The organism is Paenarthrobacter sp. GQ52 (genome assembly GCF_059759005.1).
Genome location: NZ_JCAXEJ010000018.1, coordinates 57,672 through 99,911, shown reverse-complemented (window position 1 = coordinate 99,911; position 42,240 = coordinate 57,672). Strand labels below are relative to the sequence as shown.

General features: G+C 57.6%; 37 protein-coding genes and 1 pseudogene (1 of these 38 cut by a window edge). 14 read left to right on the top strand and 24 right to left on the bottom strand.

Going from position 1 to position 42,240, the window contains the following annotated elements:
- Positions 1 to 102: 102 nt before the first annotated feature.
- The 4 genes from nrdF to nrdH form a co-directional block, all read right to left on the bottom strand.
- Positions 103 to 1,077 carry a class 1b ribonucleoside-diphosphate reductase subunit beta gene (gene nrdF, locus AC6CH8_RS18840; RefSeq protein WP_011775019.1) on the bottom strand — a complete coding sequence of 325 codons (975 nt, stop codon included), beginning with the start codon at positions 1,075 to 1,077 and terminating at the stop codon, positions 103 to 105.
- Between the two features lie 122 nt (positions 1,078 to 1,199).
- The gene (nrdE, locus tag AC6CH8_RS18835; RefSeq protein ID WP_429331917.1) at positions 1,200 to 3,341 is read right to left on the bottom strand and encodes a class 1b ribonucleoside-diphosphate reductase subunit alpha; all 2,142 of its coding nucleotides are present in this window, start codon (positions 3,339 to 3,341) and stop codon (positions 1,200 to 1,202) included.
- Positions 3,342 to 3,352: 11 nt separating this feature from the next.
- The gene (nrdI, locus tag AC6CH8_RS18830) at positions 3,353 to 3,823 is read right to left on the bottom strand and encodes a class Ib ribonucleoside-diphosphate reductase assembly flavoprotein NrdI (RefSeq protein ID WP_091467904.1); all 471 of its coding nucleotides are present in this window, start codon (positions 3,821 to 3,823) and stop codon (positions 3,353 to 3,355) included.
- A 63-nt stretch (positions 3,824 to 3,886) separates the two neighbouring features.
- Entirely contained in the window at positions 3,887 to 4,129 is a 243-nt protein-coding gene (gene nrdH, locus AC6CH8_RS18825) for a glutaredoxin-like protein NrdH (RefSeq protein ID WP_011775022.1), read from the bottom strand.
- Between the two features lie 394 nt (positions 4,130 to 4,523).
- On the opposite strand from nrdH, the gene AC6CH8_RS18820 reads away from it, so the two are divergent.
- Positions 4,524 to 5,489 (top strand): LysR family transcriptional regulator, encoded by a 966-nt coding sequence (locus tag AC6CH8_RS18820; RefSeq protein WP_498191870.1) that lies wholly within the window; start codon positions 4,524 to 4,526, stop codon positions 5,487 to 5,489.
- Positions 5,490 to 5,539: 50 nt separating this feature from the next.
- Positions 5,540 to 6,046, top strand: coding sequence for a DUF2004 domain-containing protein (locus tag AC6CH8_RS18815; protein ID WP_011775024.1), 507 nt, complete (start codon positions 5,540 to 5,542; stop codon positions 6,044 to 6,046).
- A 117-nt stretch (positions 6,047 to 6,163) separates the two neighbouring features.
- Here AC6CH8_RS18815 and AC6CH8_RS18810 read toward each other — a convergent pair whose 3' ends face one another.
- Genes AC6CH8_RS18810 through AC6CH8_RS18785 form a run of 6 tightly spaced genes read right to left on the bottom strand, consistent with a single transcriptional unit; the run spans position 6,164 to position 11,234 of the window.
- Positions 6,164 to 6,871, bottom strand: coding sequence for a hypothetical protein (locus tag AC6CH8_RS18810; RefSeq protein ID WP_498191868.1), 708 nt, complete (start codon positions 6,869 to 6,871; stop codon positions 6,164 to 6,166).
- Positions 6,868 to 7,884: a vWA domain-containing protein gene (locus tag AC6CH8_RS18805; RefSeq protein ID WP_498191866.1), complete on the bottom strand. Its 1,017-nt coding sequence runs from the start codon at positions 7,882 to 7,884 to the stop codon at positions 6,868 to 6,870. Before AC6CH8_RS18805 ends, AC6CH8_RS18810 begins: the two co-directional genes overlap by 4 nt.
- On the bottom strand, positions 7,866 to 8,837 hold the full coding sequence (locus AC6CH8_RS18800) for a vWA domain-containing protein (RefSeq protein ID WP_498191864.1): 972 nt from the start codon (positions 8,835 to 8,837) through the stop codon (positions 7,866 to 7,868). The genes AC6CH8_RS18805 and AC6CH8_RS18800 overlap by 19 nt, the downstream gene beginning before the upstream one ends.
- On the bottom strand, positions 8,828 to 9,304 hold the full coding sequence (locus AC6CH8_RS18795; protein ID WP_178994981.1) for a hypothetical protein: 477 nt from the start codon (positions 9,302 to 9,304) through the stop codon (positions 8,828 to 8,830). The genes AC6CH8_RS18800 and AC6CH8_RS18795 overlap by 10 nt, the downstream gene beginning before the upstream one ends.
- Positions 9,294 to 10,223 (bottom strand): DUF58 domain-containing protein, encoded by a 930-nt coding sequence (locus AC6CH8_RS18790; protein ID WP_498191862.1) that lies wholly within the window; start codon positions 10,221 to 10,223, stop codon positions 9,294 to 9,296. The genes AC6CH8_RS18795 and AC6CH8_RS18790 overlap by 11 nt, the downstream gene beginning before the upstream one ends.
- 12 nt (positions 10,224 to 10,235) lie before the next feature.
- On the bottom strand, positions 10,236 to 11,234 hold the full coding sequence (locus AC6CH8_RS18785) for an AAA family ATPase (RefSeq protein WP_498191874.1): 999 nt from the start codon (positions 11,232 to 11,234) through the stop codon (positions 10,236 to 10,238).
- 128 nt (positions 11,235 to 11,362) lie between these two features.
- On the opposite strand from AC6CH8_RS18785, the gene AC6CH8_RS18780 reads away from it, so the two are divergent.
- Positions 11,363 to 11,566 carry a hypothetical protein gene (locus AC6CH8_RS18780; RefSeq protein WP_243836799.1) on the top strand — a complete coding sequence of 68 codons (204 nt, stop codon included), beginning with the start codon at positions 11,363 to 11,365 and terminating at the stop codon, positions 11,564 to 11,566.
- Between the two features lie 7 nt (positions 11,567 to 11,573).
- On the opposite strand, the gene AC6CH8_RS18775 is transcribed toward AC6CH8_RS18780, so the two are convergent.
- The 5 genes and pseudogenes from AC6CH8_RS18775 to AC6CH8_RS18755 form a co-directional block, all read right to left on the bottom strand.
- Positions 11,574 to 12,392 carry a carbohydrate ABC transporter permease gene (locus AC6CH8_RS18775; RefSeq protein ID WP_420178244.1) on the bottom strand — a complete coding sequence of 273 codons (819 nt, stop codon included), beginning with the start codon at positions 12,390 to 12,392 and terminating at the stop codon, positions 11,574 to 11,576.
- Positions 12,389 to 13,258 (bottom strand): carbohydrate ABC transporter permease, encoded by an 870-nt coding sequence (locus tag AC6CH8_RS18770; RefSeq protein ID WP_498191860.1) that lies wholly within the window; start codon positions 13,256 to 13,258, stop codon positions 12,389 to 12,391. Before AC6CH8_RS18770 ends, AC6CH8_RS18775 begins: the two co-directional genes overlap by 4 nt.
- Positions 13,255 to 14,619: an extracellular solute-binding protein gene (locus AC6CH8_RS18765; protein ID WP_498191872.1), complete on the bottom strand. Its 1,365-nt coding sequence runs from the start codon at positions 14,617 to 14,619 to the stop codon at positions 13,255 to 13,257. Before AC6CH8_RS18765 ends, AC6CH8_RS18770 begins: the two co-directional genes overlap by 4 nt.
- A gap of 137 nt (positions 14,620 to 14,756) precedes the next feature.
- Entirely contained in the window at positions 14,757 to 16,007 is a 1,251-nt protein-coding gene (locus AC6CH8_RS18760; RefSeq protein ID WP_091467934.1) for an ROK family transcriptional regulator, read from the bottom strand.
- Positions 16,008 to 16,178: 171 nt separating this feature from the next.
- Positions 16,179 to 17,431 (bottom strand): annotated as a pseudogene (locus AC6CH8_RS18755) (class I SAM-dependent methyltransferase).
- On the opposite strand from AC6CH8_RS18755, the gene AC6CH8_RS18750 reads away from it, so the two are divergent.
- On the top strand, positions 17,370 to 17,882 hold the full coding sequence (locus AC6CH8_RS18750) for a cupin domain-containing protein (RefSeq protein ID WP_498191875.1): 513 nt from the start codon (positions 17,370 to 17,372) through the stop codon (positions 17,880 to 17,882). The pseudogene AC6CH8_RS18755 and the gene AC6CH8_RS18750 overlap by 62 nt on opposite strands.
- Before the next feature lie 17 nt (positions 17,883 to 17,899).
- Positions 17,900 to 18,382, top strand: a complete 483-nt coding sequence (locus AC6CH8_RS18745) for a hypothetical protein (protein ID WP_498191858.1) — start codon at positions 17,900 to 17,902, stop codon at positions 18,380 to 18,382.
- Here the strand turns inward: AC6CH8_RS18745 and AC6CH8_RS18740 are convergent, their stop codons facing one another.
- Positions 18,383 to 19,480, bottom strand: coding sequence for a hypothetical protein (locus tag AC6CH8_RS18740; RefSeq protein ID WP_498191856.1), 1,098 nt, complete (start codon positions 19,478 to 19,480; stop codon positions 18,383 to 18,385). It lies immediately after the preceding gene.
- 48 nt (positions 19,481 to 19,528) lie between these two features.
- Positions 19,529 to 21,415, bottom strand: a complete 1,887-nt coding sequence (locus AC6CH8_RS18735) for an ATP-dependent nuclease (protein WP_498191855.1) — start codon at positions 21,413 to 21,415, stop codon at positions 19,529 to 19,531.
- A gap of 276 nt (positions 21,416 to 21,691) precedes the next feature.
- Between AC6CH8_RS18735 and AC6CH8_RS18730 the strand changes: the two genes are divergently transcribed.
- A complete protein-coding gene (locus AC6CH8_RS18730; protein WP_498191854.1) occupies positions 21,692 to 22,876 on the top strand; it encodes a recombinase family protein in 1,185 nt (394 codons plus the stop codon).
- On the opposite strand, the gene AC6CH8_RS18725 is transcribed toward AC6CH8_RS18730, so the two are convergent.
- Entirely contained in the window at positions 22,850 to 23,164 is a 315-nt protein-coding gene (locus AC6CH8_RS18725) for a hypothetical protein (RefSeq protein ID WP_498191853.1), read from the bottom strand. The genes AC6CH8_RS18730 and AC6CH8_RS18725 overlap by 27 nt on opposite strands.
- A 431-nt stretch (positions 23,165 to 23,595) precedes the next feature.
- Here AC6CH8_RS18725 and AC6CH8_RS18720 point away from each other — a divergent pair, with 431 nt between their 5' ends.
- Entirely contained in the window at positions 23,596 to 23,853 is a 258-nt protein-coding gene (locus AC6CH8_RS18720; RefSeq protein WP_498191852.1) for a hypothetical protein, read from the top strand.
- A 120-nt stretch (positions 23,854 to 23,973) separates the two neighbouring features.
- Here AC6CH8_RS18720 and AC6CH8_RS18715 read toward each other — a convergent pair whose 3' ends face one another.
- Positions 23,974 to 25,068, bottom strand: a complete 1,095-nt coding sequence (locus AC6CH8_RS18715) for a hypothetical protein (protein ID WP_498191851.1) — start codon at positions 25,066 to 25,068, stop codon at positions 23,974 to 23,976.
- Positions 25,069 to 25,283: 215 nt separating this feature from the next.
- Here AC6CH8_RS18715 and AC6CH8_RS18710 point away from each other — a divergent pair, with 215 nt between their 5' ends.
- Positions 25,284 to 26,423: a hypothetical protein gene (locus tag AC6CH8_RS18710; RefSeq protein WP_498191850.1), complete on the top strand. Its 1,140-nt coding sequence runs from the start codon at positions 25,284 to 25,286 to the stop codon at positions 26,421 to 26,423.
- 118 nt (positions 26,424 to 26,541) lie between these two features.
- On the opposite strand, the gene AC6CH8_RS18705 is transcribed toward AC6CH8_RS18710, so the two are convergent.
- The 4 genes from AC6CH8_RS18705 to AC6CH8_RS18690 form a co-directional block, all read right to left on the bottom strand.
- On the bottom strand, positions 26,542 to 26,850 hold the full coding sequence (locus tag AC6CH8_RS18705; RefSeq protein ID WP_498191849.1) for a hypothetical protein: 309 nt from the start codon (positions 26,848 to 26,850) through the stop codon (positions 26,542 to 26,544).
- Positions 26,851 to 27,028: 178 nt separating this feature from the next.
- A complete protein-coding gene (locus AC6CH8_RS18700; protein WP_498191848.1) occupies positions 27,029 to 29,605 on the bottom strand; it encodes an ATP-binding protein in 2,577 nt (858 codons plus the stop codon).
- On the bottom strand, positions 29,602 to 30,771 hold the full coding sequence (locus tag AC6CH8_RS18695; RefSeq protein WP_498191847.1) for a hypothetical protein: 1,170 nt from the start codon (positions 30,769 to 30,771) through the stop codon (positions 29,602 to 29,604). Before AC6CH8_RS18695 ends, AC6CH8_RS18700 begins: the two co-directional genes overlap by 4 nt.
- 422 nt (positions 30,772 to 31,193) lie before the next feature.
- Positions 31,194 to 33,866, bottom strand: a complete 2,673-nt coding sequence (locus AC6CH8_RS18690; RefSeq protein WP_498191846.1) for an ATP-binding protein — start codon at positions 33,864 to 33,866, stop codon at positions 31,194 to 31,196.
- A 128-nt stretch (positions 33,867 to 33,994) separates the two neighbouring features.
- Between AC6CH8_RS18690 and AC6CH8_RS18685 the strand changes: the two genes are divergently transcribed.
- Both AC6CH8_RS18685 and AC6CH8_RS18680 read left to right on the top strand, forming a co-directional pair.
- Positions 33,995 to 34,225, top strand: a complete 231-nt coding sequence (locus AC6CH8_RS18685) for a hypothetical protein (protein ID WP_498191845.1) — start codon at positions 33,995 to 33,997, stop codon at positions 34,223 to 34,225.
- 568 nt (positions 34,226 to 34,793) lie between these two features.
- A complete protein-coding gene (locus tag AC6CH8_RS18680) occupies positions 34,794 to 37,286 on the top strand; it encodes a helicase C-terminal domain-containing protein (protein ID WP_498191844.1) in 2,493 nt (830 codons plus the stop codon).
- 1,557 nt (positions 37,287 to 38,843) lie between these two features.
- Here AC6CH8_RS18680 and AC6CH8_RS18675 read toward each other — a convergent pair.
- Positions 38,844 to 39,098, bottom strand: coding sequence for an AAA family ATPase (locus AC6CH8_RS18675; protein WP_498191871.1), 255 nt, complete (start codon positions 39,096 to 39,098; stop codon positions 38,844 to 38,846).
- Positions 39,099 to 39,736: 638 nt separating this feature from the next.
- On the opposite strand from AC6CH8_RS18675, the gene AC6CH8_RS18670 reads away from it, so the two are divergent.
- The 4 genes in view from AC6CH8_RS18670 to AC6CH8_RS18655 are tightly spaced (each overlapping or abutting the next) and all read left to right on the top strand, a layout consistent with a single transcriptional unit that may run on beyond the window.
- Complete coding sequence (locus tag AC6CH8_RS18670) at positions 39,737 to 40,414, top strand: IclR family transcriptional regulator (protein WP_498191843.1); 678 nt, start codon at positions 39,737 to 39,739, stop codon at positions 40,412 to 40,414.
- Entirely contained in the window at positions 40,411 to 41,526 is a 1,116-nt protein-coding gene (locus AC6CH8_RS18665) for an ABC transporter ATP-binding protein (protein WP_498191841.1), read from the top strand. The genes AC6CH8_RS18670 and AC6CH8_RS18665 overlap by 4 nt, the downstream gene beginning before the upstream one ends.
- Positions 41,523 to 42,173 carry an ABC transporter permease gene (locus AC6CH8_RS18660; RefSeq protein ID WP_498191840.1) on the top strand — a complete coding sequence of 217 codons (651 nt, stop codon included), beginning with the start codon at positions 41,523 to 41,525 and terminating at the stop codon, positions 42,171 to 42,173. The genes AC6CH8_RS18665 and AC6CH8_RS18660 overlap by 4 nt, the downstream gene beginning before the upstream one ends.
- Positions 42,170 to 42,240, top strand: the 5' end (the start) of a protein-coding gene (locus AC6CH8_RS18655) for an ABC transporter permease (RefSeq protein WP_498191838.1). It continues 619 nt past the right edge of the window; the window shows 71 of its 690 coding nt (coding positions 1–71); the start codon lies at positions 42,170 to 42,172; the stop codon falls past the right edge of the window. The genes AC6CH8_RS18660 and AC6CH8_RS18655 overlap by 4 nt, the downstream gene beginning before the upstream one ends.

The window sequence follows — 42,240 nt, the reverse complement described above, 5'->3', positions numbered from 1 at the left end:
ACCACCCGCCGACGGAGCTGCGTTGCCTCAAGCTGCGCACAAAAAAGGCGGACAGCCGATCGCTCGCTGTCCGCCTTCTAAAGTCGACTAATAGACGACGTCTTAGAACTCCCAGTCCTCATCCTCCGTGTTGACAGCTTTGCCAATCACGTAGGAGGAGCCCGAGCCGGAGAAGAAGTCGTGGTTCTCGTCGGCGTTCGGGGACAGGGCCGACAGGATGGCCGGGTTCACGTCGGTGACGGAAGCGGGGAACATGGCCTCGTAGCCGAGGTTCATGAGGGCTTTGTTGGCGTTGTAGTGCAGGAACTTTTTGACGTCCTCGGCAAGGCCGACACCGTCGTAGAGGTCGTGCGTGTACTGAACTTCGTTTTCGTACAGCTCGAAGAGCAGCTCGAACGTGTAGTCCTTGATTTCCTGCTTGCGGGCCTCGGAAACCTTCTCCAAGCCCTTCTGGAACTTGTAGCCGATGTAGTAACCGTGCACGGCCTCGTCGCGAATGATGAGGCGAATGAGGTCAGCCGTGTTCGTGAGCTTGGCTCGCGAGGACCAGTACATGGGCAGGTAGAAGCCCGAGTAGAAGAGGAAGCTCTCCAGCAGAGTGGACGCAACCTTGCGCTTCAGGGGATCGTCGCCCTGGTAGTAGTCCATGACGATCTGGGCCTTCTTCTGCAGGTTCTCGTTTTCGAGGGACCAGCGGAAAGCGTCGTCAATCTCCTTGGTGGAGCACAGGGTGGAGAAGATGGACGAGTACGACTTGGCGTGCACCGACTCCATGAAAGCGATGTTGGTGTACACAGCTTCTTCGTGCGGGGTGATCGCGTCCGGAATCAGCGAAACGGCGCCGACGGTGCCCTGGATGGTGTCCAAGAGAGTGAGGCCAGTGAAAACGCGCATGGTGAGCTGCTGCTCGTCCGGCGTCAGTGTGTGCCACGACTGGACGTCGTTGGACAGCGGCACCTTCTCCGGGAGCCAGAAGTTATTGACCAGGCGGTTCCAGACTTCCACGTCCTTGTCGTCCTGGATCTTGTTCCAGTTGATGGCCTCGACGTGTGTCAGCAGCTTGACCTTTTCGGTCATTTCATCCCCTTAAGCGATGGTTTTCTTGAGATAAGCCTACGACGGCGGGTGGTAACCCGCCGTCGTAATCTTTAGTTTTGAGTGCGGCAGCCCGCCGCAAGGAATCAACCGAATTTAGTTGATTAGAGCGCACAGCTGACGCAGCCCTCAACCTCGGTCCCTTCGAGGGCCATCTGGCGGAGACGGATGTAGTAGAGGGTCTTGATGCCCTTGCGCCATGCGTAGATCTGCGCCTTGTTGATGTCACGCGTGGTGGCGGTGTCCTTGAAGAACAGCGTCAGGGACAGGCCCTGGTCCACGTGCTGCGTGGCAGCGGCGTAGGTGTCGATGATCTTCTCGTAGCCGATTTCGTAGGCATCCTGGTAGTACTCCAGGTTGTCGTTGGTCAGGTAAGGGGCCGGGTAGTAAACGCGGCCGATCTTGCCTTCCTTGCGGATTTCGATCTTGGCGGCCACCGGGTGGATCGAGGACGTGGAGTTGTTGATGTAGCTGATGGAACCGGTGGGCGGAACGGCCTGCAGGTTCTGGTTGTAGATACCGTGCTCCATGACGGAAGCCTTCAGCTCGCGCCAGTCATCCTGGGTGGGGATGTGGTGGCCGGCGAAGAGCTCGCGGACGCGCTCCGTCTCCGGAACCCATTCCTGCTCGGTGTACTTGTCGAAGAACTCACCGGAAGCGTAGGTGGACTTCTCGAATCCGCCGAACTTCTGGCCGGTCTCGATGGCCAGGCGGTTGGAAGCGCGCAGGGCGTGGAACAGCACCGTGTAGAAGTAGATGTTGGTGAAGTCCAGGCCCTCTTCGGAGCCGTAGTGGACGTGCTCACGGGCAAGGTAGCCGTGGAGGTTCATCTGGCCGAGGCCAATCGCGTGGCTCTGGGCATTGCCCTGGGCGATGGAAGGCACGGAGTTGATGTACGACATGTCCGAAACAGCGCTGAGGGCGCGGATGGAGGTCTCAATGGAGAGACCAAAGTCCGGCGAATCCATGGTCTTGGCGATGTTCATGGAACCGAGGTTGCAGGAAATGTCCTTGCCAACGGTCTCATAACTGAGGTCCTCGGCGTAGATGGACGGCGAGGAAACCTGCAGGATCTCCGAGCACAGGTTGCTCATGGTGATCTTGCCGTCAATCGGGTTGGCCCGGTTCACGGTGTCCTCGAACATGATGTACGGGTAGCCGGACTCGAACTGGATCTCCGCGAGAGTCTGGAAGAACTCGCGGGCGCTGATCTTGGTCTTCTTGATCCGGGAATCGTCAACCATCTCGTAGTACTTCTCGGTCACCGAAATATCGGAGAACGGAACGCCGTAGACCTTCTCGACGTCGTACGGGGAGAAGAGGTACATGTCCTCGTTCTTCTTGGCGAGCTCGAACGTGATGTCCGGAACCACGACGCCCAAGGAGAGCGTCTTGATGCGGATCTTCTCGTCAGCGTTCTCACGCTTGGTGTCCAGGAAGCGGTGGATGTCCGGGTGGTGGGCGTGCAAGTACACGGCACCTGCGCCCTGGCGGGCACCGAGCTGGTTGGCGTAGGAGAAACTGTCTTCGAGGAGCTTCATCACGGGGATAACACCGGAGGACTGGTTCTCGATCTGCTTGATCGGGGCGCCGTGCTCGCGAATGTTGGTGAGCGAAAGAGCTACACCGCCGCCGCGCTTGGAGAGCTGGAGCGCGGAGTTGATGGCGCGGGCAATCGACTCCATGTTGTCCTCGATGCGGAGCAGGAAGCAGGAGACGAGCTCACCGCGCTGAGCCTTGCCGGCATTGAGGAACGTGGGAGTGGCCGGCTGGAAGCGGCCATCAATGATTTCGTCAACGAGGCGGTTCGCCAGCTCTTCGTCACCGCGGGCCAGGTGCAGGGCCACCATGCAGACGCGATCTTCGTAGCGCTCAAGGAAACGCTTGCCGTCAAAAGTCTTCAGCGTGTAAGACGTGTAGAACTTGAAGGCGCCGAGGAAGGTCTCGAAGCGGAACTTCTTTTTGTACGCGCGGTTGAAGAGGTCGCGGATGAAGTTCATCGTGTACTGATCGAGGGTTTCGCGCTCGTAGTACTGGTTCTTCACCAAGTAGTCGAGCTTCTCTTCCAGGTCGTGGAAGAACACCGTGTTGTTGTTCACGTGCTGCAGGAAGTACTGGTGCGCAGCTTCACGGTCGGCTTCGAACTGGATCTCACCGTTGGGGCCATACAGGTTCAGCATGGCGTTGAGCTCGTGATAACCCAAGCCCTTGAAAGCCTCAGGCAGCGGCTTCTTGACCGTGTCCACAGCGCCCCCGGTTACTTCTGTTTCTGCGACAGTTGTGTCCAAAACTTTTCCAGCCCTTCGTTGACCCGTTGAACGTCTTCCGGCGTCCCCATGAGTTCAAATTTGTAAAGATGCGGCACCTTGCACTTGACGGAGATGATGTCCCCCGCTGCGCAGTAGTTATCCGCGAAATTGGTGTTCCCTGCTCCAATAACACCCCGGATCAGTTTCCTGTTCCGGGGATCGTTCAAAAACCTGATGACCTGTTTCGGCACCGAACCTTCGCCGTTTGTTCCGCCGTAAGTGGGCAGCACAAGGACGAAAGGTTCAAGGGCCTGAAGCGGCGCATCCTGGGCATAGAGCGGGATGCGCGCTGCATCCCTGCCCAGTTTTTGGACGAATCGTTTGGTGTTCTCGGAAGTCGAGGAAAAGTAGATGAGGTGACTCCTGGTGGTGACCGCTTCCGCAGCTTCGCGTACGGTTGCCGTTGCCAGCGGTGCCATGGGAGTCACCTCCACTACATAGGAATTCTGAGTTTGCTGTGGTGGCGAAGTTTGAATGAAAACTTAGGCCACGGAGGAAACAGCCTGGGCCAGTTCCTCGATCTTGTCCGGGCGGAAACCAGACCAGTGGTCCTGCTCGGTCACGACAACCGGCGCCTGCATGTAGCCCAGGGCCTTGAGGCGCTCGAGGGCCTCGGCGTCCTGGGAGATGTCGACACTCTGGTAGGCAATGCCCTTCTTGTCGAGTGCACGGTAGGTTGCGTTGCACTGAACACAGGCCGGCTTCGTGTAAACCGTAACGGTCATGATCCCTGTCCCCTTAGTTGAAGTCTGTCGCTCTTCGTATCTGGCGGGCTCAACCGGAACTAGTTTCTGAATCCGATACCGGCCCGCGGGCTGCTGTGGCAGCCAACACGCTTATTTAGTCTTGTGCTGGTTTCCCGCTCAATCCGTAAATTGATACTACATGTAGTGCAAGCGCCTCGCCGGAACCCCAAGATGATGTATTACAAGTATGTCATTCAATCCACCGCTCGTCCACAGGCGGGGGCCCTCAAAATGTCCGTGATTCCGCCGAATTGAGAGATGTCATCCACACCCTGTGGACTACTTAGCCACATTTAATCTTCAGCGTGTCGCCCGGATACGGCGTGTCGTGACACTTTGAAAATGTGGCGTGGCGAACAGCTAAAATCGGCTGATGGTCAACCTTCTCCATCTCCGCACCTTGATGGAGGTCACCCGGTTGGGTTCCTTCGCAGCCGCTGCCGCCCAACTCGGCTACACAGCTTCCGCAGTCTCCCAACAGATGGCTGCGCTGGAACGCGATACCGGCGTCGAGCTCTTCCAGCGATCAGCCCGCAGCGTTGTCCCAACGGAGGCCGCGGTGACCATGACCCGGCACGCGTCGAAAGTGCTGACCGACGTCGAGGCCCTCATGGCAGCAGCCTCAAGGACCAATGACTCCCCCGCGCAGGAACTGAGGCTGGGCATTTTCCCCAGCCTCGCAACCTACGTACTGCCGGACATCCTCAGGAATGAGCGATGGAGCGGACTGGGTATTGAGCTGCGGGTCTCCGTAGCCGAGCCGGCACAAACCATTCAAGGCCTGCGCAGCGGCGGTGAACTGGATGTGGCACTTGTGTACCAGGTGGGGCAGTCCGGCCTGGCGTGGCCGCATTCACTGGAACGCCAGTGGATTGGCGACGACGACTTCCGTGTAGTGCTGCCCGCATCCTGGAAGATCCGCGAGGACGCCGAGATCGAAGCAGCACATCTCTCCGACATGCCATGGATCATCCACCACCCGGGCACCAGCGATGCCCTGGTGATCGAACGCCTGTTCGCCAGCTGCAACCTGCACCCCCGGGTGGTGGCCTACAGCGATGATTTCCACGCGAGCCTGGAGATGACAGCCGCCGGCCTTGGTGCCTCGCTGGTACCGGAACTGGCCCTGCGGCACCGGCCACCCGGCGTCGTGGTCCTTGACGTACCGGACATCCGGCTGGCCCGGAACGTGTTCGCCCTTCTCATCAACGAAAAGCGCACAGCCCAAGTGCAGTTGTTCACACAGCTGCTTGCGGACACTCTCAGGGACACCTCGGGAAAGAGTGGTCTTCACCCCCTGAAATCCGCTCCTGTCAAGGGTCGCAAGCTCCAGAGGTGAATTGCTGCGAAGTGCTGGAACCCGCCGGTTGATGGGGTTAGATTGATCACATGGGCAAGGTAGCGAGCAAACATTTTGGGGAGATCGAGCTCAATCACGGGCGTGAACATTGCTTCGTCGCGAGACACGAACTTGGCGGCAACCAGCTGGAGCTGGACCTCAATGTCACCGCGCACGACCACTTCGATGAGGCGGCCATGCGCAAGGTGGACTATAGATTGCGCTTCCTGCCGGAACTAGTGGATCAGGTCAGGGAGATGATCGCCGATGAACTCGACCAGGACGGCACTAATCCCCAACAGTTCCTGCACTTCCACAGCTCGCAGCTCAAGGAAGAGCAACTCGAATCGGTCTTTGGTGTCAGCGACAAGGGCCAGCTCACCAACGACGTCTTCCTGAAAGCCCTCAAACTCGGCCACGTGGCCATCTATCCGGGTCAGCCGGAGCGGTACTTCGTGTTGGACTTCACCCTCGGCTCGCACTTCACCGACGAGCTGCTGGTAGTAGCCGCTGATGAGGACGGCGTGGTGGACGACGAAATCCTGTGGGAGTCGTAAACAGCTTTTAACCGCGAACGACGGCGGCCGGTCACCTTTCGGGTGACCGGCCGCCCGTCGTTATGGCCGGCTTGACGAGGTTGCGCGGGACGCGAGCACAGCAGATGCTACGTCAAGTCACCATGGCCTATCCATACCCGGGGCTTTGTCCGGTCCTCGCAGGTACTCGCCGCGTTCCTGACCTTCCGAACGCTCCCGCTGGGCCTGTTGCGCGGTCTCTTCAAGTTGCTGAAGCTGTTCCTGTTTGGGGGGCGACGGCGTTTCCTGGTTGGGCGTAGTTGCATCGCTGTTCCGCGACTCGCCCTCGGTGATTTTGCCGGCCAGCCGGTCCTGGGCCGCGTCCAGGCTGCCACCCTCTCCGGCGGCGTTTGCCGGACCTTCCGCGTGGCACTGCGGCGGTGCGCTTTTTGCTGCCGCCATAGCTTCCCTGAACAGTTGGGCGGCGGCATCCCGATCCCCGGCGGCGTCCCCCAACTTCTCAATGCTGAGGACCAGATTGACGCGCACTTTGCACTCATCGACACCGGAGCCGGCCCTCAGCGCTGACTCAAAGTCCTTCCGCGCAGCTGTGAAGTCGCCCGCCAAAACGTGGGCATCCCCGGAGGCGAAATGTGCCTTGTGCGGCTCAAGGATGTTGGCTATCTGCAACCAAGACGCCGCGCTGGCCACTCCCTGCTGCTGCCCGGAATCGAAGGACTGACCGGCGGAGGCACCCAGCACCCCAACACTCAGGAGCTTCGCCGCAAGTGCGAGCGCCACGAGCGCAGGTGGCGCTGACCAGAGCGCAAGGCTGCTCCGCCGCCGTCGTGCGTTGTCCCCGTTCATGGGGTGGGCTCCTTCCGCATGGTGGGCCGAAGCGCTTGAAGTGCGGTGAAGTGCCGCAACGGCTCGTGGATTGCCAGGAGGAAAGCGGCCAGGGCGAGCAACCAGTAGATCTCTACGCGCCCCGGGCCGTCGTGTGTCATGGCGGTCATGGCGCCGGGGCGGGCTTGGCCCAACATGTCCTGTGTTGGCTCGGCGCCTGTTCTGTGGGCGTAGGGGACGTGGAGTTGCTCTGCGATGGTTCGCAACTGCGTTTCGTCAATTCGTGAGACGGCATCCTGTGGGGTGTTGGAGGTTTTGTCCTTCACGTATCCAGCGTCAGGGTCCGCGGTTTCCTTCATCGGGCCGCCCTCGCCGGTGCCGTACCCCAGTACCGCTCCCCCGGCCACATGGGTGGTATCCATGGGGGCCGGGGCCTCGGCACTGGTGTTCTCGCCGTCGCCGGCGTAGAAGACCAGTGCCGGACGACCCGGATGTTGCTGGTTAGCGGCTGCGAGCCTTTCTTTCAGGAGTTGTGCCGCACCCGTGACGCTGCTCCCCTTGGCGTATCTGCTGTTTTGGGGTTGCAAGGTGGTCATGGCGGTTTGGAGGGCTGTTGCGTCCTGTGTGAGCGGCATGCGGACGGTTGCTTTGTTGTCGAAGGTGAGGAGGGAGAACTTGGCTCCCGCGAGTTCCTTTGCGATGGCCATGACGTCCTGTTTGACCCCTGAAAGCCGGGTGCCGGTTCCGTTGTAGTCTTCGGCTGCCATGCTGGTGCTGGTGTCTACGACGAAGTAGACGTCGAGGTCAGCGGTGGCGGTTTGGGCTTGGCCACCTGCCCAACCGGGACGCAAAGCGGCGAGCAGAAGAAGTACGACGGCGGCGCTCCGCAGGGCTGCGGGCTTCCAGGTTCGAAGCGGCTGGCTTCGAACACTCCTCATGTAGGTCCAGGCAGTGAAGCCCAGCACGGCGATGAATGCCAAGGCCAGTAAGGGCCACGGAATGATGGGGGCGAAGGTCATGGTTCCAGCCGCCATCCGAGCAGCAGCATTCCCGAGCCGGCAAGCAAGGCGATACCCAGAGGCCAAGCGGGTGTATCGGCGACCACTGCCTGCGGTGCCGCGAGGTAGCTTGTGGCCTCGGTTTCCTGCACTTTTTGGACAATGCCCGGCACGGCGGTGGGGCTGTCCAAGGTGAAGTAGGAGCCGCCGGTCCTTTCTGCTGCGGCCCTGAGCTGGGCACCGGGCTGCCCGGGTTGCTCGCCGTAGTCCATGTCGCCGGGGTTCAGGGCGTACACCTTCACGTTTTTCCCGGCGGCCAGGGCTGCGGCCTCGTCCAAGGTAAAGATCGGTTCCCCGGAAAGGAAGTTGTCCGTGGCCAGCACCACGGACCGTGAGCGCTCCCCTGCGGCCGTGTCGGGGAAGCTCTGTATGCAGGATGCCAGTCCGTCACCAATGAGCGAGGAGCCTTCCCCGTTCCAGGTGCCGTCGAAGAAGGACCCGGTGCCGCTGTCCAAGGCTTCCTTCGCTTGCGTGAGTTGTTCGGCGGCGAACTGGTAGTCGTCGGTGAGCGGGAAGAGTTGCACACTGCTGCTGTCGAAGATGACCATGCCGATTCTTTCGCCGTCGAACTCCTTGGCGAGGTCTTCGAATACTGCAGCGATGGCGGCATCCGTGCTGGTCATGGACCCAGAGACGTCCAAGCACAGCACGATGTCCCTGTTCCTGACTTCCGGCTGCTCTGTTGTGCGTTGGATGGGCCTTGCCGCTGCCGTGGCGGTCGCAGCGAGGAACACTGCGCCCAACACCACCGCGAGCGCCAAGCGGGTGCGGTGCCGGCGTAGGGCCCTTTGGTATTCGGGGAGTTCAGTGAGCCGCCCACCGTGCGCGATTGGCTTGGTTTTTTGCGGACGACGGCGGCGGTACAGCCACGCTGTGACTGTCACGGCTGCTGCGGCCATGGGAAGAATCCACCAGTAGCTTAGTTCCATGCCAAGACCACCTGACGCGCGGTCTCCGCGGATTGCCTGACCGTATGGACGGGTAGCGGCGCGAACTCGTTGGGATAGATGCCGGCCACAACTGCCGCAAGTTCCTTGAGGTCGTGGCGGTGGAGATCCTCGAGGGTCATGGAGGTCACTGGCAGGCTGGTGGCCGCTCCGGCGAACTCCCGCACGAGGAAGCTGAGCCGCTGGTGCGCGTCGCGCTCGGGTAGGCGGCCGGCGTCGGCGTCTGAAGCTGTGGCGTTGATTGCGGCCAGGCAAGCGGCCCGAAGTGTCTCAAGGTCCGGCACCACCGTCACCTGACGGGCTGGATCTTCGTGGACCGCCACCATTTTGCGGGCTGGCCGGAAGATCCATGCGTACCAAGCCCCGATGATGAGCACCAGAACGAGCCCAAGCCACAACCATTGTGGCTGATACTGCAGGGGCGAATAGAAGCCGGCTTCATCCTGCACGAGTGCCACCCCGGGCAAAGGTTCTTGTGGTGAAAGTTCCGGAGCGGTGCTTTTCCAGGAGTGAGAAGACTGCGGTCAGGACGTTCTCGCTGCCGGTTGTGTGTTCCTCGGCGATTCCCAGCCTGTGGAACACGTCCCGCCGCCCTTGGTCGCGTTTAAGCATTGCCGCAGCGTAGGCGGCACGTACTTTACCGTCCACGGCCACAGACCGGGGAATTCCACGTCCCGTGCCCACGTCCGTGCTGTCTTGCATTTGGCTCCCTGGCTCAGCAGCGAGCTCGGCGTCCCGAACGGTCAGCCACAGGACTTCGTGCCGGCCGCGCAACCTCCGCATCAGGCCCTCCGTGCGGGCATCCGGCAGGAACTCGTCCGCAATGACGACAATGAGCAGGCGCCCCTTCAGGTACCTCAGCACATAATCCAACTGCGCTGCGATGCCACTGGCTGGGCCGTCAAGGGAAGCACTCGCATCCACTTCACGGAGCAGCCGCTCCAAATGCTCCTCGCCACTGCGAGGCGGGAGGTACTTGGACGCAACGGCGTTCCCGTGAAGGAGACCCACGTCGTCACCGTGCCGGGAAGCAAGGTACCCCAGGACCCCGGCCGCATGAATGGCGATGTCCTTCTTGGACTCCCCCGAGAACGCCTGTGCCGCCATGTTCCTTCCGGTATCCACCAGTAACAGGACCGCGTGGCGGCGCACTGCGACATAGCGCTTGACCAGGGGTGATCCGTGCCGTGCCGTGGCTTTCCAATCGATGTCACGGACCTCGTCGCCGGGGACATACGCCCGGAGTTCGTCGAAGTCCAGGCTGCGTCCTTTGAAGACCGAACCGTATTCGCCGTCAAGAAGGGTCAGTGTCCTACGGTGGGCGAAGATGAACATCTTCGACTTGACGCGTCGGAGGAGGCTGGGCACGTGCAGGCCCCGCTACGGCGTCTGGACGGACGCCAGTACGGCGTCGATCACGGTTTCCACGGAAATTTCCTCAACCACGGCATCGAATCCGAGAATGATCCGGTGACGCAGGATCCGATGTGCGAGGTTTTTGACGTCCTCAGGTATGACGTGGTCACGCCCCTTGAGCAATGCCATGGCGCGGGATGCTTGGCTGAAGGCGATGCTCGCCCGCGGGCTGGCACCGAATTCCACGACGTTGGCCAGCCTGGGCTCCAGATATTGTGAAGCGTTGCGGGTGACGTAGGCGAGTCCTACGATGTAGCGGACGATCGCCGGATCGATGTAGACCCGCCGTACCAATTCCTGGACCTGGACTACGGCGTCAAGGGAGGCGGCCGCCGGAGGCTTCTGGTCCGCGTTGAACACGCCGGCGTCAATCCGCCGGATGACTTCCGCTTCCTCCGCAGGGCTTGGATAGTCCAGTACGTCCTTGAGCATGAACCGGTCCATCTGCGCTTCGGGAAGTCGATACGTCCCTTCTTGCTCTATGGGGTTCTGCGTAGCCAGCACGAGGAAGGGCTGGGGCAAAGGGTAGGACTCGCCGCCGATGGACGTCTGCCGTTCCTGCATCGCTTCCAGCATGGCGCTCTGGGTCTTGGCACTGGATCGGTTGATCTCGTCCAGCAGGACGATGTTGGCGTGGACCGGGCCCAATTGGGTGACAAACGTGCCTTTGACGGCGTCGAAAATCTGCGTACCGGCGATGTCGCTGGGCAGGAGGTCCGGCGTGCACTGGATCCGGCGGAACTCTGCGCTCACCGACTCCGCGATTGCTTGGGCCGCGGTGGTCTTGGCCAGGCCGGGCACACTTTCCAACAGGACGTGCCCACCGGTCAACAGGCCGATCACAAGCGTCTCCCGCAGCCGTGCCTGGCCCACCACTTTGTTTTCGAAGCTTCGTACGATGCTCCCGACGAGTTGCTGGGCACGGGCCATGTCCGGCGCATCGATTCCGGCCATGGCTGTCATCTGTTGCACTCGTGGTCCCCTTGCTTGCTGGCGTTGATGTGAAACGGCCACTTCATCCAAGCCTTCCTGGAGCGGCGCCGCAATGGGGACCCCTCCCCATGTGGTCTTCCTGGGTCTATTCTTTTGCCATGCATCCGCTACCAGCCGCCTATCAGAAGTACCTCGCCTCCCAGGACCAGCACGTCATCGACGCCGTACGGCCGGTTCTCCTCCAGTCTGCAGCAGACCAACGCCACGGCGTCCGCATCACCTTCAACAGGGGCCCAACCGGTCACCAAGCCCATCTGGACGATTCCATACCCTACGGGGAGATCATCGAGGACATCGACTGACACCGAACTAACCCTTCATAGCGCCAGACAGGGCAAACGAATTTCCCATGCCACGCGATACCAGCGCATAGAGCACCAGCACAGGGACCGAATACAAGATGGAGAACGCGGCCAACTGGCCGTAAGCGATAGCGCCGTGCTGGCCAAAGAAGCTGAAGATGGAAACGGCGGCTGGTTGCTTGCCTGTGGACAGCAGCAGGATGAAGGGGACGAAGAAGTTCCCCCACGCCTGGATGAAAACAAAAATAAACACCACTCCCAGTCCCTGCCTCATCAGAGGCAGGACGATGCTCCGCAGCGCCGCCATCGTGGAGGCCCCATCCACCCACGCCGCTTCCTCCAACTCTAGAGGAACGGAATCCATGAAGTTCTTGGTCATCCAGATCGCCATGGGCAACGTGGTAGTTGCCATGAAGAAGATGGTGGCAGCCATGGAATCCAAAAACTGAAGCTGAACAAACAAGCCATAGACAGGCACCATGATGGCCGTCACGGGCAACGACGTCCCAAACAGGACCGTGTACATGAAGGGCCTGTTGAACCGTGATTGATATCTGGACAACGGGTAGGCGGCAAGCACAGCTGCAAGCACATTCACCACAGCCGTGCCCGCTGACAACAGGAAGCTGTTTGCCAAGGGTTGAAACAACAGCTCGGGAGTCATCACCGCACGGAAGTTCTCGGTGGAAGGCGCCAAGGGGACCTTGGTCTGGTACCCGGCTTGGGGGTCGACGGCGGCCAGCAGCAACCAGAGCAACGGCGCGACAAAACAAATCCCGATGACCGCCAAGGCGATGTCCGCGCCCAACTTGGCCTTGGTGGTCATGGCCGTTGCTCCCGTAGCAACCGCACGTACACGCCACCGAAAATCATCCCCAACAGAATCAGCACCGATGCCACGGCTGTGCCGTAACCAATGTCACCGAACTTGAACGCTTCCTGGTAAGCCAACACCGGCAAGGTGGTGCTGGCATTGGCGGGGCCTCCAGCAGTCATCACCCAGATGAGGGTGAACACAGCCAACGTCTGAAGCGTGATCAGCATCAGGTTGGTGGCGATACTGCTCCGGATGAGCGGCAGCGTGATGAAGGCCAGCCGCTGCCAGCCTCGTGCCCCATCCATGAGCGCCGCCTCTGCGATATCCCTGGGAACGTCAGCAAGCGCTGCCCGGTAAACCAGCATGGAGAAGGCAGTTCCACGCCAGGTGTTCGCCAAGACGATCGCCACCAGGGGAAACGAGTACAGCCAATCCGGGCCCACACCACCGAAGGCTCCCACTAACTGGTTGAGCGTTCCCTCACGGTTGAAGTAGGCGTAGGCGGCAAACGCAGCCACGATCTCCGGAAGCACCCAGGCCGCCACCACAGCGGTCCCCACCCAGGATGCCATTGCCCTGCGCGAACGCGTCATCAACAGGGCAATCAGCAAGCCCAACACATTCTGTCCCAGCACCGCCGACGCTGCGACGAACACTACCGTGAGCCACGCGGCCAAAGGGAAAGAGTCGTCGCTGAACATCCGGACGTAATTGTCTGCACCCACCCACTGCGGGTCTTTGGCCGCCCGCCCTGACAACGCGGCGTCCGTGAAGGAGGCGTAGAAGGACCACGCCACAGGAGCCAGCAGGAACAACAGGAGCAGGAGAACGGACGGGACGACGGGGAGCAGCCGCAGGAAGCGGCGCATTCTCATTTCTCCAGAACCTTGTCCTCACCTACCAGCTTGCGGACGGTGGCATCGTATTCAGCCGCGGCGTCCTCAGGACTCTGCTTACCCGTGATAACGGACTCAGTAGCTACTTGGACGGCCGTGGAGATCCTCGGGTAATCGGCAGTCGCCGGCCGGTAATGCGTTACCTTCACCAAGTCTGAAACGTCCTTCACGAACGGGTTGGCTGCCAGATACTCAGGCTCCGATGCAACATCCGTGCGGACAGCGATCTGGGAGTTGTTGATGTCATAGGCCAGGGCGTTCTTCTTGTTCAGCGCTGTGGTGAGGAACTGGAAGGCCAGTTCAGGGTTCTTGCTCTTCGCCCCCACAGCCAGGGTCCAACCACCGGACATGCTCACGCCACCGGGGTCCTGTCCCTTCTGGGTGGGGAACATTGCTACGCCCATCTCCTGCTCATAGCCGGCCCACTCATATGCGCCGCCTTTCTGCCAGAACGACGGCGTGTAGGAACCTTCCACAGTTGCCCCGAGTTTGCCCTGCGGGAACCACTCGCCAAAGACCTTCTTCCAGACGTTCGCGTCCAGGGCTTCGGCAGGGCTCACGGCGAGCTTCTCGTCATACAGGGTTTTCAAGAACGCCAACGAGTCGGTGAACCCTTGGGAGCCCACCACCCACTTCTTTTCGTTCTCGTCATACAGGCTGCTGTCTGTGCCATAGAGCAGTTCATAGAAGCCCTGCATGACCGTTCCCTCGCCGGTCCCCTTGCCTGCATACATGTTGAACGGGATCACATTGGGATCCGCAGCTTTCATGGCGCGCGCGGCGGTCAGGATCTCGTCCCACGTTTTCGGCTGCCACGGTAGGGAAATTCCCGCCTTCTGCAGGACGGACTTGTTATACCAAATGCCCCGCGTATCAGTGCCCAACGGCACCGCATAAATGCCGCCGTCATCCGCGCGGCCGGCTGCCTTGGCAGCTTCGTTGAACGCCCCCCAGTCGTCCCACTTCTCAAGGTAACTGTCCAGTTTGAGGAGGTAACCGGCGTCGACGTCGGACCGCACCTTGAAGGTGTCCTCATAGAAAACATCCGGCGCCGTATCAGCGGAACGCTGAGCCAGGGCGAGCTTTGTCCCATAGTCGTCGTCATTGGCCTGGATGGGCTGAAGGTCCACGGTCACACCGGAGTTGGAAGCTTCGAATTCCTTCTTGGCGTCCTGCATGACGGTGTCCAAGGCCGTGAACGAGTCCGTTTTCTGATAGACGATCTTGAGCGTTTTGCTCTCAGCAGCCTCAGGTGTGGGCGAACAAGACGTCGCTGCCGTAAGAACGGCAGCGACGGAGACAACGGCAGCGAACTTAACAGCGGCAGATTTCACCGACATTTTAGTCATTGCCTTGTTTTTCACAGGGCGGCGCATGATGCTCCATTCTGTCGAACGTGGCTACAGCCCCCATACTTCACCGTGACACCCATGCGACGTGGCCGAGCCTTGTGGATATTCAGTTGTCCTGCTTCGAACTAGCCTTCCAGCAGGAGCCTTTGCGCGCGCGGAGCCAGCATGTGCTCCAGAACCAGGCAGGCGGCACCAATGGCGCCAACGTCTTCACCTACACCGGTTCCCACGACTTCCAGGTCATGGATCATGCGGGCTGCGTTGTTCTTGTCCAGCAAATCCGGAACGCGTTCCAGGAAGTAAGGGGACATCCGCCCCCAGAACGGACCACCAAAGACGACGCGCTCCACGTCCAGTGTGTTGGTCACGATGGAAACGGCGCGTGCCACCAGTGTGGCGGACTTGTCCAGGATGGCAATGGCTTTGGCGTCACCAGCATCTGCTTTGTCGCACAACGCGGCATAGCGTTCCTGGACTTCAGGGCCGTCAGCACCCTCCCGGTGCCCTTCAAGCAAACCGGCGGCTTCGGCCTCGGCCACCAGCACCTGCGGAATGCAGGAAGACTTGACGCAGCCGTGCAATCCACAATCACACTGCGGACCGTTGGGGTCCACCACGATGTGGCCGATTTCGCCGGCATTGCCGGAAGTGCCGCGCACTACTTCGTCATTGAGCACAATGCCGCAGCCGATACCGGTTCCCATGTACATGAACACGAAGCTGCCGGCCCCACTCGCGCCACCGGCCCAGGTTTCCGCCACCGCGGCACTTGTCACGTCCTTGTCCACCAACGTTTCCATGCCGGTGGCTTCGGCCAAGGCCTCGCGGATGCGCACGCGGTTCCATCGCGTCAGGAGGGGCGGCTCCACCACGGAGCCCTCGTCGAGGTCGATCGGGCCCGGAACCGCAACACCGAGCCCGGCGATCTTGGAAGCATCGACGCCTGACTCTTCGATCAGGACATTGATCTGTTCGGCGATGCTGGTAATCACGTCGGCAGGGTCACCACCGGGGGTTGCCATCCGCGAATGCCTTACGACGTCGCCCAGCAAGTCGAGGACCACAAAGGTGATGACGGCCGGGTCCAGATGAACGCCCACCGCGTACATACCCGCCGGGTTGAGGCGCAGGATGGTCCTCGGCTTGCCGGGGCCCGAGCCTTCCTTACCGGCCTCCACTATCAGCTGCTGGTCCAGGAGGCGCCGGGAGATGTTCGAAATCGTCTGTGGGGAAAGGCCCACGATCTGAGCCAGCTCAACACGGCTGAGACCGCCCGATGACCGCCGGATCGCCTCCAGAATTACGGTCAGGTTGAAGTCCCCCATGCGGGGAAGGTTGGTTCCGCGCCTCGGTGTCGGCTGCCGGATCTCAGTCACTGATGCCCCTCGTCATTGGGATGAACTTCGTCGAAGATGGTCTTTGTCTGAATCGTACGATACCGCCGCCGCTTCGGATACGAGCACACGCTGACGCAGGTGTCAGGGCTTGGTAACGATGCCGCTGCATTCCATGCCACCGCCGTTGCGGCAGTCGCTTGATGGCCAGGCTCAGGACTTCCGGCTTCGAGTCACAGTGAACTTCGGATTCCGGCCTTCCTCCACCGTTGGCCCGATGTTCCGTTCCAGGGCGGCCCGGTACTGTAAATGGCTGTTGTAGACGGTCCATAACTCTCCCCCGGGGGCAAGAACACGGGCGGCCGCTTGAAACATCTTGAGCGCAGCGCCGGCATGCACACTGGCACCCAGATGGAACGGCGGGTTCAGCAAGATGAGGTCAACACTGCCAGGCTCAAGGGTGGACATGGCATCATCGTGGATCACTGCCACCCGCTCCCCAACCCGTTTGCAGCGGCCGTCGCCCTGGCTGAAGCAACGGCTGCAGCTGACTGGTCGGTGGCTACGACGCGGGCATCCGGGTGGCGAAGCGCATACATTGTGGCGAGAATACCGGTCCCGCAGCCCAGATCCACAACCTGCTTCGATGCCGGCATACGATCCAGGAACGTCAGAAGGTAGCGCGTGCCTATGTCCAGACGGGCGCCGGAGAAAGCAGCACCATGCGCGCACACCGTGATTCCCAACTCCGGCAGCGACTCCACCACAGGAAAGGGACGCTTTCCGGGCGTCGCTTTGGGGTCCCGTGCCACCAGGACCCGGGATTTCTGCCGGGCAAGTTGCGGCTGGACTGATGAGAAGTAGCGTTCCAGGACCTCATTCATGCCGAGTGACATGTGCTTCACGCGACCCCCGGCCAGCAGGACCGCATCCGGCGCCGCAAACCGCGCTACGGCGTCGGCGATTTCCTCCAACTCAGCCAGAGACTTAGGCAACTGCAGAAGCACAACGCCTGCACCGTCCAGCAAGTCCCGGTTCAGTTCGTATTCGGTGAAACGTCCCTCCAAGCCAGCCACCGCGGCATTGCGTTTCAGCGCAAGCCTTCCAGTGAAAAGGTCCTGGCTGACGCCTACATGCCCGACGCCGAGCCCAGCCAAGGTGCCCAATGTCAGCGCACCATAGCGGTCGCCGATGACAACCACCTTCGTGTCAGGCCCCAGCAGATCCGCCGCCGTGTCCAACAGGAGCCTGTCTGTGGCATCGAAGGCCTGCAGGTTATCCGCTTCGACGTCGGGAAGCCTGCTCAACGTACCCAAGAGCGCTTCAACATCCATTGCCGTCACGGTGTGGTTCTCGCTTTCATGCTTAACTGTCTCGACTTTAGGGCGGCTTGGGAGGAACCTAGTGCTTGCACCACGCAAACACCTGTCATGCCTTCGGCTGGAGACCACCAAGGCGGCAGGCACAGGTCACGGCGACCCTTGGAGCCAGGCACCGGGATCCACTCATCATCGGGCTCCCCTTTCCCTGCGAGAAGCCATGAGTGTCAATGTTGTCACGAACCTTGAAGTAAAGTCCCACAACTCTCCCGACGAAACGCGACGCCCCGATAAGACGGTCCTGGACCTCGTTACCGTGGGAGATTACACAATCGGCCGTATGACCTTTGAACCAGGCTGGACCTGGGCCGACTGCATCAAGCCTGTAGTTGGCACCGACTCCTGCGAATTGAGCCACGTCGGGTTCTGCCTTTCCGGCAACCTGGAGGTAGAAACCAATGACGGTGGCAAGATCAGCATTTCAGCCGGCGACTCCTACACCATCCCACCGGGTCACAACGCCCATGTGGTGGGCGATCAACCCTTCCAAGGCGTCGAGTTCGTCAGCGGCGCCGAATTCGCGCGTCCTGCGGAGTAGCCTCCAGGGACCGGGAGGTGAATAACAGAAAGACCCCGCTCAGTGAGCGGGGTCTTTCTTCCGAAGTGGGCGTCCTACAAGCTTATTCGAATCAAGGTACCGCGCATCTGGAGCTTCGATGCCTGATCGAGAAGATCCAAGCTAGACCACCCAAACAGCCGAAGGATCGGCCGCTCCCCCGCCGCTTTCCGCAGCTCAAGGCCGACCAAGCCGAAGCCATGGCAGCGGACTACCAGGCCGGCATGCGAGTGAAGGAGCTCGCCGTTAAGTACGGGATCAGCCGAGAGACTGTTAACAAACATCTTCGTCGGCAAGCTGTCGAGCCCCGCAAGGTCGGCTTGGACGAGCAACAGATCAAGGAAGCAGTCAGGCTCTACGAACGAGGTGACTCACTAGCCGCGATCGGGAAGCGCATGGGCGTGACAGCACATACGGTGCGGTCACGGCTGGCTGAAGCGGGCGTAAAGATGCGGAGTTCGTACGAGCACTTAATGCCGTAGTCAGCTTTGCGCCCAAGTGTTCAAACCCTCTGCTGTGTGAGTGATGCAGGCGTCCAACTGTGCTGCGAAGTCCGTCGCTGTCATACTGACATAGCAGAGCGGCACGAGACTTCCTATGAGATCGTTCTCGTCCACCATAGTGAGATCGATCCGGCTATCCGGCCCATAGTGCATGAGTGTATTGCGAAATGGTTTAGCTGACGGATCGGTAATCATCTGCGCTTCGGCGGTATCTACGATTCCCGCGATAGCCGACAAGGATTCAACGCTCAGCTCCGACGCCCGTTCCGTACGCAGCATCTCTAGACTACGGAGTACCTGGTAGACCGTGAGAAAACGAATCTTGAGGACGCTGTACTCCAGACTCGAAGGCATCAACACATCCACAAAATTCATACTCGACTGAAACACCGTCATCAAAGCATTGATGCTCGGCGTCGCCTCACCGTTGAAAGCTCGCCGATAGAAACGCTCACTCCGAACGTCATCGCCCACGTCGCCGAACTGGGATGCGTCAACATCATCCAAGAACGATGCTGCCGTGGGATCGAGCGTGGCACCAAGTCCACCAAAGTACTGTCCATACTCATTCATCACACGAAGAAGTTCCGAGCCTGCGACCTGCTTATCCAGCAAGATCCCTGGCTCAAACCCCATCGCGAATGTCGCTGCATGCGTGGTCGACACGAGCCGCCCTGCATACCGGTAGAACCCAAGATCCGTTTCCCAGCGTCTCGCAAAGGGCAACCAGGTGTTGCCCAAGAACCGCTGTGCGTGGGCGGGAAAGATTTCATCCTCAAAGTAAGCCATCTGCCCCTCGATCCCTCGCTTGGTATCTTCGAAGAACTTCAGACTGTGTCGAGATCGCGCCGTCACGCTCTGAGCAAGCGGAGAAAGAGACACTTGCAGCTGAGGAGCAACTTCACGGAGACGGGCATAGCCTTCATAGAGAAACAGCGAGAAGTAGCTCGCAAGACAGAACGACACCGTATGAGCATTCTTGGCCAGCTCGGGTCGCGTTAAAGCGCTGATGACGCGTCCTACAAAAACAGCGTCGGCCTGGATTGCACTGTCTATGACTCTTAGGCGATTAGTCACGACTCGGACGCCATCCGCCAAGATACTTATCAACCACAGTCACCATATCTAAGCAACCATGCTTGATACGTGAGAAATAATTGTCGCAAGATCAGCCGGCGGCGAACCAGCGTTCTTGGCCGCGATTCTATATGTGGCCGCATTCTTGCCATCGGCACCTCGTCCGGCGTCTACCAGAGATTGTCGTTCAATCTCGAACTGAGGCCATTTGATGGAGACAAAAGTTTCGAGCATATCTTCCATAGCCCATGCTGCCGTACCACAGAACCCACTTGGCCAGTCTGTTTCAGATTCGCCAAGGAAGCGCAGCATGGTTCGGTTATCCTTGGCATCCTTCCCCTCTTGAGCTACGGCGACCGCTTCGGGCGAACCCTTTGCCCGCACTCTCTGTCCTGAATCTTTGTCGGCGTCGAACAAAATGAAGTGCGGTATGCCAAGCCGACGCAGAATTGCCGCTGGCAACAGGATTTGCCCCTTGGATGTTGCGACAGCTACTTCAACCCCGAGGCTAGATAGCGGTGTATCGGCCTCGGCGGCACCTTCGATAATCGCCCGGTCAGTTGAACCCTCCACCACGAGAACGGCCGACGCGAACATTGCATCTCGTAGTTCATTAAGACAAGCATTGTCGAGTCTGCTTCTTACAGCACTTTCATCAAGGAAAGTGTCCAGTTCCTGCACCACCGCATCCATCGACGCTTCGTAGACAATAACCTGAGGACTAGCCGAAGCATCAGCAGAACGCTGCACTCGTCGAACTTGGTCAAAGTAGGTGGGTTCGATGAAGTAAGGGCTGTGCGTGGCATAGCCAACTTGGATGCCCGAAGCGGCATCCTCCGCGAGGTTCCTCAGAACAGTCGCAAATGCCTTAGCTTGGGTCGGGTGCTGGAATAGCTCAGGTTCTTCTATCGCTAGGTAGATGACACTCTCGTCTTTGTTCGCAGCCCCTCGATGTGCAAGGAGTTTTAGGGCAGCAATCAGCAATGATCGTTGGAACCCGTGGCCTTGGCGGTCGATGTTGGTTCTGGTTCCGTGATCGTCCACCTTGACGTTGAATCTAGTTGCTTGAGGCTTGAATTCTGCCTGCACAGAACCGACGTCAATCGATCGTCCGGGTGCAAAAGACTCCACCTCCGCAGTGAGATCGGCAGATAACGTCCGAAGTTGGCTCGCAAAATGGCGCTCTGAAATCTCGGCATGTCGAGACGTTAGCTCGTCATTGAGGCTAGTGAGCTCTTCATCAGCGGCGGAGCGATCAACTGTCTTCTCAATGATTCGTCCGATGACACTCGTCTTCGTATCTTGGGCCTCTTCAGACGCTCGAAGATCAGCCGTTATGAGTACAAAGTCAAAAAGTCCCGATAGACGTCCCTGGCCCGCAAAACCGAAAAAGTTAGTGTCCGAAACCTGGGCTGGGCTGAGTAATTCGGGATGCTCCCTCTCCCATGCGTCGAGCATTGCGTCAGCGGCACCAGCGTTTGTCCATCTGGGAAAGGCGAGGTCGCTATGCTCGGCAATTACCTTCTCGTAGGCAGTCTTCTTTGGACCGGCACCGGATGCTGCCCTTACTTCCTCGAACGGACCAAAAGCCAGCGCCTTACCGGTGATCTTGTCCTTGCCGTCTTCCCAAATGCGCCATACCGAGAACTCATCAACGCCAGTCGGCGCGTACTTGTCACCAAGTAGCTCCCGATCGCTGCCTGTGAGCTGACAGAAATCAACCCGCACCACAATCTTTTGCTCCTGAGCGCCTGCGAATACATCCTCCGCTGTCAAGACAGCGCTCTTGTCACCGTTGAAGAACCAGTCCAATGCCCGCAGGACCGATGACTTTCCGGCGCCATTCGGCCCAATAAGAGTAGTTATCTTATCAAAATTTACGACAACCTTATCCAGGCAACGAAAGTTCTCAACTTCAACACGCTTTATTCTCAAGTAAAAATCTCCAAAATTCTAAATAATATGTGCTCATATTATGACACTGCGACGAAGACAAGCCAAGTTTATAATTTACAGCAAGTCATTTGAATAATGAGCCAGTTCAAACCACACAAAGGCTACTGTAAGGATATTCATAGACAAATGATTACTTTGACGCATAACTCATAGTGCGAATAAGTGGAGGGCAATCAGATGGAGACGGGTTGGTCCCCACAAACAAGTAAACCGGATGATGGAGTACTCAGCGAGGCACTAGAACCCAAACGAGCCGTGTCGTACATCCGCGTCTCAACAAGAGATCAGGCCGAGAAGGATGGACATGAAGAAGGTTTCAGCATCCCGGCGCAGCGTGAAGCGATCCAGTGCAAAGCTGAAAATCTCGGCGCCCTAGTCACGAAGGAGTTTGTCGAGCGTGGTCGAACCGGAACCAACACCAACCGGCCGGCACTTCAAGCAATGCTCGTCTACATCCAGGGAACACCAGGCATCGACTTCGTCATCGTGCACAAGATCGATCGCTTAGCTAGGACGTGGGCCGGGGATGTTGAAATCAGCAAGATCCTGGCAGCAGCCGGTGTCCAACTAATCTCCACATCTGAAAATATTGACGAGACCCCAAGCGGCAGACTGATCCATGGCATCATGAGCACACTCGCCGAGTTCTACAGCCGGAACCTTTCAGCAGACGTCGTAAAAGGCATGCAGCAGAAAGCCAGGCGCGGCGGCACACTCGGCCGAGCGCCGCTTGGCTATCTCAACCGCCGCACTATCGACGAGCATGGCCGTGAAGTACGTGACATCATTCTCGACCCGCAGCGTGCACCGCTCGTTCGCGAAGCATTCCGCCTTTACGCAACCGGCGCTTGGGCTCTCAATCAGCTCGCCGCGCACCTCACGGGCCAAGGATTGGTCTCCCGAGCAACCGCGCTCCAGCCGTCAAGACCCCTGACCGCACCACGCCTACAGGCGATCCTCACCAGCCCGTACTACGCAGGCCTCGTCCACTATGACGGCGGCCATATTAAAGGGATACATCCACCACTCGTCAACGCAGCAACCTGGCAACTCGTCCAAACTATTCTGGCGTCCCGACGTAACGGTAAACGGATACGGAAACACCCTCACTTCTTAATCTCGAGTCTTTACTGCGGTCAGTGTGGATCCCGCATGCACGTTCACAATGCGCACTCTGCCCGCAGTCGCATGTATTCCTACTTCGTCTGTAGCGGGCGAACGAAAGACCCGCACTCTTGCCACATGCGGGCGGTTCGGATCGATCAGGTCGAGAAAGATGTTGAACGTAGCTATCGCCATATCCAACTTCCACCACACATCCAGGCAACGCTTCGGCAACAAGGCATCACACAGCCACTATGGCGCGTCTACCGTGATGCACCGTCGGCCGCCAAGCGCCTGCTCAACCAAGCACTATTTGAGCGCATTCTTATCGATTGAAGAGTCGATTAGTTTCAGAGCTGCAGCGGCGCGCTCGGTATCAACATATGGCCGGACGATGAAATGAACCTTGGCTTTACCGCGCTGCTTAGATGGACTTGCGAGCCCAGCCTCCTGCGCAGCGTAGGCTTTTAGGATGGCGCCATGGTGATGCCCCGCCAAGACGGACAGGTGCGAATGTTGACGCTTAATAGCTGTGAAGTGCGCGGCCAGTTCTTCTCCAGTCGGCGCATCCGCGGGTCGATAAAATTCGTGCAGCTCCCATTGCTGGCGCGCCGGCAACTGCATGAAAAGCCTGCTTGTTGCTGAGTCCAGCCACAGTTGTCGGAGCCAGTTGTGGCAGCTAGCAAACTCTTGGAACGTTAGGCGCGGCATTCACTATTTCCCCATTTAATGTCGTCACTATGCGCCCAAAGGCCGATTCGGGCAAGTGCGGAAATACGTTCACGGTACATAGGGGAAGGATTTAACAGGGGTCGGGGCGATGTACCGTGAACAAAAATACCCTATGTACTTCGAACCGGTCTAACGGGGGTCAGATCGACTGCCCCGCGCGTTTCAGGTCGCACCTATGTGTACCGCGAAAACAGAAAGAGACGCCTTGCACGCGTCTCTGACCTCTGTAATTGTGACTATAACTAATGATAATCATTAGCTTCTTGGTGGGCGTCCTACAAGCATGTTCGACCAAAGGTACCGAGCATCTCGAGTTACTAGCCTTGATCGAGAAGATCCAGGCCAGACCACCCAAGACCCCGCAGGGTCGGCCGCTCCCCCGCCGCTTCCCGCAGCTGAAGGCCGACCAGGCCGAGACTATGGCAGCGGACTACCAAGCTGGCATGCGAGTCAAAGAGCTAGCCTTTAAGTACGGGATCAGCCGAGAGACTGTCAATAAGCATCTACGCCGGCAAGCCGTCACCCTACGCAAGATTGGCCTGGATGAACAGCAGATCAAGGAAGCGGTCAGGCTCTACTAACAAGGCGATTCTCTGGCAACGATTGGAAAGCGCATGGGCGTGACTGCTCATACGGTGCGGTCACGACTGGTTAAAGCTGGCGTCGAGATGCGGAGTCCGTACCAGCACTTACAGTCCTAACTATCCTCGTGCCCAAGCGTCCAGGCATTCGGTAGTGTGAGCTATAAGGGTATCCAATTGAGCCGCGAAGTCCGTCGCTGTCATGCCGCCATAGCAGAGCGGTACGAGGCTACCGATGAGATCGTTTTCGTCGACTAGCGTGAGATCGATCCGGTTATCCGGTCCGTAGTGCATGAGCGTATTGCGAAACGGCTTAGCTGACGAGTCAATGATTAGCTGGGCTTCGGCAGTATCCACGATTCCTGCGATAGCCGACCATGATTCGGCGCTCAACTCAGAGGCCCGTTCGGTTCGGAGCATTTCTAGGCTGCGAAGTACCTGGTAAACCGTCAGGTAACGGATCTTGAAGACGCTGTACTCCAGGCTCGATGGCAGCAGCACATCCACGAAATTCATACTCGCCTGGAACACTGTCATCAGAGCGTTGATACTTGGCGTCGCTTCGCCATTGAATATTCGCCGATAGAAACGCTCACTTCGAACGTCATCACCCAACTCCCCAAACTGCGACACATCAACATCGTCCAAGAACGATATTGCCGTGGGATCGAGAGCGGCACCCAGCGCTCTGAAGTACTGTCCGTACTCAGTCATGATCCGTCTCAGCTCTGGTCCTGCGTTCTCATCAAACATTGTCTTTGGATCAAGTCCCAGACCGAACGTCGCCGCATGCGTTGTCGACACGAGCCGACCTGCATAGCGGTAGAAGCCGAGATCCTTCTCCCAGCGGCGCGCAAGTGGCAACCACGTGTTTCCATAGAAGCGCTGTGCATGGGCGGGAAAGATCTCATCTTCAAAATAGGCGACTTGGCCTTCGATCCCTCGCTTCGTATCTTCGAAGAACTTCAGACTGTGCCGCGATCGCGCAGTCACACTCTGCGCCAGCGGTGAAAGAGACAGTTGTAGCTGCGGAGCAACCTCCGGTAGACGGGCATAGCCCTCATATACAAAGAGTGAAAAGTAGCTGCCAAGACAGAACGACAGCACAGGAACCGCGTCGGCAAGCTCTGGCCTTGTAAATGCGCTGATGGCGCGTCCGGCGAAATCAGCGTCGGCTCTCATTGCAGTGTCAGTAGCCGTTGCGCGATCAGTCACCACTGGACTGCTCCTTTCTGGAAAAAAATTTACCCACACGCCCACTTGGTCAGAGGCACAATTCGTTTATGGCAGAACGGTGAATCCGACGGTCCTTGAGGAACCTAAGCTCTCTATCCAAAGAAGAGCACTCTTCCCCCCCAACTCACTACGAAGCCACTGAGCCGATTTAGATGCGTGCGGACACGCTGCCTTCACTGTGCCAGACTAGTCTCATGGTGGAAACAGCGAGCAATGACGACCTAATTGGAAAGCCATTTAGGATCCACACATTGGACAGCTACACCCATCTCGGACTTCGTGTACTATCCAAAACACTAAACCTGACGTCGTACGACATGGGAAAAGTAGTTCGAATGCTCCATGCCCGACTGGTCAGCGACCTGGAAACGGGGGGCATCGAATACAACAGCCTGGGCAAGGCCCTCATAACTGGGCGTGATCGTCATGAGGCCGCATTCTTATTCGACCCCGCAAGGATCAAGAAGGCTTGGTATGGTCTTGAAATAGCCACAGTCTGGCTCCCCGCGCTCCGCGACCATGGGCCCTCGAAAACCGCAATCCGTCTTGGGGATATCGTGCACGTCCCCGCAGATCTGCTGGCTACGGCTTTCAGCGAATACTTAGTACTCGCTGACGAGATTCCTAAGCACGTAAATAGCGAGTACTACATCGTTTATCTAACAAACCTTTCAACAAAGCAGTTAGGTGATATTCATATTCGTCTTGCCGAGCATGACGCCTACATCGGTTACGCTGACTGTTCGTGCTGGAATCCCCTGAAGAGTGGAATGTATTTACCCCAATATGCCATCCGGCTCAATTCGCTGCTTATTACCCCTCACGATGAGGACGGTCACCCAAACTTGCCAGGTTACCCGATCGGAGACTACGGATTCTCGGCTTTCGGTGTGAACGACGAGCTCTTTGGGATACTTCTAAGCCACCGGATGGACAACGGAGTATCCACGTGGGCGGACGAGGACAGCTCAATGGGTATCAACACACTGGGAGGAGCGGGAGATCCGATATCTACGATGAATCTCGCAATGACTCAGTCACGCTTCGAGTATCTGCACAGAGACCACGGTTCTTCGCTAAAGAAGGCAGGCCTCGCGTCATTAGATCACGCTGCTCTCGAGACGGCAATAAGAGCCAAGCTGAGTAACAACCTGATGTTTAACTTGGAGTTCGTTAGGGGAAGCAGAGACGGCGTTCCCTGCGCAGATCTTGATTCAATGAAGTTTAACGTACAACTAGAATTTCCAGACTTACAAGGGGATCCCAGGCGATATATTGCCGCACTGAAGTATCTACCCTCGACAAATGAGCTAGAACTGATCACGATGTTCTGAAGCAATGGGTCCAACCAGCTTCATCACAGTCCATCCCAAGCAAAACATTCGAAAAGATCAGGCGTTGCCGAAGGCGTTCACGCCCAATTGACTAGGCGCAACAACTCAGCAGGTCTGGTTACAGCTTATCAATCCACGTGTCTTCTTCGCGGGTGTCCCAGGATGAGCCCGTTGCTTTCGGCTTCATCCGCTGCTCGATCGCGCCGAGAATCCTGGCAACCTCCGCCGCGTGCAGGTCACGTAGCGAACCTATTTCTCTAACCATAAGAGAGTTGATGATTCGTCGACGCTCTTCTTGGTCAGTAATACCAGCATCATCAAACGCAGCCCTAATCTTCCGTATCTGCACATCGTTAATCGGCATGTCAGTTAAGCTATTTGCTTCTGGCGGCGTCGATATGTCGAACAATCCTGGGTGCTCATCCACAAGCGTCTATTCTACAGGACATGACTTCGCAACCGTACTGCTTCAACGCAGGCTGTCGAACCGGCCCTCCAGTAGCTACGGAATGATCACGAAAGCACATCTCTTCACTGCGGACACCGCAGCACCTTACTAAGAGTGCTGCGCCGGCCCATCTGAGAATAGGCTAAAACTCTTTTTGCTATGTCAAGTCACTGTCGTCAGCAGGCACATCATCAACGTAGGCGTGAATCGTGGCCAGCACATTCTCCGGCCTGATATTGAGCTCTACACGATCGTCGCGGGCGATGAAATACCCGGGCGCCATCCTGCTCAGTGCCAGGCACTCCTGTTTGAGCTCGGCATCGGAGATCGTAACCTTACGCGAGTATCGGAGAGCTGTCCGAAGCGCGGCATACTCTACTGTGTGATCGGTATCCTCTTGCTGAAGGTCCCAAACGGTTTCCAGTATCTGCTGGTGAGGGCTACTCTCAGTCTCAGCGTCGGCGACATCGTTTACCCAAGCCTCCGCCTCTGACGGACTCTGGCAAGAAGCAAGCAAATCTCGGAACTTTGCCAAGTGCACGCGCTTGATCGGCGCCAACCTCACCAGCCTCGCCAGGTCGCGTGCCCTCATGAGGGTGATACCTTTACCTGGGTTCGCAAGAGCATCGGCTTGGATTTCACGCATAACCGCCCCAAGATCATCTGGACCGGTTTCGAAATCAGGACCAACGACCAGCGCGAAATCGCAGCCAGCTTCATCACGATGCCTGGCGATCGTCGAAACCTCCACGCTGCTCTTCTTGACCTTGCCTCCAGGCCGCTCTTTACTCTTCGCTTCCAGCGAGATCCGATAGCGCGCTAGGCCCTGATCGTTGGCGGGAAGAAAAGCATCTGCGATGCCATCCGACTCATCCTTACCCGCTTTTGGGACTGCTACGAATCCAAGCTGCTGGAATGTTTCAACAAGTGCAATTTCTAGCCCCTTTGCGCTTGTAAGTGAATTCATTAAGCCCTGGGCGACAGTTATCGAGTTCCGCGCCCCCGACGATCTTGCTAGGTGCCGCAGTAACTCATCACGGGCATCGAGGACCGAGGAAACTGCCGCTTCACCGAAGTTGGCATCATGGAGACCCGCTTCTAGCAATATCTCAGCCATTGCAAAGAGCTCAAGCGGGAGGTTCTTCTTCCTATCATTGAACTCATCTGCAAAGTGCGCCACAAACGGATGTTCGAGATTGATTGACAGTTGCCCGCTGACACTATCAAGCACCGAAAGAGGAAGAAGCGTGCCCAAATCTGCGTAGACCACGGCGCCGATCAGGCCCGCCCCGTCTGTTATTCGTTTTTCGAGAAATTCGACCAGCCTGTCAGAAGTAGCGAAGACAGTCTTGTCTATTGGAGCGATGTGCCGAGACTTTATCTTCTCATCATAAGAATCGACAACCATTCTCATGATTGGCTTCTCTGTCAGACTCGCCGGACTATCGGCGAAGCGTTGGGAAGCGCGGCGCTCCGCCGCGAGTTCAGACTTGTGGGCATCTAGTTTGGTTCTTGCAATATTGAAGAGACCCTTCAACAGGTCCATCGATCGCTCGACAACGGGACCTGATAGGAGTGTTTCTCGAGAGGAGCGGAGCTCGGCGTCCAGTCGGTCAATGTTAATTACCAAACGAAAACGGGAGAACGTGCCGTGTTGCAAGCTGTTTCGGTCAATGCCGAAGCCAGAATCTTCCGGATTGATGAGTCTTCCGTGGACATACACGAAGAAACCGTGGCTTCTGCCAACAGCGGCCGATTTCCCTTCACCAATCGAGTCTTCAAAGACTTCCAGGTACCCACTGATAGGACCCAAACTCTTATCTACAAGTAGATAGTGTTGATAGTCGCCAACGGGAACCTTTTCATTGGTATCGACATCTAACTCACTAGGTGCGGGACTGGGGAGAGTCACGATGTCCTTGCCCAGGACCCACCTGCCAACTTGCTTCGCCGCAGCTTTTGACGGAACGACCTTGTTTGAGTTGAGGTAAAGAGAAAAGTCGTCTCGCAATGGCATTGCTGTTGATAAGACCCAACGGAGCTTTCCCGTGGACAATTCAACGGCCATTGGCTTCAAGTCCGTCACCACAGCGACAGTCCAAGTGTCTTCGGCTCCCTCGCCGAACAATACGAGGTCCTGCCTTCCGACGTCATTCGAAAGCCATGGCTGCACAGCCACATGTGCTTCGGCTTCGCTTAACTCGCGCAAAGGAAGCACCACAGGCGGAGCTGAAATAGCTTCGGCAGTTTCTGCTCGCTCTCCTACAGGCCCAGGCGCCGGAATTGCAGTGAAGTCCATTGTTGTGGAGAAAAACTTTCCACCCGACTTGGTGATGTGCGTGAGCCGTGTTCCCAGCACGTACGCGGCAAGTTTGCCGATGCCGAACTTGCCGATCGTTCTGCGTCCCTTGGCTGTTGTCCGATTCCTTGCCTTGACGGAATCACCCACAATCCAATGGACCTTAAGGCCAGAAGCATCCATACCCGTGCCGTTGTCGATGATCGCGATTGACGCATCGGGTGCGGCACGATCCGATGACATGACGGTATGGACGCACGTCGCATCAGCGTCAAAGGCGTTAGAAACGAGCTCTTCGATAGCCTTATTAGGGCTACTGTAAAGCCCCTCTGAGAACAGGCCGATGATCTGAAAGCTGATTTCGACGTTTATGTGGTCCGTGACCGCGCCTGCCTCAAAGAAGGCACCAGGCGCGTCACCGAATGGCGTTGTCATGCCTTCTTCACGGTGAGCACGACTTCGGTTCTCATGCGCTTGGCCATGGAGGAGCCTTGGTCTGCAGTCTTCACCGGCAAATAGCGGAGATTCTCAGGCAGATCCCTCTCCACTCGCTGTTTCGTCGCAAATCCTGCCAACTCATAGGCCTCGCGCACGAGTAGATCGTTCTGAATGTAATTTCCCCGCAACGTCGAGTTCCCAATCACCGTGACGACCTCTGCGTTGTTCTTACTGACTCGGTAAAGCTCGCTCGCGAACAATGTCAGGTCATGCGCATAGCGCGTAATTGTTGCTAGGGGAAGCACCTCCGGCTTGTTCACGGACAACTTGATGCGCTCGACCATGTCATTCACATGCTGCCGAGCATCACCAACCAGAGCCCGTTCAGCACCGATACTGTTCGACCGAATCCTGCGTAGTTCTGGAATGGAGTGTCCGAACCAAATCAAAGACAGACGATGGCCCCGCAGGTAGTCGATTGCGTTTAGGTAGGGAGGCGAGGTGATGATCAGATCTACCGAACTATCAGGGAGGCTAAGCATTCGAGCGTCGCCTCTTGAGACCTTGGCCTCTCCCACGACGGTTCGCTGTCCGAGCAGTTTCGTCAGACTCGCGACCGACTTCGCAAAACCCTGGTAAACGTCGTAGTCGGACTCAGTGAGAACTCTGTGTGGCCTGCTGTGTGACGTATCTGCAGCGAGCGATGCTTTCGGGCTTTTTGTCACGACTACCCGGCTGAGAGCGACTCGCAAGGCTCTCTGGACAGCAGCGTCCTCGACATTGTCCAGGGCCCTCGAAAGCCTATTCAACTCTTTTCTTTGCCGTGGACCGAACCAGAATTCCGCGAATTTGACTGTTTCTGTGTCGTCCCACCGGGGCGCATCCTCGGTGGACTCACGGGCCTTTGCGAGTTGGCGGTCAGCCTCCTCCACGACTTCATCGACCGACACAGGCTCGACAGCGACGGTGCTCATGAGCACAGCTAGAGGGTCCATGTCGAAGCCAATAGCAGAGTGCCCTCTGGCCACGGCAGCCGAAAGCACCGTTCCTGAACCACACATCGGATCGAGTACAGTCATGCTCTGTGAATGTGCCTCCAAGCGGTCAATGGCGATATCAGGAGCCATCCTGGCCGGAAAGGGATGAATTGTTCGTGCCACCATGAGGCTGTGCTCCTTCGACGTACCAACTCGGCACGAGCAGGTGCTCTCAAACGCCGTTAACGAAAGCAATCATCACAGTTGAACGGGCCCTGGTCAAAGCACCTCGCCGGCAAGTTGCGCACTTGTGACGTGGCCGCCCCTGGACCCTAACCTGACCGGACAGAAACGACCAGCCATGAAGCGTTTGCCTCAGCGACGCAGATCCAAGAGACAGAAAAGGCGACCAGCTTTGGGCAACCCGTGAAGCCGTTCGGAATGGGCTCGATGTGGGGCTAAGGCAGCAGATACCAAGCCCCAAACGGCCTCTATCCGCACGCTCGGCCATGCCAGAGCGACGGGCAGACCACAGGGCGACAAGGATCCGAGGGCCTCGCGCGTCTAGAGACGGCGCCCTTGGATGGGGACACCGTCCAAACGCATGACTACTCTTGTCCGGGGACCGTGTCCAGATACTCTGCGACCAGCTCCGGGTCGAACACATCGAGTGATTCCCTTATCTCGGAGTATAGTGCCGCAGGCGTAGAGTTAAGGGCAACATACCGACCATCGGTGTAAACCGATTTCGGTGCGAGAGCCGCGAGCCCCCGAACCAACGACTCGATCTCCGGGACCGCCATATCGTGCCCCTTAACCGCTAGAAATGCGGCAAGACTTTCAAAAACAATCGGGGCTTTCTTCTCACTGTTATCCACCAGTGTCTCCACGAGGACGGCCACGGGTGGGCGAGGAATCCGAGCCTGAGTGGCCTGGCGATCAACCCACAGACGAGTGTCTTCCGGGGTGCGGGTGTCGAAAAGTGTCCGAAGGTCTGCAGGATTCAGCCCTTGCAGAGCGAACAATTCCACTAGGCGGGCCAAGTCGTCGACTCGAATCGCTGTTATTTCATCATTTTTGCAGACTTCATTAATTAGACCTTCCTCATCCAAAGCACCCTGATAATCAGGGGCGATAAGAAGCGTGAAAGTTGGTACGATGTCGAGCCCGTGGCGTTCCGCGGCCTTCTCTCGGTGAACGCGAAGCACTGACGTCCGCGCCGTATCAGCCCGAATTCTTCCCGGCGACTTTGACGCCACAGACTCCCCTGTTTCCTCCGAGAGCACCTCGCGAACCGAGTCTTTTGTGGATTTGGCATCATAGGTGAACGCGTACGACTCACTTACCTCGCCCCGTCTTCCGAGACGTGCAGTAACAATTCCGTCTGCTCCGTGCTTGGCACCCCCAAGTCGGGTCACAGAGAAACCAAGAAGTTCTAGAGCGTCGCCTACAGCGTCTTCCAGCGCATTTTCGTCATTCGTCGCATCGCGTAGACGCTGCGCAATTATCGGGGCGGACCTTGGGAAGCGAAGCGTTAGTTCCCTCAGAAACGCGTCCCGCCGATGCATTACTCGCTCGATAATTTCGGGCGATATATTCTCATCAAGCAAGTAGGCCTGAGTTAGAACCTCGCTCAAGCCAAGGAGCTTGAGCGGTTCCGCAACTGTCTTTCCTCCGATGTAATTGCTGACGAACGGATGGGTTTGGTTAAGTACAACGGCCCGTCGGGAAGGGTCGTAGACTGCCATGGGCTCAGCAGCGTCGTATTCTTCGAGCAAGACGCTTTCGATCACGTCCCCACCGTCGGTTAGAATCTCTTGGGCGTTTTCGACGCCTAATTCGGTTAGCCCCAGGCTCTGTGCAACATCAGGCCCATCGGATACTGCTCGCTGAAGCAACCGGCGCAGCGGACCTTGGCTAAGTGCCGTGCTCGGCTTGGCGAGCCGGCCATTTTTTCCGATAGACGAGATGACGTCGCCGTCATCCTGTTCCGCCGACACAGCGCGCGCCTTATTGAAGACAGCAAGCAGGTAGTTTTTCAGCTCTTGAAGCGGCTGGGACTCCCTGAGGTTCTCACGGGCACTCGCCACTTGGTCGTCGAGATCATCGGCATTCACTTCCATGTGAAAGCGAGTCAAAGTACCGTGCCTGAGTTCGGGCCCAAGCGAGAAGTCGGCATCGTCAAGATTAATGAGTCTTCCTCGGACTCTCACGAAGAAGCCGTGGCTCCGCGCCGTTTCCTCACTTCTTCCACGCTGAAGTGGCTGCTTGAAAAGTGTCGCGGTACCCCAAACTACCCCAGCCTTTGGTAGTCGGATGGCAGGAACCTTGACGACTTCGCCGGACTCAGTCACCTCGACCTCAGTGCCCGAAACGGGTCCCCAAGGCTTCTTTGCACTCTTCGGAAGGGAGGAGTCGTCCTTACCGACAGTAAAAGACCAGAGTTCTGCCCCGTTCGCCTTTGAAGACTTTACTTCTTCGTCATTCATCCACAGCTGGAATTCGGGGTTAAGGGGCAGTGCCGTACTGAGCACCCAACGTAATCTACCAAGCTTGATTTCTCGAGCCGTTGTTTTCAGGTTGGAGAGAAGCGCAGCAGTCCAATGATCTAGGTCAATGAGCGCCTTCAGGACTCTTGCAGTTTCAGCGACCGCTGTCCCCGCGAGGGACTTCTCAACGGCTTCCAGGGCCTGTTCCTTGGTGAGGCGTACGACATCGAGGGACAGATCCACTCCGTCCATGAGTTCCGCAGTATGTGCGACGCGCCCATAATCCATCGTCACGGCCAAATATTCATTCTCCCTGTGGACGATGTAGGTCAGTTGCTCCGCCAAAACGTATGTTGCTAGCTTGCCGATCCCGAACTTGCCCACCGGTTTCTTGCGGCCAGGCGGCGGTGAGTCGCTCCGCTTGCGCGACTCGCCGATTTTCCACAAGTCGGCAAGACCATCAAGAGTCATGCTTTCGCCGTCGTCAATCACCAGAAGGGTCGCATCATCCGATGAGAGGTCCGAAGAAAGATAGACCCAAACCTCACGTGCCCCGGCATCATACGAGTTTGTGATTAACTCTTCGAACGTCTTGTTTGGCGAGCTGTACAGCCCTTCCGAAAAGCGCTCAATGATGCCATATGAGATTTTGACGGGAATCTGACCGATGTGCTCGTTGCTTGCGACTAGATCGACGACTTCCACTGCGCCCTCTTGACCTACCTGCTCAGTTAGGGTGCCGTCATCGCCAGCCTCCGAGAGGATATGATCTCCGTTCTCTACAGCGGTCATAGAGCTACCTCCAATTAATTGCGGTGTTGCGCGCGATATTGACACGCACACAAAGTTGTCGTGATCTCAAGCCCTTCGGCCCCTTATCCTCCCAGCGGCGTACACAGCAGGTCAAAGGCCACTCATGTGTGTCTAAAGCAGTTGTGCTAGCTCAATACAGCTATTACGTCGGTGACGCTCGCACGATCGGTGTCTTGTTGGCTGCATGGATGCGTACAGTGCTGGAGGTAGTAGAGCCAGTGGCCGGTGCTGCAGCTCTGTCGGTGATGCTGGCGAATGATCTGGCATTGGCGTTCGGGTTGCCAGGTCCGGTTGAAGTGCTCGATCTTGCCGTTCCTACGTGGGCTGCCAGATTTTGATGAACCGTACTTGCGCACGATCTGTTCTGCGGCCGCCTTGCATGCGGTGGTGTTCCTTAGGCGAAGGCATTGTCGGTGATATTGCGTTTGATTCTCCGGATGCTGATCATCTTGTCCATCTGAGCGTTGCGCAAATCCGACTTGCCTCGGTTCGGCATGCCCGGTCGGTCATTGACGACCGAAGCCCTGACCGTGGAAAGTTGGAACTAGCCGGTGCCAGGCTGGTCGGCGTTGATCTCCGGTCGGTTACTCGACAACGTTTGGGGCAACGGTATTCCGGGCAAATGGGACCCGAAGCAAAGCCCAGATTTCAGGATTCCTACAGGAGAGGGTTACTTTTACCTGCGGCGCTTCTGAAAACCATGGGTACTCAACCATGACCTCAGATGTGGCAGGTGTTTATGGACTGATGGTAATTCGCCCCCTCGACGAGCAGATCCTCTGATGAAGTGACGCTGTTGGCCCGCCTGGCTACGGGAACATCATCGCTTCGGTGATAATGACGTTTGCGATGCAGTAACCTGAGAGCCCACTGACCCACGTTGGGCTACTTTCTCTTAGGGGTACGATGGATTTCTCGCGTTTATTGCGCCAGTCGAGCGACGACGCACCTGTCGAACCGCGGCAGCTTTACAGACTCTTGCCCAATAAGAAGCCCGGCTACGGTTACCTCCGAGACGTGCAAGCCCAGGTGTTAACTGAATGGCATTCGCGTCGCAACGAGCAGGATCTCCTCATTCGGGTTAACACCGGTGGCGGTAAAACCATTGACGGCTTGGTTATCCTTCAAAGTTACATAAACGAAGGTCTCGGTCCGGGCCTCTACGTAGCACCGGATAACTTTCTGGCCGGGCAAGTTGTCAAGGATGCCGAGAATGTCGGTATCCGAACGGTCAGGGATCCGGAGCATGCCGACTACCTATCGGGCTCTGCCATCGCCGTCGTAAACGCCAACAAGCTATTCAACGGACGAAACGTGTTTTCCGAAAAGAGGGCAGTAAGGGCGCCATTACCGATCGGCAGTGTCGTCATTGATGACGCGCACGCGGCCGAACGAACTGTGAGGGATGCTCTTTCCCTGAGAATTCCCCGAGCAAACGAAGCGTATAATCAGCTTTTTGAATTATTCGAACGCGAAATAAGGCAACAATCTGAAGAAAAGTATCTAGATATTGTCGAAAAGGATCGCGGGGCCCTCGTTCAGGTACCGTTCTGGGCTTGGCATGCAAAGTTAGATCGAGCTCGACGCATTCTTCGGGGTATCGCGAAGAATGAAGATGATCCTCTCTTTTTTGCGTGGCCCGCGGTTGCCGAGGTACTACCCCTCTGCCGTGCCGTGTTTGATTCAGCTCAGTTGCAAGTTACGCCGCATCTCCCCCCCGTTGGGCATTCCACATCCTTCAAAACCGCGAAGCGTCGCGTCTACCTGTCAGCCACGCTACCGAACGAGAGCATCCTGGTCAGCGCGTTCAACGCGGAGCCAGCTAGCATCGCGAACCCCATAACACCACTTGCGGCCGGTGATATTGGCGAGCGCCTGATTCTTGCACCCCAAGCAATAAGCCCCCATCTCTCAGACGAGGCTATACGCACCAAGATCGCCGAGATGAGTGCCCACTACAACACGGTCGTGCTTGTTCCAAGCAAGAAAGCTATGGATAGATGGCCGACTGCTAATCGGCGTGCATTCGCCGCCTCGGTCGGGGAAGAAACAAACATAGACAATGTTGTCAAGGAGCTCAAGTCGAAAAACCATGTCGGGTTAGTACTCTTGGCCAATAAATATGATGGAATCGACCTCCCTCAAGATGCATGCAGAATCCTCGTGATCGATGGTCTGCCCGAGTCTTTCAGCGGCGAGGAGAGGCTTGAATCCCTGCTGACCTCATACGAGACTGGCGTTGACTTGAGACAGGTACAACGCATCGAGCAGGGCATGGGAAGAGGGGTGCGCAGCAATGAGGATCACTGCGTCGTGATCCTGCTCGGGCATCGATTAGCTCAGCTGACAGTCGACCCGCGGACCTTGCACTTATTCAGTCCTGCGACACAAGCCCAGCTTAAGGCCTCGAAGGAGGTGGCCAACAGTCTCTCAAACCGTTCGCTGTCCGAAATCCTGACCACAGCTCAGCAAGTGCTGGACCGAGATCAGGACTGGGTGACCTTCGCCAAACGTGCTCTTGACGAAGTCGCCGAGCCGAGCCCGACTGTGGACAGCATGGCCACCGCGCGGCGTAAAGCATTTGAGTCCGCCACCTTTGGCGATTTAAAGACCTCTGTGGATCTGCTTCGAGAAGCTGCTCAGGGCTGTGACGCCGCAAAGACCAAGGGATGGCTGCTCGAACAAGCCGCCACCTATTTGCATCACACCAATCCCAGTAGGGCGCAGGGCCTCCTGGTTGAGGCCCGGCGAGCAAATGGTCACGTCGCCCGACCGCTGAATGGCATGACACATGCGAAGCTAAGCTATGTAGGGGCCCAGCCAGAACGATGCGCTGACTCCCTTAGCCGAAGCTTTAGCGGACGCGCTTCCCTCTTGCTGGGATTCGAAGCCCTCCTGGATGACCTCAAATTTGATCCCGATCGAGTCGACGCCTTCGAGGAAGCTTTCTATATGCTCGGCAAACACATCGGTCTTGAATCTGAACGACCGGAACAGGATGGCAGCGGACCCGACAATCTGTGGTGCCTGGGAGCCAACACATATTGGGTGATTGAAGCCAAGAGCGGCTCGAACGCAACGTTCATTGCCAAGCGAGACGCCGCCCAGCTTGGCCAGGCGCAGGAGTGGTTCAAACAAAGGTACGGCGCTGACGCAACATCAGTCCCGGTGTTAGTACACAAACAAACCCGGCTATGGAAGGACGCATCGCTCGTACCCGGGATGCAGGTACTTACAGAAAAGGGTTTGGATTCGCTTGTCGAGTCTGTCAGATCATTTAGCGTTGCCGCAGCAAGCTCAGACTTCTCGGATGCCGGCAGTATTTCAGAGCTGCTGCAGGCGCATAAGCTGAATGCGGGGGAACTTTCGGCGTATCTCGTTTCGGCCATTGTTCACTGAGATGAACCAAGTATCTGACGGCTCCAGTCATCCGCCTCAGGACGACAGTTCTTGCGGCTCGTGGCATGAGCACGTGACGGAACGTAAGGCCACGTCTTGCTTCCATCGGAGCCCTTAGCACGGGATAAATCCTGGACGGCGGAAGTCCTTTGGTTCGTGACATTTAGGGACGGTGGAAATCCTATCGTCGACCGCGAAACTCGCTTTGGCCAGATGCGGACTCGACCAGGTGAAGTTCGTTCAATACTTTCCGTGGTTTGATTCTGCCGTCTCAACATCCGGCGATTTGCACATCGGGAACGTACGTGACAAAACTGTCTCATGGGCGAATACATGACACCTGAAAATGAACGCCGGTTGGTCAAAGTTGTAGGGCGAGATGACCCTGGAGAAGTTCTCGGAAGTGCGGGAACATTTGGCGGGAGAGGTCGCGGTCGAAATCGGGTGCCCTTGGCCATTCGGTTTCCCAAGGATGGGCTGTGCGCTCTTTACGACGAAGAGTGCGTTCAAGACTGGATCTTAAGCTCGGCATAGGTCTGTGTACATGGTCTAGTTAGGTGCCGTCCAGATAATCACCGTCCGCGCGCGTCACTCGATCAGCGCGAACTTGCGTATTGAAGCCGCGGATCGCGACTGGTCGCCTAGGTCGAACTACGCCATCGAGCGAGTCAATAGCTGCCGCGGCCAAAGCAGCAGGTGCGTCAGCCGGGCGGTCTGGACTGCCAAATAGCTAAACCACTTAGGTACGGGGCGCCCGCCGACGATCGAAGTGCAGCACCCCTAACAACATGAGGATGTGCGCCGCTCGTTCCTGCCCAGGAACACTCGGCCTGCCTCATAGCCCCCCGGGAAAGCAGCCGATTCTCCGTCAAAGCCTTGACGCGGCATTAGGTCCAAGTCTCGAATCTGACCCTCTCGGTCGATGCTACTCGACACGACCGCATTCGGTCCCTTCAGCCCATGCTTTAGCACTATCCGAATCCGTCGGTTTCCAAGCTTCCAAAGAACCAGTTGCCAGCCCAAACCTAGGCTGTCGACGATGAGACTAAATAGGGAGAGGGCAACGGCAAGTTCAGATATAGACACAGAACGACCCTAGCTGGCGGGGACCGAGAATTTCGGACGAGCGAACCTCGCTCGCCAGTCGTCAGCCCACTCAATCGTGGGCTGAACCAGGGAGGCCTCATCGCTGGTAGAAGGTTCGAGGCTTGAACCAAGTTATCGGCCTCGCAAATGGGCTAGCGCCCGAGAAGGTCCATAGACTGCCGGGTTTCTCCCCCACAAAGCAGACCTGGATTGAGGCCAATAATGTTCTATCATGGTACGCGCGGCTGGCCAGTACTATCGCATCCTCTTCGTCCGCACCCTTCTTGGGACGAATCGTGAACTTAAGGTGTAGACCCCTCCACGTGACATAGGTCTGGTCTTAGATCGGCTGTCGTCGAGGTGCCAGAAATGATCGTTATACCCTGCGCCTTCAACTGCGAGCCCGAAAACTTCCTTTGGTCAAAGTTCCCACCTTCTCGCCAAAGGTTTCCAGAGAGGGCCCTCTTGCACTCAGCTTGAAGCCCACACGGTCCAACCGCCAAACGCAGGTACTCGGAACTTCCTGGAGAACCACACAGGCGAATGGGTGGCTACGATCGCCAATCCGTTCCGGTTAGTGAGAAGGTCGCTCATAGACCTTCTCACTAGAGCGGACAGAAGAGGCGGATGGAGATGAGCTTCCGGCTCATCCATCAGCACGAGCGTGCTTTCGACAACTGTCTCCACCAAACGAGTAAATGGTGAGAAGAACGATCTTGTGCCCAGAACTTACCCGACGGAAGATTCGCGGTAGTTCCTAAACGTCTCATCCGCCGACGCGACTAGCGTCGACAGCCCAGCCGTGGGAAACATCGGGTCACTCTCAAGAATCTCGATTGCACGCACCCAGCGTTGCCGTCTCGCCCCTTCGGGGCACACCTCTGCAGCCGCAGCCATACCGGAGACAGCCCCGCGTCATCCTTGAGGGAGGAATCGTCCTTCTCCCGGGGCGAGGTCTTCTTGAGACCGACACCGGTAAGAGGGGCCTTTAGATTTCTGTCTTCGCGCGGATCGGCTCAAGTGAATCAAAGGCACTGACGAGACAGAGACATCATTAGCCACGTCACGGTCGAAGTTGCGTGTCGGGCCCAGCATGAACTTGGCCATGTCGGTCAGCAGCGTCGTCTTACCGACACAAGCTCCCCGTCGGGCTAGATGGCCGCTTATGTGGGCTCGCGCCGCCCTGATTCCGGCTTCATTACCGACCACCCTATGAACTCCCGCCGGCCCTTTGGTGGTCGTTGTGAATATTTTTACTGGTAACTCTTGTCACTGAATGGCACTGATGTTTTACTTAATGGAAATCGGGCCAATCAAGCCTGAAGTTTCTAGCCGTAGTGTCAAAGACGACAGGAGGTTGAAGCATGGCCGAGTCTTCAACTCGAACAGTGGACAGAGCCCTCACTCTCTTGGGTGTTGTCTGCGACAGAGGATCTATTTCGCTCTCGGACGCCGCCCGTGACACTGACCTTTCGGCGAGCACCGCATTGCGGCTGCTGCGGACTCTCGAATCGCAGGAGTTCATTCGAAGGGACGTCGACGGACGCTTTACCCCAGGCGCCAGACTCGTCCAACTCGGCGCACTCGCCCTCGCGAACGAGTCCCTTGTATCGCTTACAAGCGATGCAATGCGGCGAATGGTCGAGCAGACAGGTGAATCCTGCTACCTGTCCATCCGCGGTGCGGGAGAAACCTCCCTTTACATTGCGATAGTCGAGGGAACACACTCCGTCCGTCACGCCAGCTGGGTCGGCCGCACGATTCCCCTAGAAGGAACTGCGGCAGGTGCGGTACTAACCGGTAAGACCGGTGAGTCCGGCTTCGTTGTAGTACGGCAGGGCGTCGAATCCGATGTAACTGCAATCGCGGCTCCCATAACAGTGGGCCATCGGGTCGTCGCTACCCTGTCAAGCGTCGTCCCCAGCTACCGCATGAATGACGAGCAAGTAGCCCGAATTGGCGAACTTCTTGTCGATGAAGCCATCTCCATCATCGCCCCACCGGGTGCGGTGACCTCTTTGAAAGAGAAGACCTCAGCATGATCAGTTTCGAAAACATCACTAAGACATATCCGGATGGTACCAACGCCGTTGAAGGTCTTTCCTTGGTGGCGCCCACGGGAAAGATTACAGTACTCGTCGGCCCGTCAGGCTGCGGCAAAACAACCTCGCTGCGTATGGTGAACCGCCTCATCCGACAGACATCCGGGGCCATCAGCCTTAATGGAGAGCCGACGACCGGTATGGACGAAGCTGTCCTAAGACGCCGGATCGGCTACGTGATCCAGAATGCCGGGCTATTTCCGCACCGCACGATCGTTGACAACGTAGCAACGACAGCGCGCTTGGCAGGCATTGCTCCAAAGCAGGCAAAGACTATCGCGCTCGAACTCATGGAACGAGTGGGACTACCATCTAGCTTCGCCAAGCGCTATCCCTGGCAGCTCTCAGGCGGCCAACAGCAACGTGTCGGCGTGGCACGTGCCTTGGCGTCCGATCCTGCATTCATGCTGATGGACGAACCTTTCAGCGCTGTGGACCCAGTTGTGCGTGCCCAGCTCCAGGATGAATTTCTCCGGCTACAGCGCGAGATTGGGAAGACCATCATCATGGTCACGCACGACATCGACGAAGCGCTGAAACTCGGAGATATGGTCGCCGTCATGCGGACTGGAGGCAAGCTCGCCCAGATATCCCCGCCTCAGGAGCTCCTGACTAATCCTTCGGACTCCTTCGTCGCAGACTTCGTTGGCCGCGATCGCGGCTATCGTTCACTCGGGTTCATGACGGCGGACCCCCGACTCGGCATTAAGCCCGAACCGACGGTTCAGCTGGGATCGACGAGAGAACTGGCGCGGGTCATCACAAAGAACAACTGGTTGCTGGTTGTTGACGAGCTTAATCGGCCCGTCGGCTGGGTAGAACCCAGCACCCTTACCGGTCCGGTTACGATGGCCGAATTAAACCTGAGCGGCACTCTCGCCCCAGTCAACGGAACAATGCGTCAGATAATCGATGCGGTACTTAGCTCCCCCAGCAGGCGCGGAGTCGTGGTTGATCCCGACGGTGCTCTACTCGGAACGGTCAATGCCACAGACGCCATAAATTCCCTGGATGAAATTCATCCGTCATCTCAAAGCGCGGTGGCCTCATGAACTTGAATTGGATCTCCCAACAGTCGGCGGGAATCCTGGCGCTTACAGGCTGGCACGTCGCTCTGTCGATCTTGCCCGTCGCACTAGGGCTGTTGATCGCGCTGCCACTGGGTTGGGCCGCCGCCCGAAGCGGTTCATTCAAGTCCATCATCCTTGGCACTACCGGACTGTTCTACACGATCCCTTCCCTGGCGCTGTTCGTTCTCCTCCCGCCCCTTCTCGGGACGAAAATCCTTGATCCGCTGAATGTTGTTGTTGCCCTCACGGTCTACACAGTGGCGCTTCTTGTTCGCACTGTCGCCGATGGTCTTGACTCTGTTGCCCCGGAAACAGTTCAGGCTGCGACGGCCATGGGATATCGGACGTTTCAGCGCCTCGTGTCAGTCGAGCTTCCTGTTGCCATTCCTGTCATCACAGCCGGACTGCGGGTCGCGGTAGTGTCAAACGTCAGCGTGGTTTCAATCGCCGCCCTGATTGGAACACCGCAGCTTGGCCTGCTATTCACCCAAGGTGCTCAATTGCGCTTCCTCACACCCATCATCGTTGGTATCGTCCTGTGCCTGTTTTTGGCTGTAATTCTTGACGGTCTCGTTGTTCTGTTGAACCGCCAGCTCACACCGTGGACCCCGAAGGTGGTGAAGCCATGATCGACTGGCTTATGGACCCCGTCCACTGGACTGGCTCGGACGGGATCTCCATGCTTCTCGGCCAGCA

What these genes read in the sequence shown, in the direction of transcription:
- nrdF (WP_011775019.1), bottom strand. Translation starts at nt 1,077, where the DNA reads ATGACCGAAAAGGTCAAGCTGCTGACACACGTCGAGGCCATCAACTGG.
- nrdI (WP_091467904.1), bottom strand. Translation starts at nt 3,823, where the DNA reads ATGGCACCGCTGGCAACGGCAACCGTACGCGAAGCTGCGGAAGCGGTC.
- nrdH (WP_011775022.1), bottom strand. Translation starts at nt 4,129, where the DNA reads ATGACCGTTACGGTTTACACGAAGCCGGCCTGTGTTCAGTGCAACGCA.
- AC6CH8_RS18820 (WP_498191870.1), top strand. Translation starts at nt 4,524, where the DNA reads ATGGTCAACCTTCTCCATCTCCGCACCTTGATGGAGGTCACCCGGTTG.
- AC6CH8_RS18815 (WP_011775024.1), top strand. Translation starts at nt 5,540, where the DNA reads ATGGGCAAGGTAGCGAGCAAACATTTTGGGGAGATCGAGCTCAATCAC.
- AC6CH8_RS18810 (WP_498191868.1), bottom strand. Translation starts at nt 6,871, where the DNA reads ATGAACGGGGACAACGCACGACGGCGGCGGAGCAGCCTTGCGCTCTGG.
- AC6CH8_RS18805 (WP_498191866.1), bottom strand. Translation starts at nt 7,884, where the DNA reads ATGGCGGCTGGAACCATGACCTTCGCCCCCATCATTCCGTGGCCCTTA.
- AC6CH8_RS18800 (WP_498191864.1), bottom strand. Translation starts at nt 8,837, where the DNA reads ATGGAACTAAGCTACTGGTGGATTCTTCCCATGGCCGCAGCAGCCGTG.
- AC6CH8_RS18785 (WP_498191874.1), bottom strand. Translation starts at nt 11,234, where the DNA reads ATGACAGCCATGGCCGGAATCGATGCGCCGGACATGGCCCGTGCCCAG.
- AC6CH8_RS18780 (WP_243836799.1), top strand. Translation starts at nt 11,363, where the DNA reads ATGCATCCGCTACCAGCCGCCTATCAGAAGTACCTCGCCTCCCAGGAC.
- AC6CH8_RS18775 (WP_420178244.1), bottom strand. Translation starts at nt 12,392, where the DNA reads ATGACCACCAAGGCCAAGTTGGGCGCGGACATCGCCTTGGCGGTCATC.
- AC6CH8_RS18770 (WP_498191860.1), bottom strand. Translation starts at nt 13,258, where the DNA reads ATGAGAATGCGCCGCTTCCTGCGGCTGCTCCCCGTCGTCCCGTCCGTT.
- AC6CH8_RS18765 (WP_498191872.1), bottom strand. Translation starts at nt 14,619, where the DNA reads ATGTCGGTGAAATCTGCCGCTGTTAAGTTCGCTGCCGTTGTCTCCGTC.
- AC6CH8_RS18725 (WP_498191853.1), bottom strand. Translation starts at nt 23,164, where the DNA reads ATGCAGTTGCCGGCGCGCCAGCAATGGGAGCTGCACGAATTTTATCGA.
- AC6CH8_RS18710 (WP_498191850.1), top strand. Translation starts at nt 25,284, where the DNA reads ATGGTGGAAACAGCGAGCAATGACGACCTAATTGGAAAGCCATTTAGG.
- AC6CH8_RS18700 (WP_498191848.1), bottom strand. Translation starts at nt 29,605, where the DNA reads ATGACAACGCCATTCGGTGACGCGCCTGGTGCCTTCTTTGAGGCAGGC.
- AC6CH8_RS18695 (WP_498191847.1), bottom strand. Translation starts at nt 30,771, where the DNA reads ATGGTGGCACGAACAATTCATCCCTTTCCGGCCAGGATGGCTCCTGAT.
- AC6CH8_RS18690 (WP_498191846.1), bottom strand. Translation starts at nt 33,866, where the DNA reads ATGACCGCTGTAGAGAACGGAGATCATATCCTCTCGGAGGCTGGCGAT.
- AC6CH8_RS18680 (WP_498191844.1), top strand. Translation starts at nt 34,794, where the DNA reads ATGGATTTCTCGCGTTTATTGCGCCAGTCGAGCGACGACGCACCTGTC.
- AC6CH8_RS18670 (WP_498191843.1), top strand. Translation starts at nt 39,737, where the DNA reads ATGGCCGAGTCTTCAACTCGAACAGTGGACAGAGCCCTCACTCTCTTG.
- AC6CH8_RS18665 (WP_498191841.1), top strand. Translation starts at nt 40,411, where the DNA reads ATGATCAGTTTCGAAAACATCACTAAGACATATCCGGATGGTACCAAC.
- AC6CH8_RS18660 (WP_498191840.1), top strand. Translation starts at nt 41,523, where the DNA reads ATGAACTTGAATTGGATCTCCCAACAGTCGGCGGGAATCCTGGCGCTT.